Raw genomic sequence first — 54931 nt, 5'->3', positions numbered from 1 at the left:
GCGCTAACGCCCCCAGCGTGAGCGTGACCGCCGGCGCCACCGAGAACTGCTGCGCCATGCCGCGGAACGCCTGCGGCAGCAACAGTTCCTGCGCGCCCCAGTCGTGCGTAATCGGCGCGAACTGCCACATCGAGAAGGCAAAGCAGCCCAGCCCGAACATCATCAGCCAGCGCAGGTCCACCCGATTGGCGAAGAAGGCATAGACGGGGATCGACATGACCTGGAACACACCGGTTGAGAACACCGCCAGCCCGATCTGCAGCGCGCTGAAGCCACGCACGTGGCCCAGGAACAGCGGCGTGAGATAGATGGTGGCGAAGATGCCCACGCCGGTGATGAAGGAGAAGAAGCAGCCAAGTGCGAAGTTGCGGTCCTTGAGCGCGCGCAGGTCCACCACCGGATGGGCGTAGGTCAGGCTGCGCCAGACAAAGCCGACGCCCGCCATGCCCGAGATCCAGGCAGAGGTGAGAATCACATCGTCGCCAAACCAGTCCCAGCGCGGGCCTTCTTCCAGCGTGTACTGCAGGCAGCCGAGGAACAGCGCCATCAGCGTCATGCCGAGATAGTCGGCGCCGCGCACCAGCGACCAGTTGGGCTGATCCACGCGCACCAGCAGCGGCACCGCCACCGTGATGAAGATGCCCGGCACCAGGTTGATGAAGAACAGCCAGTGCCAGGAGTAGTTGTCGGTGATCCAGCCGCCCACGGTGGGCCCGAGCGTGGGCGCCAGCGAGGCCAGTGCGCCGATGGTGGCTGCGGCAATCACGCGCTGCTTGCCGCCGAAGAAGGCGAAGGCGGTGGTGAACACCAGCGGAATCATCGAGCCGCCCAGGAAGCCCTGCATGGCGCGAAAGGCAATCATGCTCTGGATGTTCCAGGCGAGGCCGCACAGCAGGCTGGTTAGCGTAAAGCCTGCCGCCGAAACGGCAAACAGCCAGCGCGTGGACATCACGCGCGACAGCCAGCCCGACAGCGGAATCACGATGATCTCGGCGATCAGGTAGCTGGTTTGCACCCACACGGTTTCATCGGTGCCCGCCGACAGCCCGCCGCCGATGTCGCGCAGCGAGGCCGAGACGATCTGGATATCCAGCAAGGCGATGAACATGCCCACGCACATGGTGGCGAAGGCCAGCACCTTGGCGCCCGTGCTCATGGAGGCCGCGGAATACGCCGGCGCGGACGGCTGCGCGGGCTCGGCTGGCTGCGTGGCCTGCCCGGGGCCGGCCAGGACGCTGCTGCTCATGGTTGCACCTGCGCGTCGGCGCGGGAATCGACTTGCGCCAGCACCGACAAGCCGGGCCGCAGCATGGCCAGCGCGGCCTCGTTGTCATCCAGCATGATGCGCACCGGCACGCGCTGGACGATCTTGGTGAAGTTGCCGGTGGCGTTCTCCGGCGGCAGCACGCTGAACTGTGCCCCCGTGGCCGGCGCCAGGCTGAGTACGCGGCCGTGGAACACGCGGCCGGGCAAGACGTCGGCCTCCACGGTGGCACGCATGCCCGGGCGCAGATGCGCAAGCTGCCCTTCCTTGAAATTCGCATCGACCCACAGGCCGCGTGCCGGCACCACCGACAGCAGCTGCGCGCCGCCCGCGGCGTAGGCGCCCACGCGGGCGCGGCGGTTGCCGATGGTGCCGTCGATAGGCGCGCGCAACTCCGTGTAGCCCAGGTTCAATTTGGCGATGTCGCGCTCGGCAACGGCTTGCGCGAGCGCCGCCTGCGCTTGCAGCTTCTGCGTGGCAATCACGTCGACCTGGCGCTGCGCGGCGAGCAGGCTGGCCTGCGCCTTCTGCGTGTTGGCGAGAGCTTGCTTGTAGTCCGAGTCAGCCTTCTGCGAGCTCTGGACCGATACGGCCGATTTGGCAGCCAGGCTTTGGTAACGAACCTGGTCGTCGCGCGAGCGCAGGGTGTCGGCATTCACAGCGGTGACCGCCGCCCGGGCTTGGCCGATCACGGCTTCCTGCAAGGAGCGGGTGGCGTCCAGGTTGGCCAGCAGCGCCTGCTGGGCGGCCACCGCCCCTTCCGCCTTGGCCAGCGCGGCGCGGTAGTCGCGGTCATCGATGCGGGCCAGCAAGTCGCCGGCGTGCACCTGCTGGTTGTCGGTCACCAGCACTTGCGCCAGGTAGCCCGGCACCTTCGGCGCAATCACCGTGACTTCACCGCCAACATAAGCATCGTCGGTGCTTTGCAGGAAGCGGCCGTGCGTCCACCAGTGCTGGCCATAGGCGGCGGCGCCAAGGCCGGCGGCGATGAGCGCGCCGGTCATGATCAGCCGCTTGCGGCTGATGCGGGGCTTGCGGGTAACGGGGATGGGCGCCGGGCCTGCACGCTCGGCGGTGATATCGCTTGTCATGACGCTTCCTCTGGTTTTCGCTCTAACTTTCGCTGCAGCGCTGTAGCGCTTTCAGATTTGGATCGTTGCTTGCGGGACATCGGGGATGGTGGCCGCGCGTGCCCGCGCCGACTTTTCGAGCTTGGCGCGGACGCCCTCGCTGGCGGCCGGGCCCGCCACGACCACGTGATCGGCATCGGTAATCGGATGCCCGGTCTGCGCATCCACCAGGATCGGAATAACGGTGGCGCCGGTCTGGCGGTCCACCAGCAACACGCTCTCGCCCTCGGGCGAGAAGTGGCGGTTGCCCCAGGCCAGCAACGCCAGCATCACCGGGCGGAATTCGCGGCCCCGGTCAGTCAGCAGGTATTCGAAACGCGGCGGCCGCTCGCAGTACTGGCGCCGCGCAAGCAGGCCCTCGCGCACCAGGGTTTCGAGGCGGCGCGCCAGCATGTTGGGCGCAATGCCCAACTGCTTCTGGAATTCGTCGAAGCGGCTGTTGCCATAGAACGCCTCCCGCAGGATCAGGATGCTCCACGGCTCACCCACCCGCGCCAGGCTGCGGGCAATGGGGCAAGGCGCATTGTCGAGCGGCTTTTTCTGCATGTCCGCACCTCCGGGAAATCAGGTTGCTATCAATATGAAAGTTAGTATAGAGTTGTAAATATCATCATGCAAGTAACTTGTTGAAGAAAGCCAGTGGGGCGGCGACCAAGCCGCTTCCTGATTTCCCTGAATCCCTGAAGGAGATGGACATGAGCCGTACCCCGCCCCGCCCCGGACTCGCGCCTGAACAGCCGCAGCCATACCAGCACCTGCGCCGGCACGCGGCGCGGGCCACCGTGCTCTGCGCGGCAGCGCTGACGGCGCTGGGCCTGGCGGCTTGCGCCGCGGTAGGCCCGGACTACAAGACGCCCGCGGCCGACACCGCAGCCAGCTTCCCGCATGCCGATGCGCTGGCTGCACGCGCCACGCGCCAGCCTGCGCCGCCGCTGGATACCTGGTGGACGGGATTCGATGATCCCGCGCTCACGCGCATCGTCCAGCGCGCGCTGGACCAGAACCTGGACCTGGCCGCCGCGTTTGCCCGCGTGCAGCAGGCACGGGCCGCTGCCGCCGAGGCCGGTGCGCAACTGCTGCCCCAAGGCAGTTTGTCGGCGCAGGCGGCCAAGGTGCATCAGTCGCTGGAAAGCCCGCTAGGCAAGATCGCGAGCAAGTTCCCCGGCTACGACCGCAATGCCGCGCTCTACGATGTGGGCGCGGGCGCGAGCTGGGAGATCGACCTGTTCGGCGGCCTGCGGCGTGGCGCAGAGGCGGCCGACGCCGAGGCGCAGGCCGCTCAGGCTGACCAGCTCGGCGCGCGCATCTCGGTGGCGGCCGAGGCCGCCGATGCCTACTTCCGCGTGCGCGGCGCGCAGCAGCGCATTGCCATTGCGCAGGAGCAGGTGACGAACAACGGCAAGCTGCTGGACCTGGTGCAATTGCGCTTGCGCGACGGGCTTGCATCGAGCCGCGAGGTAGCCCAGGCGCAAGCGCTGGTGGCGCAGGCGCGCGTCACCATTCCACCGTTGCGGATCGAGCTGCAAACCCAGTTGAACCGGCTAGATGTGCTGATGGGAGCGCAGCCGGGCACCTACGCGGCCGAGCTTGGCCCCCTGCCGAACGGCGTGGCCGTGCCGGCCATCTCCGTGGCCCAGGGTCCCGCCGACCTGCTGCGCCGCCGCCCCGACGTGATCGCGGCTGAGCGCAGGCTGGCCGCCAGCAGCGCGCGCATCGGCGCGGCCACCGCCGAGTACTACCCCAAGCTGTCCTTATCCGCGCTGCTCGGCTTTGAGAGCCTGAGCGGCGGCAAGCTGTTTTCCGCTGCCGCGTTCCAGCCGGTGGCGGCAGCGGGCTTGCGCTGGCGCCTGTTCGATTTTGGCCGCGTGGATGCCGAGGTGGCGCAAGCCAAGGGCGCCAACGCCGAGGCGCTGGTCAACTACCGCAAGGCCATGCTGCGCGCCACCGAAGACGTGGAGAACGCCATCGTCACGCTGACCGAGCTGGAATCGCAAGGCAAGGAACTGAGCACCGAGATCGACGCCCACGAACGCGCGCGCGGCGCTTCCGAAGATGCGTACAAGGGCGGTGCCGTCAGCCTGTTCGAGGTGTTGAATGAGGAGCGCCAGTTGCTGGCCGCACGCGACCAGCAGGCCCGCGTGCACGCCGACAACGCGCGCGCCGCGGTGGCGACGTTCCGCGCGCTGGGCGGTGGGTGGTGATCGGATCAGTCCAGGCCTGGCGCGGGAACCCGTTCTCTCAGCAAGGTGGAAACGTCCTCCGAGGTGAGCGGCCCGGAGAGGAAGTAGCCCATGTGGAAATCGCCAATGCTGATGCGCACGCCCAGGCTGTGCAGCCTTTTCCCGGCAAGGGCCTCGGCCTCCACGCGCGCCTTCCATACGCAGCCTGAGCACTTTGCCCGCAGCGCTCGCCGCACCACTGCCGTGCACCCGCACTCGCCAGCGGCAAAATCCGCGCCCAACTGGTGCGCACCCAGCCCGGGCCAAGGCTGTTTTGCGTACAAAACCTGCACATCACGCTTGTATATCAGTCTGGCATACCTCTTGCGTCTCAGGCTGGCATGACTTTCGCCACTCCCTCCATGCCAGTCTTCAGCGATGCCACCGGCCACGTCCGCGGCAGCACTTCCGCCGAGATTGCCGAACGCATCACGCAATCGATCCTGGCCCAGCGCCTGGCGCCCGGCACGCGGCTGGGCGAGCAGGCGCTGGCCGGGCTGTTCAGCGTCAGCCGCACGCTGGTGCGCGAAGCCCTGACCCGGCTGGCGGCGCGCGGCATTGTCACGGTGTCCGCCCGGCGCGGCTGGTTTGTGATCGAGCCGTCGCGGCAGGAAGCCCGCCAGGCATTTGCCGCCCGGCGCGCGATCGAGCTTGGCTTGCTGCGCTATGCGGCGCCGGTCTCCGCCGCTGCCATCGGCCGGCTACAGGAGCACGTGGCGCAGGAGCAGCGCGCGCTGAGCGCCGACGACACCGCCCTGCGCAGCTACCTGCTGGGCGACTTCCATGTGTGCCTGGGCGAATGCGTGGGCAATGTGCTGTTGGCCGACACGCTGCGCGACCTGACGGCGCGCACCACGCTGATTGCCATGCGCTACCAGTCCAGCCACCAGGCCAACGAGTCCTGCGCCGAGCATGTGCTGATCGTGGCAGCGCTGGCCGCTGGCGATACCGAGCGCGCCATCGCGCTGATGGACGCCCACCTGTGCCACGTCGAGGCCGGCCTGAGCGCCGCCACGCCGGCAGCCCCGCCCGATCCGCTGCGCCAGGCGCTGAGCCCGCTGGGTCATGCGGCCTGAGCGCGCGGGCAACCGGTAGATAGCAACGACCCGCTTCTTCGATTTCGATTTCGATTCTTTGAATTTCCACCCCAACGGCAAGCTAGCAAGGACCCCTATGAAGCTCTCCAAACTCCTCCTCGGCCTCGGTGCCGCTGCCCTCGCCTTCTCGATGCAAACCGCCGGCGCCGAAGCGCTGGACGATGTGGTCAAGGCCGGCGTGCTCAAGGTCGCGGTGCCGCAGGACTTTCCGCCGTTCGGCTCGGTCAACGCCGAGATGAAGCCCCAGGGGCTGGACATCGACGTGGCGGCGCTGATCGCCAAGAAGATGGGCGTGAAGCTGGAACTGGTGCCCGTGACCAGCACCAACCGCGTGCCCTACCTGCAGACCAGGAAGGTGGACCTGGTGATCTCCAGCATGGGCAAGAACGCCGAGCGCGAGAAGGCCATCGATTTCAGCGAGGCTTACGCACCGTTTTATAACGGCGTGTTTGGCCCTGCCGACCAGAAAGTGACCGGTGCCGCCGAACTGGCCGGCAAGACCATCGGCGTGACGCGCGGCGCGGTGGAGGACCTGGAACTGACCAAGATCGCCCCGGCGACGGCCACCATCAAGCGCTACGAAGACAACAACGGCACCATCAGTGCGTTCCTGTCCGGCCAGGTGCAACTGGTGGCGACGGGCAACGTGGTGGCAGCCGCCATCCTCGCCAAGAACCCGCCCAAGAAGCCGGAACCGAAGTTCCTGATCAAGAACTCGCCCTGCTTCATCGGCCTGAACAAGGGCGAGCCCAAGCTGCAAGCCAAGGTCAACGCCATCCTGGCGGAAGTGAAAAAGGACGGCGAGCTCAATGCGATCACGGTGAAGTGGCTGGGCATGCCGCTGCCGGCCACGCTTTGATGCGTTGATGCGTTGATGCACTGACGGCCCAAGCCACGGGAGGCCGTGCCCGGCGGGCAGCCGCTGCGGCATGGCGTACTGCGCCAGCTCCGCGCTCATGAGCGCCCCAACCGGGCGCCTCCACCGATCGCTACCGCATGTCCTACCAATTCGATTTCCTCTCGGCCTTTGACTACGCGGGCGTATTCGCGCACGGCGTCAAAGTCACGGCTGAACTCACCGCCATGGGCGGCGTGCTGGGGGTGACCCTCGGCATCGCCTGCGCCTGGGCGCGCACCCAGGGCCCGGCCTGGCTGGCGGCCGTCGCGGGCGGCTATGTGGAGCTGATCCGCAATACGCCGTTCCTGATCCAGCTGTTCTTTATCTTCTTCGGCCTGCCCAGCGCGGGCGTGCAACTGGGAGAAATGCAGGCCGCCATCCTGGCCATGGTGATCAACCTTGGCGCCTACAGCGCGGAGATTGTCCGCGCGGGCATCGCGGCCGTGCCGCGCGGCCAGCTTGAAGCGGGCGCCAGCCTGGCGATGTCGCCCTTCCTGGTGTTTCGCCACGTGGTGCTGCGCCCCGCCTTGAAGAAGATCTGGCCGGCGCTGTCCAGCCAGGTGGTGATCGTCATGCTGGGCTCGGCGGTGTGCTCGCAGATCGCGGTCGAAGACCTGACCTTTGCCGCCAACTTCGTCCAGGGCCGGAATTTCCGCGCGTTCGAGGTCTACTTGCTGACCACCGCCATCTACCTGCTGCTTGCCATCGGGCTGCGCCAGGTGCTGCGCGGCATTGGCGGCATGCTGTTCCGGAGGGCGTCATGACCGATTTTTCAACCTGGGACATCCTGCGCAACCTGCTGATGGCGGTGCGCTGGACCGTGGTGCTGTCGCTGGTGGCCTTTGCCGGCGGTGCCGTCATCGGGCTGCTGGTACTGCTGATGCGCATCAGCCGGCGCGCGCCGCTGCGCCGCGCGGCGTGGGCCTTTATCGAAGTGTTCCAGGGCACGCCGCTGCTGATGCAGCTGTTCCTGGCCTTCTTCGGCCTGGCGCTGTTCGGCGTGGAGATCCCGGCCTGGCTGGCCGCTGGCCTGGCGTTGTCGCTGTGGTCCGGCGCCTACCTGGCGGAGATCTGGCGCGGCTGCGTCGAGGCCATCCCCAAGGGCCAATGGGAAGCCGCCGGCTGCCTCTCGCTGGGCCACCTGCAGCAGATGCGCTACGTGATCCTGCCGCAGGCGCTGCGCATTGCCATTGCGCCCACGGTCGGGTTCGTGGTGCAGATCATCAAGGGCACGGCGTTGGCATCCATCATCGGCTTTGTCGAGCTGTCCAAGGCGGGCACGGTCATCACCAACGCCACCTTCAGCCCCTTTACCGTCTACGCGCTGGTCGCGCTGATCTACTTTGCGCTGTGCTGGCCGCTATCCCGCTACAGCCGTCACCTGGAAAGGAAGCTCAATGTCGCTCATCGCCATTGAAAACGTAAAGAAGCGCTTCGGCGCGAACGAAGTGCTCAAGGGCATCGACCTGAAGGTGGAGGCCGGCGAGGTGATCGCCATCATCGGCAAGAGCGGCTCGGGCAAGAGCACCTTGCTGCGCTGTATCAACGGCCTGGAGAGCATCGACGAAGGCAACATCACCGTGGCAGGCGCCAAGCTCGGCAGCAGCGAGCTGGAGCTGCGCGCGCTGCGGCGCAAGGTCGGCATGATCTTCCAGCAGTTCAACCTGTTCCCGCACCTGAGCGCGGGGCGCAACGTGATGCTGGCGCCCACCGTGGCAGCCGGCGTCAAAGAGCCGGAAGCATTGAGCCGTGCGCGCGAGTGCCTGGCCAAGGTGGCGCTGGGGGAGAAGTTCGACAGCTATCCCGACCAGCTTTCCGGCGGGCAGCAGCAGCGGGTGGCGATTGCGCGCGCGCTGGCCATGCAGCCACGGGCGCTGCTATGCGACGAGATTACCTCGGCGCTGGACCCGGAGCTGGTGGTGGAGGTGCTGAACGTGGTGCGCCAGCTGGCCAGCGAGGGCATGACGCTGCTGATGGTGACGCACGAAATGCGCTTTGCGCGCGAGGTGTGCAATCGGGTGGTGTTCATGCATCAGGGGCGCGTGCATGAGATCGGGCCGCCGGAGCAGCTGTTCAGCAATCCGGCTACGCCGGAGCTGCAGCAGTTCCTGGGAATGGCGGCCTGAGTTGGCCTGCTGACAAACCAGAGGCATTCGCCGAAGCCGCCGAATGGGCCAACGCCGAGCGCCATGACGAAGGCTGTTTTCTCCCTCTCCCCTCATGGGGAGAGGGCCGGGGAGAGGGGCGGTTTGGCTAGGAGCCACTTGAAGCGAAGCCAACGGTATTATCCCGCCCGCCCTCTCCCCCCTGCCCCTCCCACAAGCATCAACGTGCCAGCACGCCCCGGATCGTATCCGCCAGGTCCTTCGCCAGGAACTTCGACACGTAAGCATCGGCCCCCACCTTGCGCACGTGGTCTTCGCTGGCCGTCCCGGACAGCGAAGAGTGGATCACCACCGGGATCGACTTGAAGCGCGCGTCCGCCTTGATCTTGCGGGTTAGCGTGAAGCCGTCCATCTCGGGCATTTCCAGGTCGGTCAGCACCAGCGCGATCTCGTCCTGCACGGTGCGGCCGTTGGCGGCGGCGTGATCGGCGATCTCGCCCAGTTGCTGCCAGGCTTCCTGGCCGGTCTTGGTCATCAGCACCGGCACGCCCATGGCCTTGAGGCCTTGCTCGATCAGGCTGCGGGCAAAAGCGGAATCGTCGGCGGCCAGGATCTTGGTGCCGGGGCGCAGCGTCAGTTGCGGCCCGACCGTCTTGGGGTCCACTTCCGGCTGGCGGGTCGGCAGCACGTCGCGCAGGATCTGCTCCACGTCCAGCACCTGGACCAGGCGCGGGTTCGCGGGATCGGCCTCGTTATGAAGCTTGGCGATGCTGGTCACCATATCGCCGCGGACGCTGGTCTCGGCCGAGACCACCTGGTTCCACTCCAGGCGCACGATTTCTTCCACGGCTTCCACGGCAAAGCCTTGCGTGGAGCGCGCGTATTCGGTCACCAGCAGGATGTTCAGGCCGCTGCGCGGCGTGCATCCCACCATCTTGGGCAGGTCGATCACAGGAATCACCTGGCCGCGGATATCGGCCATGCCGAGCATGGCCGGGCCGCCGCCGACCACGGTGGTGACCTGGGGCATTACCAGGATTTCGCGGACCTTGAAGACGTTGATGCCGAACAGTTCGCTCTGCGCGGACTGGTCCGACTCGCCCAGGCGGAACAACAGCAACTCGAACTGGTTGTTGTTGGTCAGGTTGGTCCGTTCGTCGATGTCTCTCATCGAGCTGCTCATACGCTTCCTTTGTCCCCGCAATGCGCGGGCTCGCTGCGCGGTGTTGATCGTTTCCCCGGGCCCGGCATCGCCGCGTGGCTCCAGCGGTGCTTGGCGCTGGAGCGGCGCGCTGCAATGACGGGCCACTGCTCCGGCTAACGGCCAATCTTTCGGGAAATTTAGCGGCAACGCGGCAAAGGACTGACGAATTCGCGCCCCACCCCATTAAAGTGCGGAATCAGGCAGGCCGGCGGGGCGGCTGGCGGGCGCCACACCGGACTCCCCGCCGCCATGCTCTTCCACATGCCCGCCAAACCCAAAGCGCATGGCCGAGAGCAGCCGCTCGCCATAGGTGTGATCCTGGCGCGAGCGGAACCGCGCAAACAACGCGCTGGCCAGCACCGGCACCGGCACGGCCTGCTCGACAGCCGCGTCGATCGTCCAGCGCCCCTCCCCGCTGTCAGCGACTTCCCCGGAGAAACGCGAGAGCTTGACGTCACTGGCAAGCGCCTGCGCGGTGAGATCGAGCAGCCACGAGGACACCACGCTGCCGCGCCGCCACACCTCGGCGATATCCGCCAGGTCGAGCTGGAAGCGCTCGGCCTCGGGCAGGCTTTCGGCGGCCTTGGTCTTGAGGATGTCGAAACCCTCGGCGTAGGCCTGCATCAGGCCGTACTCGATGCCGTTGTGGACCATCTTCACAAAGTGGCCTGCGCCCGCCGGCCCGGCGTGGATGTAGCCGCGCTCGGCGCGGTCGTTCGCGGGATTGCGCCCCGGCGTGCGCGGGATGTCGCCATAGCCTGGCGCCAGCGTATCGAACAGCGGATCGAGCCGGGCGACGACCTCCTGCTTGCCGCCGATCATCAGGCAATAGCCGCGCTCCAGGCCCCAGACCCCGCCCGAGGTGCCCACGTCCACATAATGCAACTGGCGCGCCGCCAGTTCGCCAGCGCGCCGGATATCGTCCTTGTAGAAGGTGTTGCCGCCGTCGATGATGACGTCGCCGGGCTCGAGCAGGTCCGCCAGCGCGGCGATCATCTGCTCGGTGGTGTCGCCTGCCGGCAACATGACCCAGATCGCGCGCGGGGCAGCCAGCTTGCCAACCAGCGCCTCGATGCTGGTGACGCCGACGGCACCGTCCGCCGCCAGGGCCTGCACCTTGTCGGCGCTGCGGTTGTACACCACCACCTCATGCTGCGCGCGCAGCAGCCGCCTTGCGATGTTCGCGCCCATGCGCCCGAGCCCTACGATTCCGAGTTGCATATCCGGTCCTCTCACTGAGTCATTGGTGATGAAACTGGTGACGAAACTGGTGGCGAAACGTGCTGCTGCCACGAGGCATTGTCCACCTCTCCGAACGCACTTGCACAGGCCTCACCGCCCCCAAGAACGTGCCACTTAGCGCACTCGGGGCTGCTAAATTCCGCAACCCGGATTTACACCAACTAAACGGCCGCTTAAAATCGCCCAGCCAGCAGCGGCGGACTTGCATACGACCGGGCGGCTCCGATTTCACCGGCCAGCTTCTGGGGACACAGGCCGGCTAACCGCCCCCTAGCCATGTCCCTGCTCATGCTGCCAGCCCACCGCCTGCGCCCCGCCGTATTCAACCACCGCCTCGAGTAGCGCCCGCATCACACCTTCGCTACCCGCTTCGCATTCGCCCCAAGACCGCACGCTCCCGCGCGCCCCAAGCATGGCGCGCCACGGTTCGTTGTCCGGGCTCTGCGCTTTCAGCGCCAAGACACTCGCCTTCGCATCGCCATGTCCGCAAACAGCACGACCCTCGCCGCCCCGGAATCCGGGGAACACCAGCAAGGCAGCATCAACCGGCGCATCGTCGCCATCGTCTTCTTCAACTTCATTGCCTACCTGACGGTCGGCCTGCCGCTGGCGGTGGTGCCCGGCTTTGTCCACGGCGATCTTGGCTATGGCACGGTCGTGGCCGGGCTGGCGGTCAGCATCCAGTACCTGGCCACGCTGCTGAGCCGCGCCTACGCCGGCAACCTGTGCGACCTGCAGGGTCCCAAAAAATCCGTCACGCTCGGGCTCACGCTGGTTGCCGCCAGCGGGTTGCTGGCCGTGGTGTCCAGCCTGTTCGTGTCGATCGGCTGGCTCAGCCTGGCGTGGCTGTTCGCCGGCCGGCTGATGCTGGGCGCGGGCGAGAGCCTGGTGACCACCGGCACCATTGCCTGGGGCATCGGCGACGTGGGCGCCCGCCATACCGGCAAGGTGATCTCGTGGAATGGCATGACCACCTACGGCGCGCTGGCGCTGGGCGCGCCGGTTGGCGTGCTGCTGGATGCGCGCTGGGGCTTTGCCTCGCTGGGCATCGTCACCACCGTCATGGCCCTGGCCGCGTTCATGCTGGCCCGGCGCAAGGCAGCGGTGCCCACGGAAAAGGGCGCGCGCATGCCGTTTCGCACCGTGTTCCGCCACATGACGCCGTTTGGCCTGTGCCTGGCGCTGGGCTCGGTGGGCTTTGGCGCCATCACGGCCTTTGTCACGCTGTACTACGCCAGCCACGGCTGGGACCATGCCGCGCTGGCGCTGACCAGCCTGGGCGTGAGCTTTGTGGTGGCGCGCCTGCTGCTGGCCGATAGCATCGGCCGCTTTGGCGGCTATCGGGTGGCGCTGTGCTCGTTTGCCGTGGAAGCCGCCGGCCTGGCCCTGATCTGGCTTGCGCCGACACCCGCGCAGGCGCTGATCGGCGCCGCCGTCACCGGCTTTGGCTTTGCCTTGGTGTTCCCGTCGCTGGGCATGGAGGCGGTCAAGCTGGTGCCCCAGAGCAACCGCGGCTCGGCGCTTGGCGCCTATGCGCTGTTCCTGGACCTGGCGTTAGGGCTGACCGGCCCGGTGGCCGGCGTGATCGCCAGCCATGCAGGCTATGGCTCGGTGTTCCTGTTCTCGGCCATGGCGGCGCTGGGCGGGCTGGGCCTGAGCCCGGTGCTGGCGGCGCGGTCGCGGCGCGCTGCCATGCCGGTGCCAACGCACTGACTATCGCAACGCGCCAATCTCGCGGCACGCCAGATGAGGCCGCGAGATATTCCGATGCGATGAATGGATTCGGGAATTTCTTGATCTATTTTCAGACTTGTCCGATTGATTTTCAGGCAATCCGCATGCATTCAGCCTTCAAAATCGATGAATCGCAGGCATCCGCCGTTTTGTGCTTGACCCATTCAATTTGCGCCGCTACAGTACGCGGGTTCTTAATTCCAGGGCTACCCAGTGAGCACTTGTTCCGACGACAGTAGTCGATCCAGGATCGGCACCTCCGCCTGACGGGCCACGGTATCCCTAGCGACCGTGCCCCGCTTGCGGCACGGTGCTTTCGAGGCCGGACGTCCTGTCCCGCCTCTCTTCTTGAATACGGCTTCATTCTTCTGATCGCGCCTGCGTTGCAGCACGCCGCTGCCTGCGCTTGTCCGCGATTTGCACAAGGCTCACCGGTGCTTCCTGCTCGATACGGGAGTTCTCATGGTGTGGCACGAATTTGCCCTGCGCTTGCTCGAAGCGCTAGCGCTGGGCGCTTGCATCGGTACCGAACGGCAGTTGCGCCAGCGCATGGCGGGGCTGCGCACAAACGCGCTGGTCGCCGCCGGCGCGGCCTTGTTTGTTTCGGTTTCCGCCTTTACGTTTGACCCGCAGGGGCATGCGCGCATTGCCGCGCAGGTCGTCTCGGGCATCGGCTTTCTCGGCGCCGGCGTGATCATGCGCGACGGCCTGAACGTGCGCGGCCTGAATACCGCTGCCACGCTGTGGTGCTCCGCCGCCGTCGGCGTGCTCGCCGGCCTTGGCCATGCGCTGGAAGCCGCCATCGGCACCGCCTGCATCCTGTGCGCCAACTTTGGCCTGCGCATGCTGGGCCAGCGCATCAATCGCAACGGCACGGCCACCGCGCCGGAAGTGGAGATGGTGTATCGCATCACCACGGTATGCACGGCCCAGGAAGAAATCCGTGTGCGCGGCTTGCTGCTGCATGCGCTGACCGAAATGCCCGCCCTGCTGCTGCAGTCGCTGCACAGCGAGGACACCGCCGCTGGCGGGCACATAGAAGTCCGCGCTGACGTGCTGGCCGCGCCCGGCCATGAAGGCAAGCTGGAGCAGATCGTCAGCCGCATCAGCATGGAAAAGAGCGTTTCCCTCGTGCGCTGGGCCATTCCGGCCGGCGCGCTCGAATAACCCCAAGGAGAAGGAAAGGAGCTGGATATGCGTTTGTTCAACTGGATGCTCCCCCAGGCCCCCAACCGCCGCGCCGCCCAGGCGAGCCGCGGCACAGCCGCCCAGCTGTTCCAGGTGGTGCTGCTCTGCAAGGACGACTATGGCGCCCGGCTGGAGCAGCAGATCCGCCAGGAGCTGGCCGCGCGCGAGCTCTCGCTGCAGCGCCTGCGCACCCGGCAGTGCGAGCGCCGCGAGCTGGTCGAGATGCGCGTGCTGGTGCATTGCCAGCCGGGCGGCAGGCCCGGCATGGTCAAGCTGGTGCAGCGCCTGGGCCTGGAGCCGCTGGTTCGCGCCGTGCGCTGGGAAACCGTGCCGCAGCCCGAGCGCGCGTTGGCCGCTGCCTGAGCGCAAGGCCCCGCCCGCCAAGATCCACCCGATTGCCTGAGGAAAGACATGGACCCAGACCCTTCTAGTAGGCAGCGCCGAAGGCACCGCGTGTTCCAGCCGGCCTGATTCCGCGCCCGGCATCCTGCCGGCGCCGCGGCACCGGCTACCTGGACCCGCCAGGCTCCCATCGCGTTTCGCGCCGTCCCGGCCGCATGCGCGCCGGACCCGCCCCGCCTTCCGCGCCGCCTTCCCCCCGTTAGCAAAGCGGGCGCTTTCGCCCATCACCGGTTACCTGCGTGGATTTGCCACCCCGCAGCGCCGGGGATGCGTCACGCCTGTCGAATCCTGTCGTCCGTGGATCCTGAACCTGCGATTGCGCATTGCGCTTTGCGATTCCACAGACGACGCACCGGCAACAAGCGGTGCCCCTGTCCTGGCTGCCGCCACGGCAAGTGCACCGACCGAGGAGAAAGAACCATGCAAACGCCCACCACCCGCCAACGCTTGCCGCTGCGCCGGCAGCCAGGCCTTGCGCTCGCCGCCGTCTGCGCGGCATGTCTCGCGCTGGCCGGCTGCGATGGCGCCAGCCTGTCTGGCGCCATCGCCAACACGCCCAAGCACAGTACCGAACCGGTCCGCGAGGGCAACTTCATCACGGTGCCCGAGACCTCGCCATTGCGCGCCCAGTTGCAGGTGCAGACCCTCGTCGAACAAGCGCTGGAGCGCCCCATCGAGGTACCGGGCTCGATCGAGCCCGATGCCGCCAAGCTGGTCAAGATCGTGCCGCCAATGCCCGGGCGCATCGTCCGCCTGCACGCTGCCCTGGGCGACACCGTACGCAAGGGAGACCCGCTCTTCACGCTGGATTCCGCCGAGCTGAGCGCGGCTCAGGGTGAGGCCAGCAAGGCGCGCGCGGCGCTCCTTGAAGCCAAGCTGAACCTGGACCGCCAACGCACCCTGTTCGAAGCGGAAATCGCAGCACGCAAGGACTATGAACAAGCCCAGCTGGCCTACGCGCAAGCCAACAGCGACGCCGTGACCACGGCCGCCCAGCTCGCGCAGCTTGGCGCCGGCACCGCGCCGCAATCGCACCGCCAGTACACCATGCACGCGCCGCTGGCCGGCCGGGTGATCGAGCTCGAAGGCGCGCAGGGCGGCTTCTGGAACGACAACGGCGCGCCGGTCATGACGGTGGCCGATCTGTCCACGGTCTACCTCGCGGCCAGCGTGTCGGAGAAAGACATCGCCTCGATCTTCGTCGGCCAGCCCGCCGAGATCCTGCTCAACGCCTACCCCGGCAAGCCCGTGACCGGCAAGGTCCGCTATATCGGCGAGATCCTCGACCCCGACACCCGCACCGTCAAGGTCCGCGTGGCCATCGACAACGCGGACGGACGCTATCGCCCCGGACTCTTTGCCAAGGTGACCTTCGCGGGAGAAAAACACGCGGCACTGCTGGTGCCGCCCACCGCGCTGCTGCAAAGCGGGCTCTACACGCGCGTGCTGGTGGAGAAGGCCCCGCTGCGTTTCGAGCCGCGCGTGGTCACCACGGGCGCGCAAGCCGACGGGCAAGTCGAGATCCTCGCCGGGCTCAAGGCCGGCGAACGCATCGTCGTGAAAAACGGAGTGCTGCTACATGATTGACCGCCTCGTCACCCTATGCTTCAACCGGCGCGCCATCGTCTGGCTGGTCTTTGTGCTGGTGGCGCTGTACGGCGCCTACAGCTGGAAGCAGCTGCCCGTGGAGGCCTATCCGGACATTGCCGACGTTACGTCGCAGATCGTGACCCAGGTGCCAGGGCTCGGCGCGGAGGAAATCGAGCAGCAGATCACCATTCCGCTGGAGCGCGCGCTGCTGGCCACCCCCGGCATGCATGTGCTGCGCACCCGCAGCCTGTTTGCGCTGTCGCTGATCACCGTGGTATTCGAGGATGGAACCGACGGCTACTGGGCGCGCCAGCGCCTGCAGGAACGCCTGAACGAGGTCGACCTGCCCTACGGCGCCAAGCCGGGGCTGGACCCGTACACCTCGCCTACCGGGGAGTTCTACCGCTACACGCTGGAGTCCAGCACGCGCGACCTGCGCGAGCTATCCGAGCTGCAAACATGGACCGTGATCCCGCGCCTGAAGAAGGTGCGCGGCGTGGTCGACGTGACCAATTTCGGCGGGCTCACCACGCAGTTCATGCTGGAACTCGACCCGGCGCGGCTAACGCAGTACAACCTGACGCTGACGCAGGTCACCGAGGCGCTCAACGCCAACAACGTCAATGCGGGCGGCAGCGTCATCGACCGCGGCGAACAATCGTACGTGGTGCGTGGCGTCGGCCTGCTGCGCTCGCTCGACGACATGGGCAACGTGGTGGTCACGAGCAAGGACGGCACCCCCGTGCTGGTCAAGGACCTCGGCACGCTGCGCTACGGCAACGTGGAGCGGCGCGGCGTCCTGGGCAAGGACGACAACCCCGACACGATCTCCGGCATCACGCTGCTGCTCAAGGATTTCAACGCATCGGAAGCGCTTGCGGGCGTGCACGAGGCAGTGCGGGACCTGAACGACAACCTGCTGCCCAAGGACGTGAAGGTGGTCGCCTACCTCGACCGCACCTCGCTGATCGACGCCACCATGCGTACGGTGGGCTTCACGCTGACCGAAGGCATGCTGCTGGTGGGCATCGTGCTGCTGCTGTTCCTGGGCAGCCCGCGCGCGGCGCTGATCGTGGCGCTGACGATTCCGCTCTCGCTGCTGATCGCCTTTGTCTTCATGTACCACCTGCGCATCCCGGCCAACCTGCTGAGCCTGGGCGCGATCGACTTCGGCATCCTGGTGGATGGCGCGGTGGTGTTGGTGGAGAACATCCTGCGCCGGCGCGAGCAGGACAAGGACCGCGCGCTCACCCCGCGCGACGCCATCGAGGCCACCTTGCAGGTGGCACGGCCGATGTTCTTCGGCATGCTGGTGATCGTTGCGGCCTACCTGCCCTTGTTCTCCTTCGAGCGCATCGAGTACAAGCTGTTCTCGCCGATGGCGTTCGCCGTTGGCGCGGCGTTGATCGGCGCCTTGATCGTTGCGCTGGCGCTAGTGCCGGGGCTGGCCTGGATTGCCATGCGCAAGCCGCGCCAGGTGTTCCACAACCCTGTGCTGGACTGGCTGGGCGTGCGTTACCGCGCCGCGCTGGAGCGCGGCATTGGCCGCATCCGCTGGGTGGCCGCCAGCTGCGCGCTGGCGCTCGCCTGCGTGCTGGCGCTGGGTGCCACCATCGGCCGCGACTTCCTGCCGTACCTGGACGAAGGCTCGCTGTGGCTGCAGGTGCAGATGCCGCCCGGCATCACCCTGGAGCGCGCCTCCGACATGGCCAGCGAGCTGCGCCGGGTAACCCGCGAGTTCCCGGAAGTCGCCTACGTGGTGACGCAGACCGGCCGCAACGACGACGGCACCGACTACTGGACGCCCTCGCATATCGAGGCCAGCGTTGGCCTGCATCCGTACAAGACGTGGGCCTCGGGCATGACCAAGCAGCAGCTGATCGACAAGCTGGCGGCGCGCTACGCGCAGATGCCAGGCTACTCGGTGGGCTTCATGCAGCCGATGATCGACGGGGTGCAGGACAAGCTTTCCGGCGCCCATAGCGACCTGGTGGTCAAGGTGTTCGGCGAGAACCTGGGCGACGTGCGCCGCATTGCCGGCGAAGTAGCCACCGCGCTGCGCGGCGTGCCCGGCGCCGCGGATGTGGCAATCGACGTGGAGCCTCCGCTGCCTAACCTGAAGATCGACCTGGACCGCGCCGCCGCCGCGCGTTACGGCATCAACGCGGCCGACGTGGCCGAGCTGATCTCCACCGGCATCGGTGGATCGCCGGTTGGCCAACTCTATGTGGGTGAGAAGAGCTACGACATGACGGTGCGCTTCCCGCCGGCCATGCGTGCCAGCGCATCTGGCGTGGGCGACCTGATGCTGACCGCGGCCAATGGCGCCAAGGTGCCGCTGGCGCAAGTCGCACGCATCACCACCGTGTCCGGCGAAAGCGTGATCGTGCGCGAGATGGCGCGCCGCCACATCATCGTGCGCCTGAACGTGCGGGACCGCGACCTGTCCTGCTTCCTCAAGCAGGCCCAGCCCGCCATCGAGCGCGCCGTGTCCTACGACCACAAGCGCATCCAGATCGAATGGGGCGGCCAGTTCGAAAACCTGGAACGTGCGCAGGCGCGCCTCGCCATCATCCTGCCGATGACGCTGGCGCTGATGTTCGTGCTGCTCTTTGCCGAATTCCGCAACCTGCGCCAGCCGGCGCTGGTGCTGCTGGCGGTGCCCCTGGCTACCATCGGCGGCCTGGCTGCGCTGCATCTGCGCGGCATGACGCTGAACGTGTCCAGCGCGGTGGGCTTTATCGCCCTGTTTGGCGTAGCCGTGCTCAACGGCGTGCTGATGATCTCGCAGATCAACCGGCTGCGCGCGCAGAACGGCTTGAGCCTGCGTGAAGCGGTGATCGAAGGCGCGGCAAGCCGCATGCGTCCGGTGCTGATGACCGCCACCGTGGCCGCCATCGGGCTCACACCGGCGATGCTGGCGCGAGGTCTCGGCAGCGATGTGCAGCGCCCGTTGGCCACCGTGGTGGTAGGCGGGCTCTTTAGCGCCACCTTGCTGACCCTGCTGTTGCTGCCCGCCCTTTACTACCTGGTAGAAGCCCGCGCCGAGCGTGCGGCGCAAGCGGCCAGGGAATCGGAAACCGATGCCGAAGGCGACCCGGCGGCGACCAGCGCCGGCGGCCAGGCCTGAGGAGAATCCCATGCAAATCAAAGACAATAACTTGCAAGCGGCACCCGCCCTGCGCCACCTCTTCCTGGCAACGTCGATGCTGGCGGCATCCGCATCCTGGGCGCTGGACACGCCCGCCGCCGCCACGGCCACGGCCCGCGCACCGGTCCGCTTCTCCTCCTATCTCGACACGGTGGAGCGGCAGAACATCGGCCTGTCCGCGCAGCAGGAGACCATCCGCGGCGCCGAAGCCGAGATCTCGATCGCCGGCGTGCGCCCGGACCCGGTGCTCAAGTACGGCCGCGGCAGCATCGAGACCAGCCGCGCGGTGTCACCCAAGCCGCCGCGCACCCATGAGTTCGAAATCGAGATCCCCATCGAGCTGGGCGGCAAGCGCAGCGCGCGCATCCGCGCCGCCGAGAGCAACCTGCGCCTGACCGAGGCGAACCTGCAGGGCTTCAAGCACACGCTGTACCAGGAATCCGCCGCCGCCTTTGTCGAAGCCTGCCGCAGCCGCGAGGCCCTGGTCCGGCAGGAATCAACGCTGTCCGCTCTGTCCAATGTGGTGCGCGCCAACGAGATCCGCCGCAAGGCCGGCGATATCGGTGGCCTGGAGCTGTCGCAGTCGCGGGTCGAGCGTGACCGCTTCACCGCCGAGGTGAAATCGGCGCGCGCCGCCGCGCAGGCCGCCATGCAAAAGCTGTCCATCCAGCTTGGCGTGCGCGTGGCCGAGGCCTTCGGCAACGCGCCGCTGGCTTGCGAGTTCCAGCCCTATGATCCCGGCACCGACAGCGGCGCGCTGATCGCCCAGGCGATGGAAGCGCGCGACGAGGTGCGGATCGCCCGCGCCACGCTGGAGAATGCCCGCGACAAGTCGGGACTGGCACGCGCCAACCGCTGGGTGGATCCCAGCGTGAGCTTCGCGATGACCATGACCCCCGGCGTGCGCGGCACCACGGACGACGAGGGCCAGCCCAACGGCGACGCCACGGCGCGCTCGCGCATGCTGGGCGTGTCGGTATCGATTCCCCTGCCCTTGTCGCGGCTGCAGCGCGGCGAGCTGATCCAGGCGGAGTCGGAGGTCACGCAGGCCATGCTGGCCCTGCGCGAGGCCGAGCTGAAAACCGAGGTCGACGTGCGCAACGCGCTCATCGCGTTCCAGGCTGCGCAGGACAACCTGCAACGCTACCGCGACTCGGTGATCGCCGATGCCGACCGGGTGCTGGACGGCATGCGCCAGTCGTACCGCCAGGGCTCTGCCTCCCTGCTGGAACTGCTCGATGCGCAACGCACCGCGGACGAGACCTACCTCGACTACCTCCAGGCCCAGGCGGACCTGGCGGGCGCCACGGTGGAGCTGCAACTTTCCACCGGCTTGCGGCCCGCGCTGTAAAGGCCCGGTGCGCCGCGGCCATGGCCGGGCGCACCAAACGCTTCGATTGCCTCGAGTCGAAAGACAAAGGAGACCTGCCATGAAAGCCGTCAACCTTGCGCCGCCCGTCCAGCGGTGGCGCCTGTATCGCCTGAGCGTGATCGCGCGGCTGGACGACGCGCCCGCCGTACACGTGGCCATGCGCTGCGCCACCAGCGACTGCGGCCAGTACCCGTCCAACGAGCGGCAGATGCCGCTCGGCCTGCCGCCAATCAAGTGCATGCTGAGCTTCGAGATCCGGATGCCGCAAATGCGGGCCGGGCAGTTGCTGGTCGCGCTGGAACGCGCCCTGGTATCCGTGCCCATCATCCTGCTGCGCCTGGAGGTCATGGGCAACCATGCCGAGGCGGCACACGCCCCACGCCTGAAACAGGTATCTTCGCCCGCGGGCGGCACCCGTTCCCGGCCCGCCGCGACCGCGCCGGCCGAGGTGGGGTGAGGCCCGGCCCATCCCGCCTGAAGGCGCGGCGATGGGCCTCTCAGCCGGCGCTGATTGACCGAACTCCGGCGCAAAGCTACGATGGGCGCGGCATCATCCCGCTCCCTTGCGCCAAGCCCCAGACCAGCTCATGGTGATACCCCACGCGGCGGCCAGCGCCCCCGGCACGCCGGCTACCGCCCCCTTGCGGCTGCCGCGCACCCTCTTGCCCCAATCCCTGCTCACTTCAAAGCCGCTGCTGGCGTTAGTGCTCTGGCTGCTGCTCGCCTTGCCCGGTTCATCACCGCTGGCCGCCGGGCAGCTGCAAATCCTCGGCGAAGCCGCCATGATCGCCGCCGACGGCACGCCGGCCACCGTCAGCCTGCCTTACTACTGGGACCGGTCCCGTCCCGGCCAGACCGGCGGCGCGCGATTTCTCCTGCGCTTCCCGGATTTGCCAGGCCGCCAGGGCATGGCCGCGCTGTACATCGAGCGGGCCGCCAATAGCTATGAGGTGCGGCTCAACGGCAGCCGCCTTGCGCACGCTGGCAGCCTGTCGGCCCCGGCGCCCTATGCCGGCCAGCAGCCGTTGCTGATCCCGGTGCCGGCTGACCTGCTGCGCCCGGAGAACGAACTGCTTGTCACGATCGCTGCCAGCGCCAGCTCGCGCGGCGGCCTGTCACGCGTGGAGTTTGGTGCGCCGGCACTGGTGGAGGCGCACTACCAGCGGGCGCTCTGGTTCAAGGTCATCGRCCCGGTGGTGATCGCAGCGGCCAGCGTGCTGCTGGCGTGCCTGGCGGGGCTGGTATGGTGGCGGCAACGGGATCCCCTGTTCGGGTTATATGCCGTCGCCGAGCTTGGCTGGTCTTTCGGGCTGGCCGAGTACTTCGTTTCCGACGACGCCGGCGCGCCAAATGTGTGGCTGGCGCTGGTGCTGGCCGGGCGGGCGGTCTTCATGTACGCGACCGCCAGGTTCGCCATCCTGGTGACCGGCCTGGAGGCGCGCTGGCTGCGCCGCGGGCTGCTGCTCTACCTGAGCGTCAAGCTTCCGCTGATCGCGCTGATGGTGGCGGCGCACAGCACCCGCGCCATGGTGCTGGCCAATGTGGTCGTCAATGTTGCGATGGCACTGTCGATCGTGGCCGTGCTGGTCCGCGCCGCCGTGACGCGTCCGGAGCGTGAGCGCACGGCGATTGCCGCCGCCCTTGGCCTCACCTTGCTCATCTCGGTGCTGGATTTGATCCATGTCTGGTGGATCGGGGATGACTACTGGGACTCCTCCGTCACCCGCTACGTGTCGCTGATTTTCAGCCTGACCATGGGCTGGCTGCTGGTCGACCGCTACACGCGCGCCACGCGCATGCTGGCTGCCCTGAACCAGAAGCTGGACAGCGCGGTCTCCCGCAAGGAGCAGGAACTGCATGCGATGTACCGCCACTCCCGCGAAATGGAGCGCGAGCAGGCCACCCTGCAGGAGCGCGGCAGGATCATGCGCGATATCCATGACGGGCTTGGCAGCCAGCTGGTGGGCATGCTCTCCATGCTGCGCTCCGGCAGCCCTTCCACGCACACGTTGCAGCAACAGCTGCAGCATGCGCTGGATGCCCTGAAACTATCCGTCGACGCGTTGCAGGACACCGGCGGCGACCTGGCCACCGTACTCGGCAACCTGTGCCACCGGCTTGGCCCGCGGCTGGAGACGGCGGGATTGCGGGTGGACTGGCAGGTGGCGCGCCTGCCGGCGCTGCACGACCTGACGCCGCAGCGGGTGCGTGAGCTGCACTACCTGTTGCTGGAGGTGTTTTCCAATGCCATGCAGCATGCCAGCGGCAGCGCTATCCGGGTCTCGGCGCACCATGATGCCGCCCAGCAAACCCTGGTCATCGAGATCCACGACAATGGCCGCGGCTTTACGCCCGAGGCTGCCGCGCACGGTCGGGGATTGGGCAATATGCGCCGGCGTGCCGAAGCCATCGGGGCGGCGCTGGACCTGCGCTCTTCGGCGCAAGGGACGACCGTGCGGCTGACGTTTGCACTGGCGCCGCAGCCACCCGACTCCGCCGTTTAGCCCCCCGCACCCGTTTGATGTCAACCCGGGCGCGGGTAGCTCCGTTATCGGATTGCCGGAATCAGACCTTGATGTCGATGCTCTGGCCAAGGTGAGGGGGATTGCTGGCCGGGACGCTGACTTGCGGCATCGAGCCCAGCAGGGTTGCCACGCTCTGCGCCTGCAGGTCCAGCGACTTGCGCAGCATCATGGTGGGCACCGGATCGCCGCCCGAGTTGCTAGCCGCACTGACGAGGGAAATATCCATTGACTGGTCTTCCAGGTTGAAATTGAGGTTGAGATTGAAGCTACGTTCGAAGCTACGGCTGAAGCTACGATTGAAGCCACGATTGGCATTGAAGCCAGCGGGAAAGCGCACCTCCCAGCATCCATGTTGTCGGCCATCAACCGGGAATCTTTAGCGCGGTTGCCGCATTAGCGGGCCGCCCGCTTGGCATCCGGAACGTTTATCATAGGCAGCCTGGCCGCTTTGGCCGGGAAAGACCAGACAGCCAGCACCGTCAGGATGGCGGCTGAATCCGGCGAAACCAGTCACCAGAATGAACATCATGGGTCGGGCGCAAAACATTGCGGGAAGCGTCGCTATTTCGTGTTTGGCTTTTGGCATCTCGACGGATTGCCTGGCGCTGGATTCGGCCGAACTCTATGAGCGGGAATCGCCCAGCATCTGGGTGGTATCCGTCTTTGACGCGCAAGGCACGCGGTTCGGCCTGGGCAGCTCGGTGGTGATCGGGCCGGAGGAACTGGTCACCAACTGCCACGTGCTCAAGAGCGGCAAGTCCATCAGCATCCGACGCGAGAAGGTCACGTATGGCGCCAGCCTGGTGCACGCCGATGTCGAGCGCGACCTCTGCATCCTGCGCGCCAAGGGCCTCACCGCCCCGGCGGTAAAGATCGCGCCGCTGGCCGCGCTCAAGGTGGGGCAGAAGGTCTACGCCATCGGCGCACCGCGCGGCTACGAGCTGACGCTGAGTGATGGCCTGCTCTCCTCGCTGAACAAGGACGAGCGCGACCGCATCGTCCGCCTGCAGACCACCGCCCCGATCTCCCCAGGCTCCAGCGGTGGCGGCCTGTTCAACACGGACGGGCAACTCGTCGGCATTACCTACCTGATGCGGACCGACGCGCAGAACATCAACTTTGCCATTCCCGCGCAGTGGATCAGCGAAGTGCCGGCGCGGTCCGCGCTGGCGCTGCAGAAATTCCGTAGCGAGACGGCATCCGCCGCCCCGCCTGCCATGGCGCTCCCGCCTGGCCAGCCCGGGTTGCCTGGCCAGGGCGCCACGGCCTACGCCCCGGCCCGGCCCGCAGCCGGCCCGCCGGGCAGGCAACTGACCGGGGCCGAGCTGGCCAGCCATTTCACGCATCTTGGCAGGATCAATGCTATCGCGCCGTCCGGCGTTACGCTCTGGATGCAGGTCCGGGAAAGCGGCAGCCTGGATGTGACCAATTCCGTCAGCCGCGGCTATTCGTCCGGGCGCTACCGCATCGAGCCGGAAACCGGCCAGGTCTGCCTGGAGATGGCCAACCCGAATTTCAGCGTGATGCAAACGTGCTATCGGCTGACCGAGGCCGACGGACGCTATGTCATGCGATCCGCCACCAGTCCCTATTACTTTTCATACACGAAGTAGCGAGCGGGCGCCGGCCGCAGCCGCTCGCCTCGCCATTTATCTCTGGGCACAAGACATGGGAAACCGATATCGAAATAGCGCCCCCGTCGCGCTGGCCGTGGCGTCGATGCTGCTGGGCGGCTGCGCGCCGACCACCGTCGGCGTGACCAGCCGCGCCAGCGACTACACCGGCAAGCCCACCCGCATGTATGTGCTGGGCACTACCGGCATGGGGTGGAACAGCGACTTCTCCGCAGCGTTTGCGGCCAAGTTCCGCGAGGTGACCCGGCAGTGCGGCGTGGAATCGGCGTACGACGAGATCTCGGGGCTGGAGCTGGACTCGACCGCGCTGACCGGCAGGATGCGTACGTTCGCCGCCGATACGGTGCTGACCATCGCCAACGGCGGGGGCGTGGTCAATGCGTCCGGCGGCCGCCTGTCGATCGACTATGGCACGACGCTGACGGATGTCAGGCAGAACCGCGCGGTGTGGAAAGGCAAATACACGTTCAGCCGCGGCGGCACCATCATCCCGATCGAGGAACGCGCTGCAGTCCTGGCGATCGACATCACCAACAGCCTGAAGAAGGACCGCTTCCTCACCGGCTGCGCGCAGATCGCGCTGGGCCAGAATGGCCGGCTCGACCCGGCTGCCGTGCCGCATGCCGCCGCCGGCGGCGGCAATGGCCCGGCCGGCAGCACGAATACGATCAGCCAGGCCCGCCCGGCGCCCCCCGTCTCCGCGCCCGCGGGCCCCGCCACCGCGGCAACCCTGCGGGACCTGCAAGATTTGCTGCCACCGAAGTGACTGGCGCGGGCCGCAACGGGATCAAACGCCCAGCCCGGCCTCGTCCAGATCCGCGAACAGAATCGTGCCCGTTTCCGATTCGGTCACAAACACCTTGCGCGGCTGCCCCGGCTCAACGGCGGGCTGAAACGCCAGGTTGGTGGTGGTTGCGCCCGCCGGGCTGGCGAGGATCGCCTCGGGCTCGCCACGCTTGCTCAGCACCCACACGCAGCCCAGGCTGGCATGCGCCACAAACAGCCGGTCGCGGCTGTCGATGGCCATGCCGTCGGGGCCGCTGGTGCCGTAGAACGTAAAGAACTGCCCCACCTTCGACACGCTGCCGTCGGCCTGCAACGGCACGCGCCACACGCAATTGCCGCGCGTGGCCGCCACGAACAGCACCTTCTCGTCGCAGGACAGCGCCAGGCCGTTGGGGCTGGGCACATTGCCCAGCAGCAGGTCCAGCTGCCCACCGGGCCGCAGGCGATAGACGCGACCCGTGGGATCGTGCAGGCCGGTCTGGCCCTGATCGGTGAAATACAAGTCGCCATTACGGGAGATCACGAGGTCGTTCACGCCCTTGAACTGCTCCGCGTTGCGCCGTCCCAGCAAGGTGGTCACCTCGCCCGTGTCCACGTTGACGCGCAACAGGCCGTTGCGATAGTCCGCCACCACCAGTTCGCGCGCGTTCAGGAACTTCATGCCATTGGGCTCGCCCTTGTACTCGGCGACCAGCGACCATTCCCCGGCCGGCGAGATGCGCAGGATGCGCCCGTACGGGATGTCCGTCACGTACAGGTTGCCCGCGGGGTCGAATACCGGCCCCTCCAGGAAGCTGTCGATGCAGGCTCCGCCCTTGTTGGCATCAGCCCATTCGGAGCGCACGCCGGTCTTGCGCAAATGCGCCGGCATGGCCGAGAAGACCTGGAGGGATATCTCCCTGGGCACCGTTCTGAAGTACATGTTCGTTCCTTGTTGTCCTGGCGCTGCGCAATGGCGGCGCTTGCCCATTTACTCGGCCTTCACATCGGCGGATTTTGCCACCTGGCTCCACAGCGCGGTGTCGTCCTTGATGCGCCTGGCGAAGTCCGCCGGCGCAATGCCGCCCGGCTGGGCGCCCATGCTGGCCAGGCGCTCCTTCACCTCCGGGCTGTTCACGCTCTTGTGCACCTCCGCCTGCAGCTTGGCGACCAGCGCAGGGGGCGTGCCTTTGGGCGCCGCCAGGCCAAACCAGTTGATGACCTTGCAGTCCTTGAGGCCAGCTTCGGCAAAAGTCGGCACGTCCGGCAGCGCGGGCACGCGCGCCGCGCCCGTGACCGCCAGCGCGCGGGCCTTGCCGCCCTTGATCTGCGGCACCGCGGTCGGCGTGGCGGTGATCAGGATATCCACGTTGTTGCCGATCAGCCCCATCAGCGCATCGCCCGCGCCCTTGTAAGGGATATGCGTGATCGATATCCTGGCGTCCTTCTTGAAGACCTCGGCGGACAAGTGCGTGGAGCTGCCGGCGCCGCCCGAGCCGAAGTTCAGCTTGCCCGGGTTTTGCCTGGCGAAGTCGATCAGTTCCTGCAGCGTCTTGAACTTCGAGCTCGCGGGCACGATCAGGATCACTGGGGTCTGCGCAATGGTGGTCACCGGCACCAGGTCGTTGTTGTAGTCCCAGGGCAGCGCCTTGAACAGCGACGGCAGCATGGTGTACGTGGTGTCGTTGGCCAGCAGCGTGTAGCCGTCGGGCGCGGAACGTGCCACCTGCAGCGTGCCGATGGTGCCGCTGGCGCCGGGCTTGTTCTCCACGAAGAACGACTTGCCGGTGCTTTCGGTCAGCTTCTGCGCCACCTGACGGGCCACGAAATCGGTGGTGCCACCAGCGGTGTATGGCACAACGATGCGCACCGGCTTGTCGGGCCAGGTGCCGCCGTGGGCATAGGTAGTGGCCACGCTAAGGGTTGCCAGGGCAAGGCTGGCGCAAAGGCGGTGGTACATGGCTGTCTCCATTGATGTCTGAGTGATGTCTGATGTCCGGTGTCGGGTATTCGGTGTTCGCTATGCGTGGCTCACGCCTGCTCTTGGCGGCGGGTCGTTCTTTCGAAGTTGTCGTGCCCAACATTCTATTAGACGGAATAACATTCTGATTAATTGTAGGAGCCGTTGATTCGCCGGTCAATCCGGGGGCTTTCCCTAGCGGGCCTCGTCCCGGGCGGGACGGATTTGCCATTGGCGGCAATGTGGGTGTTCGGCCGGGCAGCGCTGCCTGCGTTACCATGGCAGCGTACGTCTCACCTTGCGCATGCCCTCGCGCTGCCGCACCCACCTCGCGCCTTCGCCGCCATCACCCAAACGCCATGACCTCAGCACTGCTGCTTGAAAACATCCATGACACCGCCGTCGAGCGCTTCAAGGAAGCGCATGTCACCGTCGAGCGCCGCACTGGCGCGCTCGCTGGCGACGAACTGCATCGCGCTCCCGCGGCCCACCAGATTCTCGGCATTCGCTCCGCCACGCACCTTGGCGCCGCTGAAATCGAAGCCGCCAAGCACCTCGTGGCCATTGGCTGCTTTTGCATCGGCACCTCGCAGGTAGACCTCGACGCCGCGGCCCGCGCCGGCATGCCGGTGTTCAACGCGCCGTTCTCCAATACGCGTTCCGTGGCCGAGCTGGTTATCGCGGAGGCGATCCTGCTGCTGCGCCGCGTTCCGGAGAAGAACGCGCTGGCGCATGCCGGCAAATGGGCCAAGGGCGCAAGCGGGTCGTTCGAGGCGCGCGGCAAGACCATCGCCATCATCGGCTACGGCAATATCGGCTCGCAGGTTGGTGTGCTGGCGGAAGCCATGGGCATGCGCGTGGTGTACTACGATGTGCAGGCCAAGCTGTCGCTGGGCTCGGCGCGCGCGGCGCGCTCGCTGGCGGATGCGGTGTCGCAGGCCGACATCGTGACGTTGCACGTGCCGGCCACCGCGCAGACCAAGAAGATGATCGATGCCGACGTGCTCCGGCAGTTCCGGCGTGGCGCCATCCTGATCAATGCGTCGCGCGGCACCGTGGTGGATATCGAAGCGCTGCGCGCGGCGTGCGATGACAACCATATCGCCGGCCTGGCGATCGACGTCTTCCCTGAAGAGCCCAAGACCAACGCTGACCGCTTCACCAGCCCGCTGCAAGGCGTGCCCAACGCGATCCTGACGCCGCATATCGGCGGCAGCACGGAGGAGGCGCAGGAAAATATCGGCACGGAAGTCGCCACCAAGCTGATTGCCTTCCTCAGGACGGGCGACACGATTGGCGCGGTGAATTTCCCCGAGGTGAGTCCCGGCCCGCTAACGTCGCCGGCGCGGCTGCTCAACGTGCACGGCAACGCGCCGGGCGCGCTCGCCGCGCTCAACACGCTGCTGGCGCGCGACGGGGTCAACATCGTGGCCCAGCACCTGCAGACGCATGGCCAGATGGGCTACGTGGTGACCGACCTCGACAAGGTGCCCTCGCCAACGCTGGCCGCCGCGCTGGATGCGGAAACGACGTTTATCCGCTGCCGCACCATCATTAACCCGCTGGCCTGAACGGCAGCGCGGCGCCATCGCTGCCTCGCCGGCAGCGACCAGGACAGCGGCCATCGGCCGCTGTCTTCAATTCACCCGGAAATGCTCCACCGACTGGCCCGCGTTGACTGCACGCAGCAGCCATGCAGGCATGGGGCCCACGCCATCCCAGACTTGTCCTTCCGCATTGCGGTAGCGGCGTGCGGGGGCGCTCGCCTGCGGCGGTGCTGGCGCAGGTGCGGCCGCTGCCGGCGCGGCGGCGGCCTCGGCTGCCTGTGCCGGCGCCGCTGCTGGTGCCGCTGCTGGTGCCGCCGGTTTCACGGCTCCCGCTTTCTGCACGGGCACGGACATGGTCACCCGTGCAGGCGCGGGAGCGGCGGCCGGGGTTGCCGCCGGCTCGGCAACCAAAGCTGCTGCCGGCTTTTCCGCGGGCACGACGTCGGCAACCGCCACCGCATCTGCGGCAGGTGTGGCTTCCGGCAATGCGACCGGCACAGCAGACCTGACAGGGGCAGCAACGCGTTTGCGCGCTACGGCCTTGCGCAATGGCGCAGGTGCCACGACGGGCGGCGCGGTGATTGGCCCGGCAGGCAACAGCGCTGGCGGTGCCGTGATCGGTCCTGCGGGCAACAGCGCCTGGGCGACATCTACATCCATTTCATTTTCCTTTTCGATGGGCTCCTCGATCGGCGCCCTGGCGGGCGCCGCCTCCCAGTCAAAACAACCTGCCGCCTCCAGTTCATCCATGGAGATGCCGAGCCGCTCCATCTGGACGCGAATCCAGACAATGGCGGCGACTTTCTTGACGTCGGCGGGATCAGAAGAAGGCATGGCAAATGACACAATAAATGCAGGTAGAAAGGGCGGGGGAACGGTCGCGGATGCGGCGCTGGCCGCACACTGGAGATCCTGAGGATCGCACATGATAGCCGAGCGCGGGACCAGCCCCCGCCGAGCCTTGAATCCGGACGCAAAAGCCGGGCCAAAGGCCCCTCTCCTGCACCCCCTCAATGACCGCAAATCCGCCTCCCGGGGGCATCGGCCAGCCTGCGTCCATGTCCTGCCCCCAACGCTGCGCCATCATGCAAAACCCACACAAATTAAATGAGAACGATTATCATATGCGACTTCACGGTCACGATTTCCTAGCCGTCCCAGCCAACGGCCTGTGCGCAACACGGCACCGCCAGCCCCCCGTCTTGAAAGGATGCATAGCCCATGAATCGCCTCATCACCTCCGCCCTGCTTTGCGGCGCGGCACTGAGCGGCACCGCTCAGGCTCACCAGGTCTGGCTTGAGCAAACGCCGGCGGCCGCCCAACTGTATTTTGGTGAATTCAACGAGAACCTGCGCGAAGTTTCGCCGGGACTGCTGGACCGGTTCGTGCAGCCCACCGCCGTGCTGGTAACGGCCAGGGGTGAGCAAGCCCTCAAGGCCGACAAGACCACCAACGGCTTCGTGCTCTCGGGGCGCGCAGGCGCGGGCGAGACCATCGTCGCGCAGGACACGGGCTATCCGCTGCTGGAGCGCAAGGGCGGCGACAAGGTGATCCGCACCGCCTGGACGCCGGCGGCTCGCTTGCTGGGTGCTGGCTCCACCACCGCGGTAGCGCCCAAGCTTGCGCTGGACATTGTGCCGACCGGCCGCGCCGGCGAGTACCAGGTGGTCTATGCCGGTCGCCCACTGCCCAAGGCCAAGGTGGGCGTGGCCGTGCAGTCCGGCTGGGGCCGCGAACTGCGCACCGACGAGCAAGGCATCGTGCGCCTGGCGCAGCCGTGGCAAGGCACCTACGTGCTGGAGGCGCACCACGTCGACAAGACCGCCGGCGAGCGCAATGGCAAGCCATACGACATCGCCAGCTACGTTACCACCCTGTCGCTGACGCAGGGCGATGGCCTGCCCGCGGTACCCGCAGTGCCGGCAGCCGCGCCCAACAAGTAAGGGAGCGCTTGTCATGGGATTGAGCCAGACCGGCCGCTATCGCCTTGGCGTTGCCTCGCGCGTGGTGGCCGCCATCGGGGGCGGCTATGTGCTTGCGGCCGTGGCCACCGGGCTGCTGGCCGTGGTGATGCCCATGCCGCCGGCCGAGGCGGTGATGACCGCCACGCTGCTGTCGTTCTCGCTTTACGCGTGCGCGGTGCTGTGGGTGTTCGCCGCCGGCAGCGCGTGGCGCGCCTGGGCCGGCGTAGCGGTGCCTGCCGTGGTGCTCGGCCTCTTGCTGGCTGCCTTGCGGAGCGCGCCATGAGGGCCGGGCTGCGTCAATCGATGGCCTGGCTGCATAGCTGGTCCGGGCTGCTGGTGTGCTGGGTGCTGCTGCTGGTGTTCTGCGCCGGCACCGCCAGCTACTTCAAGGACGAGATCACGCTATGGATGCAGCCCGAGCTGCACCGCTCGGCCGCCACGCCAGTGTCCAGCGCCGAGGCCGCCAGCCGTGCGGTAGCGTACCTGCAGCGCAACGCCGCGGACTCGCCCCGCTGGTTCATCGACCTGCCGGATGCGCGCAACCCTGCGGTAAGCGTGCTATGGACGCGCCCACCCGGCGCGCCGGCTTCAGGCATCGGGGGCGGCCGCGGCCGCTTCGAGAGCCGCACGCTGGATCCCGCCACCGGCGCCTTCCTGCAGACCGTGCGCGACACGCGCGGCGGCGAGTTCCTCTACCGCCTGCACTTCGATCTGTACTTCATGCAGGCGATCTGGGCGCGCTGGATCATCGGCTTGTGCGCGATGTTCATGCTGGTGGCCATTCTCAGCGGCATCATCACGCACCGGCGCATCTTCCAGGACTTCTTTACCTTCCGGCCGCGCAAGGGCCAGCGCTCCTGGCTCGATGCGCACAATGCCACCGCCGTGCTGGCCCTGCCCTTCCATCTGATGATCACCTACACCGGGCTGGTCACACTGATGTTCATGTACATGCCGTGGGGCATCCAGACTGCGTACCAAGGCAACCAGCAGGCTTTCAACAACGAGGCCTTCGGCCGCGCGCCGCAGGGCAAGCCAAGTGGGCAGGCAGCGCCGCTGACGCCGGTCGCCCCGCTGGTGGAACAAGCCATGCGCCATTGGCATGGCGCGCAGCCCAGCCGCGTCGCCATCATGCTGGCGGGCGATGCCAACGCCACCATCACGGTGTCGCGCGGCACCGAAGGCTCGTTGTCCGCCAATGCGCCGTCGATGCGCTTTAACGGCGTCACCGGCGCGCTGGTGGCGGCCACGGGCGACGCGCCCGGCGCGGCCAACCAGACGCGCGGCGTGATGGTGGGTCTGCACGAGGCGCATTTCGCAGGGCCCTTGCTGCGCGCGCTGTTCTTCGTGAGCGGGCTGGCAGGTTGCGCCATGGTGGCCACCGGCGCGCTGCTGTGGGGCGTAAAGACGCGCCAGGGCCAGGCCAAAGCACTGGCGGCCGGCGCCCGCCCGAGCTTTGGCCTGCGGCTGGTGGACGCGCTCAACCTCGGCGCTATTGCCGGCCTGCCGATCGCGTTTGCTATGTACTTCTGGGCCAACCGCTTGCTGCCCGTGGGCATGCCGCACCGCCCCGACGCGGAGATCCATGCCTTCTTCATCGCCTGGGGCGCGGCAGCCGTGCTGGCGCAGGTGCGGCCGACGCGCACCATGTGGCGCGTGCAGCTGTGGGCCGGCGCGCTGATGCTCGCTGGCATTCCTGTGCTCAACGCCTTCACCACGCGGACCCACCTGGGCGTGACACTGCTGCAAGGCCAGGGGCCTGCTGCCGTGGCAGGGTTCGACCTGACGGTGCTGGCGCTGGGCATTGCGCTGGGCGCGGCAGCGCATATCCTGGGGCGGCGCGCCAAGGCGCGCGTGCCCGCGCGGCGCCCGGTGCCAGCCAAGGACATCGGTATGCCATCCAGTGATGCGAAGGGAGCCGCATGAGCGCAAGCCTGGGTTTCTTCACTGCGCTGGCTCTCACCTATGGCGGTTTCACCGCGCTCAGCCAGACGCTGGACCGCCACTATGCCGATCGCCACGGCCGCGGCGCCGCGCCTTCGCCCGCCGAGCGCCTGCGCCTGCAGGGACTCGGCTGGGCCGCGCTGGCCCTTGCCCTGGCGGCTTGGGTGCAGCAGCATGGCTGGCCGATGGGCAGCGTCTCATGGATCGGCACGCTGACGCTCGGCGCGCTCGTGCTGGTGCTGCTGCTCAGCTACGCGCCGGCCATCGCGGTGCGCGCGGCCCGCTGGGCGGGCTTGCTGGGCGGATGCGGGCTGCTAATGATGGGCGCGATGCCCGCCTAGCGATCCCGGGTGCCTGCGAACAGGATCAGGCGCGCGGCAAACGCATCTCGCCCGTCCCGCCGCAGAGCGTGACAACGACGCCGTCCGGATTACCGCAGGCCTGCTAGCGGCTATCATGACGGCCATTCCAACTCACTGGCACAGTCCTTCGCTCGCCATGCCTGACAACACCCCCGCAAGCCAGCCATACGCACTGGAGAATCCGTTTCTCGAATCGCTGAATCTCACCATCGTGGAGTGGCAGCCGGACCTGGTGCGCATGTCGCTGATGCCGCAGGCTGCGCACCTCAACAACACGGGCGTCGTGCAAGGCGGCATCCTGGCCACACTGCTGGACGCGGCGGGCGGCTACGCCGGCCTGTTTCCCGAGAATGGCGTGCGCCGCGCCGCCACCACCATCTCGCTGAACGTCAACTATGTCTCGTCCGCGCAAGTGGAGCCGCTGCTGGTGGTTGGCCGGCGCGTGGGCGGTGGCCGCCGGGTATTTTTCTCCAACGCCGAGGTCACCGACAGCCAAGGCCGTCTGATCGCCACCGCGCAGGCCGCGTTCCGCAGGAAGGATCCGGTCTGAGCAGACTAGACCGCGCCCGTGATTGCCGGCGCGCCGGCCCTGGCTCGGCAATCACGGCGGCCGCAGCCGGCGCTCAAGTGCCGTCCAGGAACGGGTTGCGCATACCGGTACGCGTGCCCAGGCTCGGGCCAAGCCAGCGAGACCTGTCCATGTATGCCTGCGAGCCGTCCATTGGTTCACTTTGCGCCGGTGCAAGATCCTGGCGCGTCGGCTGATTGGCGCCCTGTGTGTAGGGATCAAACTTGTCCGGCGCACGCGCGCCGCCCGCATACGGGTCCGTGAGGCCCGTGCCGGTGTTGGTGGCGGCACCCTGCGTGTAGGGATCGCGCGCATCGGGCGCGGCCGCACCTTGCGAGTACGGATCACGTGCGCCCTGCGCCGTTTGCGCCAGCGCTGGCAACGACACAACGGCGGCGCCGGCAAGCAACAGGGACTTGGCAAGATGATGTTTCATGAATTCCTCCTTGGACGCCCAAAGGCGCTGGATTGAAGACAGGACAGCTTGTTGCAGAAAGCTGAACGCTTCACAGGTTCAAGCGAGACATGTGCCAGTCGGACAACGCCCGACAAGGCCACAAGACCGGGCCGCCATGCGGGTCCGGCTGCAGCGGCGGCAAACGTTGACAGGCCGCGCGTGGCGCCGGTTTGCGCCGCTGCCGGGCTATGCACGCGCTGCGCGGGCCGTGGCCTCCATCTCAATGCCGCTTTGCAGTGATAACGGGCACGGTGGTAATCGTTACCGGCCCGCAGCGGCGCTTGCGGCAACGCCTACGGCCAGGCTGTGGCGGCGCAGGTGTGGCACGCAAGGCGGGCTAATCGCGCGAGGACAGCGGCGGCGCAATCTCTTCCAGCGGGCGCCGTTCCGCATTGACCGCATAGCGCAGGGCAAACAAGCCCGCGACGATCACCAGCGCCGCGCCAATGCCATAGCCAACAGCCACCGCGGCGCGGCTGCCGCTCTCGATCAGCGCGCCGAACAGCAACGGCCCGATAAAGCCCCCGGTGCCCGTCCCCACGGCGTAGAACACGGAGATGGCGAGGGCGCGCGTCTCGATGGGAAAGACCTCGCTCACCGTCAGGTAAGCGGAACTGGCCGCCGCGGAGGCCAGGAAAAACACCGCGGACCAGCACAGCGCCTGGCTGCGCGCGTCAAGCCAGCCCTGCTCGAAGGCCCACCCGGTCATGGCCAGTCCCACGCCAGAGAGCACATAAGTAAAACCGATCATGCGGCGGCGCCCGATGTGGTCGAACAGTGGCCCCAGCAGCAGCGGCCCCAGCACATTGCCCAGCGCAAAGGGAAAGATATACAACCCCACGCGGTTATCGGGCACGCCGTGAAAGCGCGTGAGCACCAGCGCATAGGTAAAGAAGATCGCGTTATAGAAGAACGCTTGCGAGACCATCAGCGCCAGGGCGACCGCGCTGCGCAGCCGGTAGCGCTTGAACAGCACATGCGCGACCTCGCCAAGCGTAGGCGCCGCGCGCCTGGAAAGCAGTATCGTGCCAGTGGCCGGCGGCAACGCGCCGTACTGGGCCACCACCTGCGCCTCGATGGCGGCGACGATGCGCCCGGCTTGCTCGCCACGCCCGTGCGTCAGCAGCCAGCGCGGGCTCTCCGGCACGTCCCGGCGCACCAGCAAGATGGCTAGCGCCAGCACTGCGCCGAGCAGGAACGCCACGCGCCAGCCCAGCGCCGGGCCCAGCACGCGCGGATCCAGCAGCACCAGGCTCAGGCCCGCGCCAAGCGCAGCGCCGAACCAGAAGCTGCCGTTGATGGCCAGGCTGACGCGCCCGCGCACGCGCGCCGGGATCAGTTCATCGATGGCCGAGTTGATCGCCGCGTACTCGCCCCCGATGCCAAGGCCCGTCAGGAAGCGGCACACCGCGAAGAAGACGAAACCCGTGGAAAAAGCGGTGGCCAATGTCGCCGCCATGTACACCGCCAGCGTCACCAGGAACAAGGCCTTGCGGCCAAGGCGGTCCGCAAGGCGGCCGAACACCAGCGCGCCCGCTACCGCGCCAGCGATGTACAGCGACCCTAGCCACCCTACCTGCGCCGCATTGAGGCCCAGGCCGTCCGGGCGCTCCAGCACGCCACCCAGCGATCCCACCAGCGTCACCTCGAGCCCGTCGAGCACCCACGCCACCCCTAGCGCGACTACCACCCGCCAGTGCCAGCGCGACCACGGCAGGCGGTCCAGGCGGGCGGGGATATCGCTCTGAATGCGTGGCATGGCGGGTTCCGTCCCGGTGCGGCGATTGGCAAGCATGCGCTGCGGTCAGCGCTGAGAGGCGCTTGCGGCGTCAGCTCAGCCGTTCACGATGTTTCCGTATGTTCCCGTCATGGATCTGCACGACCTGGCCGGCGATGCGGCTAGCCGCGCTAGAGGCCAGGAACACGTAGCCGCCAGCGCCCGGCACGCCAGGCGCACGACGCCTACAATGAATCATGGCCACCATAAAAGGGAACCGCCATGATCGCCTATATGCTCTTCCTCGGGGCAGTCGTCTTGCTCTATGCCTTCGTCATCCGCGCAGGCTTTTTCCACAAGTCGGTGCTCTATCCGGAACACGCCCATCCCTTCCATTACTGGTGGGACCGGATCGTCCATCACCAGAAGAAAGAGAAAGCCAGCTAAGGCGCTTGGCGCTTGGACCCCGCAAGGCCTGACCTGGCCGCCCAGCCCGCCGATTGGCGGGCTGTTTCATGCCGGTGACCGGCACCGGGCGCCGGGCGCCGGGCGTGATCACCGGAACGCAAAACGGAAAACGGGCGCCCCGACAAAGAGGCCCTTGCTGCTCATGGCTGCCTGCCCGGGTGCTAAACTGGCCACCCTTCTTATCCGGCCATTGCTCCCTATCCATGCGCATTTCCCGCCTCGCTACCCGAGCTGCACTCCTCTCTGTCTGCCTGGCGTCCGCCAGCGCCAGCGTCATCGCCGCCGAGGTCCCGCCCGCGCCCACGCCCGACCAGGTCACCGCCGCCATCCAGCAATCGGAAGCCGAGCGCCTGAAGCAACTGGAGCAGACTGACCCGGCCGCGGCCGAGCGTGCGCGCTCGCCGCTTGTGGCGGGGATCATGGCTTCCATCAAAGCGCATACGGTCAAGGGTTGCCTGCCCGCCAGCGGCGGCGAGATCGTCTGCATCGTCGGGGTCAAGGCCGGCCGCCGCGACGGCTACCGCGCACTGGCCTTCGGCGGCAACCCAGAGCCGTGGGTGCTGGTGCGGCGTGAAGAACCAGCCATCAGTGGCCCGGACGCCGGGCAAGCCGCCGCCTCGATGCGCGAATTTGCCCGTGGGCAATTGAAGACCCAGACGGATGCGGAGGCAGTCGCGGAACTGACCGAAATGGCCACATCGCTGACGGTCAAGCAGCTCGACGAGTGCCGGCTGAGCCACGATAGCGGCAACGTACGCTGCTCTGCCGTGATCTCCACCGGCGGCAAGCCCGACCAGCGCATCACCGGCTTTGCCTTTGCGCTCGAAGCCGGCGGCTGGCGGTTTGTGCCGCGCGAGCAGTAAGCAAGCCGCTGCCGCCATCCCGGGCCACTGCCCCGCAGGGAGCCGAGATCACATCTCCTAGCTTCTAGTGTTGATCCAAGTCAAGTGAGTAATGGAGCACAATCCCCACGCTATTGGGGCAGATGCCCAGCGCCCACGGTGAGACACTGCGTGCGGGCGGGAAAAGCGTCTCGCCCAATGTCACTTCTTCATGCCCTCCATTTACCCGGTGGGCATTTTTTTTGGCCTTGCTTTCGCGATTCGTTGAGCCGTGAACCTCCGAGAAGGCCTGGGAAGCGCCCGTTCGCCGCCAATGACGGGCGCTGCTTTGCCCCGGTGGCGCGACTTGAAGGCGCTGGTTGCATACGCGCGCGGGGCGGCCGGACTCAGAGGCTCACCGGCCTTTGGTCAGGACCGGGGGATGTTCACGTCTTTTGGCCATGAATTTACAAATTATCCAGATATAGATAATATGTACAGATTGATCGCACCTCTGAGTACCTGCAAGCAGCAAGAGCTGCTCGAGCAGGGACAGGAAAGGGAAAGCGGCCCACGGTTTGATTGAGACTTTCGCACCAGTTGCAATCTGACGACATGGCGCCGCAGGTCATGACGATGGCACGCCTGCCCAGCGGCGCGCTATCGATGCTCAGGGGCCCCAGAATCCATCGACCCTGACAACGCCTTCAATCTAACAAGACCTAACGATGATGCTGAATCTTCCAACCTTCGATGATGTGTTAGCGGCCGCGCGCCGGATTGAAGGCTTTGCCCACCGGACTCCCGTGATGCGCTCCCAGACCGCCGACAAGGAACTGGGTGCCGCTTTATTCTTCAAGTGCGAGAACCTCCAGCGCACTGGCGCCTTCAAGTTTCGTGGTGCATTCAATGCGCTGGCGCGCTTCGATGCCGCGCAGCGCCGCCGGGGCGCTCTCGCCTTCTCCGGCGGCAACCACGCGCAGGGCATCGCACTGTCGGCGGCATTGCTGGGGATACCGTCGACGATCCTCATGCCGCACGATGCACCGGCTGCCAAGATGGCGGCAACCAAGGGCTACGGGGGCAAGGTGGTGCTCTATGATCGGTACACCGACGACCGCGAGGCAATCTGCCACAAGCTGGCGGAGGAACAGGGCCTGACGCTGATCGGGTCCTATGACCAGCCGGACGTGATTGCCGGCCAGGGAACCGCCGCCAAGGAATTGTTCGAGGAAACGGGCGAGCTCGATGCCCTCTTCGTCTGCCTGGGCGGCGGCGGCCTGCTCGCCGGCTCGGCACTGTCCGCGCGCGCACTGGCGCCGCGGTGCAAGATCTACGGCGTAGAGCCCGCCACCGGCAACGATGGCCAGCAATCGTTGCGCTCCGGCGCGATCGTGCATATCGATACGCCGAAGACCATCGCCGACGGCGCGCAGGCACAGCACCTAGGCCGTCACACATTCGAGATCATTCGCCGTGATGTCGACGATATCCTTACCGCCAGTGACGACGAGCTGGTCGATGGCATGCGCTTCTTTGCGTCACGCATGAAGCTGGTCGTGGAGCCAACCGGCTGCCTGGGCCTCGCCGCCGCACGCGGCATGAAGGCCGAACTGATGGGCAAGCGCGTGGGCATCATCGTTAGCGGCGGGAACGTGGACATCGATCGTTTCGCGGCGCTTCTTGCAGGCTGAGTTGCGTGATTCGCGCGTGTACACCCGAAACACCGGGCCCTGCGCGAAACGTCCTCGCCGCAATGGCCTATGGCGCTCGTCCGCATCATCCCGATGGTGGATCGCCGGGCGTCGGCACGGGCGCTTTTCCGCCGTCAATAGTCCTTCACGATTACCCCAACAAGGGGGGATCGTCCCCACGCAAGATGGGTGCACAATCCGGCCTGAAACAGCAACCGCAGGCCTCGAATCCCATGCTAGATGACGCGAAACCACAGATCGATCCGGCCCGCCGCGGCGAAACCGTGAAGGAGTTGGGCGCCGGTGCGCTCACGGATACGGGGATCCCTGGCGCTCTGGCCACGGTGCAGCAGATCGCGGAACGCCGGACGCGGGCCCTCGCTGATTTGCTCGAGGAAGCGATTCGGAGCGGGACGCCGCGGGTACTGCGGAGCCATCGCAGGCGGTAGCTTTCGCCCGTTCTCCCGCTCGCCGGCGTCCAGGACCGGCGCGACCGGCGCACCGGTCATGGCCGGCACCGTGATCCTCCTGGCCCCTGCCGCGGTCGTCATCGGCACCTTGATTACCTCTCGCGTAATTGGCGCGCAGCCCCCCAGCTCCCACACTGAGCTTGCCTGGACTCGCCAGGTAACCGCCACCGGAGCTGTCTCATGCCTGCCGCCGCCCTTTCACATTCCGCCCCGTCCCTGCGCCATCCCGGCGCATCAAACCCCGCTCGGCTCCATTCCACACCGCCCGGCCATGTGCTGACCCGTGACGGCGTGTCGCTGTTCGTGCGCGACTGGCACGACGGCAATCCAGCGGCGGACGTGGTGCTGTTCGCGGCCAGTTGGGCGCTGCCATCGGACGTCTGGGGCGGGCAGATGCAGGCGCTGCATGCTGCAGGCGTGCGCTGCATCGCCTACGACCGCCGGGGGCATGGCCGCTCCAGCGATCCGGGGCATGGCTATGACTTCGATACGCTGGCCGACGATCTCGCGGACGTCATCGACGCGCTCGGCCTGCGGCGCGTGACGCTGGTCGGCCATTCGATGGCTGCGGGAGAAATCGTGCGCTACCTGTCGCGCCACGGCGCGGGCCGCGTCGCCGGCATCGTGCTGGTGGGCTGCACCACGCCGTGCGTACCGCGCAGCGAGGACAACCCGGACGGCATCGATCCCACGCTGCTGGCACAAGCGGCGGCCGAGCTGGCGGACGACTTCCCGCTCTGGGTGGAGAACAATCTCGCGCCATTCGGCGGCGGCCTGTGCTCGGCGCCGCGGCTTGAGTGGGTGCGCGCCATGGCGCTGCAGACTTCGCTGCAGGCGCTGCTGGGCTGCAACCACGCCAGCACCCATGCGGATTTCCGCGCGGAACTGCCGGCCATCAAGGTGCCCGCCCTGCTGGTCCACGGCGACAACGATGCCTCCTGCCCGCTTGCGCTGACCGCCGAGCGCACGGCGGCCCTGCTGCCCGACGCCCGCCTCGCCGTCTACGCTGGCGCGCCGCACGGCCTGCCGTTCACGCATGCGCAGCGGCTGGGCGCGGACATCCTGGCGTTCGTGCGCGAACTCGGCTAACGCCCCTTGCCAAGGACTCCAGCCATGACCTCCTCGAGCCTGAACCGCGCCGAGAGCGCGCCCGTCCCGCACCACACCGCCGCATCGTCCCCGACCCCCATGGACCGCCTGGCCCTGTTGGTGATGCTAAGCGGCACCTTCATGGTGGTGATGGATTTCTTTATCGTGAATGTGGCGCTGCCGGCCATCCAGCACGAATTGCACGCCAGCGCCGGCGCGCTGCAGTTCGTGGTGGCGGGCTATGGCCTGGCCAATGCCACCGGGCTGATCACCGGCGGGCGGCTGGGCGACATGCTCGGGCGGCGCCACATGTTCATGCTGGGCCTGTTGCTGTTCGCGCTCGCCTCCGCCGCTTGCGGGCTTGCCCCGTCCGCGCCCGTTCTGGTCGCGGCACGCGTGGCGCAGGGCCTGGCGGGCGCGCTGCTCCAGCCGCAGGTGCTGGCCATGCTCTCGCTCACCTACACCGGCCCCGCGCGGGCGCGGGCCTTCGCCGCGTACGGTCTCACGCTAGGCCTGGCAGCGCTGCTCGGCCAACTGGTGGGCGGCGCGCTGATCCGTGCCGACCTGGGCGGGCTGGGCTGGCGCACTTGCTTCCTGATCAACGTGCCCGTGGCAATCATTGCGCTGCTGCTGGCGCCACGCGTGTTGCGCGCGTCGCCGCCCACCAGCGGCAGCAAGCCGGACGTGCCTGGCATGGCGCTGTTGGCAGCGGCACTCGGTGCGCTGGTGTGGCCACTGGTGGAAGGCAGGCAGCAAGGCTGGCCGCCCGCCGCCCTGCTTACGCTGGCCATGGCGCCCGTGTTGCTCGCCATGTTCGCCTGGCATCAGCGCTGGCTGCATGCGCGCGGCGGGCAGCCGCTGGTGAGCCCGGCGCTGTTCGCCGCGCCAGGCTTTGCGCGCGGCCTGGCCGTGACGGTAGCCTTCTACGCTGGTAATGCCTCGTTCTACTTCGTGCTGGCGCTCTACCYGCAAGACGGCCTTGGCCTGAGCCCGCTGCAAGGCGGCGGCGCGTTCACGATGCTGGCGCTGGGCTTCTTCGCCACCTCACTGGCCGCGCCGCGCATCGCCGCCCGCCTGGGGCGCTCGTCCATCGCCTATGGCGCCATGCTGCTGGCGGCGGGCCACTGGCTGCAACTGGCGAACACGCTGCTGCCATGGCAGGCGCAAGGCACCGGCTTGATGACCGTGACGCTGATCCTGCTGGTGGTAGAGGGCGCGGGCATCGGCATGGTGATGGCGCCGCTGGCCTCCGCCGTGCTGGCGGGAACGGCGCAACACCATGCCGGCGTGGCCGCCGGTGTGCTGGCCACGGTGCAGCAGGTGGGCAATTCGGTTGGCGTGGCGCTGGTCGGGAACCTGTTCTATGCGCGGCTGGAAAGCGCCGGCACGGCGCATGGCTACGGCAGCGCCTTTGCCTGGTGCCTGGGATGCCTGCTCGGCCTTGCGCTGCTTGTCACCCATCTTTGTCGCGGGCGGCGGCTGGCCGCGGCCCTGTAGACCCTGCAAGTCCCGCAGGCCGAAGGGGCATTCGGTGGCGTCCCCCGGCAGGATGGGGGCGCCAAGGCTGCCGCGCCAGAATCGGCTGGATTTCGCCTCTTCCGGCATCTAGAGTTACCAGCATCCTTCCCTACGCCCCGGCGCCCGGGTATCCGGGTATGCGCCGGCGGCGGCGACGAGGTGACTTATGCAGAACGGAAAAGACGTCGCCCGCGGCCCCACGCCCGCCAGCCCGTGGCAAGTGCCGGACCTGACACCGGAGCGGGTGTTGCAGCTCGGGATGGGCTTCTGGGCCTCCAAGACCCTGCTCAGCGCGGTGGAGCTTGGCGTATTCACGCAACTGGCGAAGGCGCCGCAGCCGGCCGGCCCCCTGGCCGCCGCCCTTGGCCTGCATCCACGCGGCGCGTTGGATTTCCTCGATGCGCTGGTGGCCCTGCACCTGCTCGAGCGCGAAGACACCGAGGCGCCCGGCCGGTACAGCAACACGCCCGACACGGACCTCTTCCTGGACAAGGCCAAGCCCAGCTACGTAGGCGGCCTGCTGGAGATGGCCAATGCGCGCCTGTACCCCAGTTGGGCGTCGCTGACCGATTCGCTGCGCTCCGGCCTGCCGCAAACCCAGGCCGACGAGCATGGCGACCTCTTCGCCGCGATCTATCGGGACGAACAAGGCCTGCGCGGCTTCCTGCAAGCCATGACCGGCGTCAGCCTGGCCGCCGCCCAGGCGATGGCGCGCAAATTCCCTTGGGCGCAGTGCCAGACGTTTATCGATATCGGCACGGCGCAAGGGGCCCTGCCGGTACAGATAGCGCTGGCCCACCCGCACCTGCGCGGCGGCGGCTTCGACCTGCCCGCGGTTGGCCCGGTCTTCGAGGAATATGTCGCCTCGCATGGCCTGCAGGATCGGCTGCGCTTTTATCCCGGCGACTTCTTCAACGACCCCTGCCCGCAGGCAGACGTGCTTGTCATGGGACATATCCTGCACGACTGGGATCTCGAGCAGAAGCTATACCTGCTGGAAAAATGCCACGCCGCGCTGCCCGCCGGCGGCCGCCTGATCGTCTATGACGCGATGATCGACGACGCGCGCAAACAGAATGTGTTTGGCTTGCTGATGAGCCTGAACATGCTGATCGAAACCCCGGGCGGCTTCGATTACACCGGGGCGCAGTGCTGCGCCTGGGCCAGGCAAGTAGGCTTTGCGCAAGCGCGGGTGGAACCGCTCACCGGGCCTGACTCCATGATGATTGCGACCCGCCAATGACGTAGCAACGCCAACCCGTCGGAGGGAACATGCCATGGCTGAAATGGAAAAAGAAAAAGTGGTCAGCGTGCTGAACCGGATCCTCGAAGCCGAGCTTGCAGGGGTGGTCCGCTATACCCATTACTCGCTGCTTGTGTTTGGCTTCGGCCGCATCCCGATCGTTTCCTGGCTGCGCGAGCAGGCCAACGAATCGCTGCTGCATGCCCAGCAGGCGGGGGAATGGATTACCACGCTGGGCGCGTATCCGTCGCTGGCCATCGGCAAGCTGCTCGACAGCCACACCTTCGATATCGCTGCCATGCTGCGAGAGTCGCTGGACGCGGAAAACGCTGCCCTCAAGCTGTATCGCGAGCTGCTGACGCTGGTGGAGGATCGCTCCGTGGCACTGGAGGAGTTCGCGCGCCAGATGATCCAGATCGAGGAGCTGCATGCCGGCGAGGTCGACAAGATGCTGCGCAAGCCGGGGCAGGCCGCAGCCTTCGCGCCGCAGCCAAAAGCCTGACGCGCCATCCGCGCGGCCGCCGGGCCGCGTATTCCCCACGCCGTCGCCATGGCAAACAACACGCCGTTCGGCCTGGCCGCGCACTGCCATACCGGCAGCCACGCCCGCTCCTGGCGCGTGACCGATGCGCTGGATTGCGCCATCATCGCCTGAATGCAGGCATCATCTCCACCGCGGTGGCGCCGTTTGGCCGCGAGAAGAAGCCCGGCGTTGGCTCCGAGAGCCCAAAATACGGGATCGGGGATTACCTGGAATCAATTAAATCGGAGCCGGCAGCGCCTGGCAGAAAACACAAGAACGGAGACGACATGAAAACAATCGGCATGATCGGCATCGGCATGATGGGCCATGGCATCGCCACCAACATCGTCAAGCACGGCCACCCGCTGGTGCTGCTCGACCATCCCGGCAACCAGCCGGTGGACGACCTGGTGGCCGCAGGCGCCACCACAGCCGCCACCCCGGCCGAGCTAGCGCGCGCGGTCGATATCGTGATCCTGTGCGTCACGGGCACCCCGGAGGTGGAGGACGTGCTGTTCCGCCCGGACGGCGTGCTTGCCGGCCTGCGCCAGGGCGCCGTGGTGATCGACTGCTCCACCGCCATTCCCTCGTCCACGGAGCGCATTGCCGCAGCGGTGGCCAAGGCCGGCGCACGCTTCCTTGACGCGCCCATGACGCGCACGCCCAAAGAAGCCGAGGAAGGCCGCCTCAACCTGATCGTCGGCGGCGACCGCGCCTTGTTCGAGCAATGCCGGCCACTGCTGTCGTGCTTCGCGGAGAACATCGTGCACGCCGGGCCCGCCGGCTCGGGCCACCGGCTCAAGCTGCTGCACAACTTTGTCTCACTGGGCTTCTCCGCCGTGCTGGCCGAGGCCGCCGCCTGCGCTGAGCGCTCGGACGTAGATCCGGGCGTGCTGGTGGAAGTGCTGGCCAAGGGCGGCGCAGACGGCGTGATCCTCAACCGCATGCGCCCCTACATCGAGTCGCAGGACAATTCCGGCTTCCGCTTCTCGATTGCCAACGCGCTCAAGGACATGGGCTACTACACCACGATGGCGCAGGAGCTGGGCGCCGCGCGGGCCACGGCGCAGGCGGTGCGGGATACCTACGAGCGCGCCAGCCACACCGCCCGGCCGCAGCCGACGGTGCCGGAGCTGATTTCGATCCTGGCGGACGAGGCAGGCTAGACGGCCTGATCCTCGCTCAGATCGCCCGCAGGTCGGGCAGCAGGCGATCGCACTCGCGCTTGACCACGGCATAGCACTCGCACACGCGCTGCTCCAGCCCCGGCCGGTCGAGCACTTCGATATGCCCGTGGTGATAGCGAATCAGGCCGGCATTCTGCAGTTTCAGCGCTGCCTCCGTCACGCCTGAACGCCGCACGCCAAGCATGTTGGCGATCAGCTCCTGCGTCATCTTCAATTTGTTGGTTGGCAAGCGGTCCATGCTGAGCAGCAGCCAGCGGCACAGCTGCTGTTCGATGGAGTGATGCCGGTTGCACACGGCCGTCTGCGCCATTTGCGTGATCAGCGCTTGCGTATAGCGCAGCAGCAGCCGCTGCATGGGGCCAGCGCGATTGAATTCCGCCTTCACCGTGGCGCTGTCAAGCCGATAGGCCGTGCCGGCGCTCTGGACGATGGCACGGCTTGGCGTGGTCTCGCCCCCCATGAACAGCGCAATCCCGACCATGCCCTCGTTGCCAACGATGGCGATCTCGGCCGATGCGCCATTTTCCATCACGTAGAGCAAAGATATGATCGACGTGGTTGGAAAATACACATGATTGAGCCGGTCGCCAGACTCATAGATTACCTGCCCCAGCGGCAAATCCACCAGCACCAGCTGCGGCGCCAGGCGCGCCCATTCTTCTTCCGGCAACACCGCCAACAGATGGTTGGCTCTGGCGTATTCCTGTGTCTGCTTGGGTGTGCCTCGTAGGTTCAGGACCTGCCTCTTGCCGGCATCTGCCATGGCAAATCAGGGTCAGGACCGCCATCTGGGCCACAGTGTAAACCAGCCGCATGAAGCGCTTGTCGAAGCCGCCAGACACTGGCGGGCGAGCGCTCGCCACCTGCCCGGCGCCATCAAAAGAGAACCCGACTTGCACGCTAGCGTACCGACTTGCCGCAGCCCCCCGCCTAAGATGCCCCCAGATGTCGATCGGCCAGATGCCATAGGGTGGCAGGGCCGCATCGCAGCCAAGGCATGCCTCTCCCTCCCCTTGGGGCATACGGCAACTAGTGGCGCTCGATCCACTTGGCAGGGGAAACGTTTTGGAGGGCACATGCAAGCCCAAGCTAATGGTCACAGTGTGATCGTCTATCCCGACATGATTGGTGGATGGTACTTCGCGGAAATCGACAGGAAAGCCGTCTACCGGTTCGGGCCATTCGAGTCGCACAAGCTCGTCAGGGAGTTGGTCGTGGTGTTGTTTCCGGAGATTCCGGTGCTTGAGTTGGTGGAACCGTCGCCGGAAATGGATGACAGCGCGCTGATGATCCTGGGCAATGGGGAACGGGTATCGCAAGTCACAGAAGAGCAGGGAACTGCCAGGCAGTAGACGCGGCTGCGACCGGGCAGGGGTCGTGCGGCCGACCGGCGATGGCGGCAAACGCAAGCCAACGCTGAACGTCATTCCTTTCATGCCCTCGGCCTTCGGGCCGAGGGCATTTTTTTTGCATGGTGCGCTGCGCCAGATTCCGTGTCCGCCATCGTACCGACTTCGCAGCCGATCCATGTCATTGTCAGCCTGTCGCGGCGCCACATTGCGGGCCTTCGCCATGTGGCCATTGCAACGCGACGGATCTCGAGGTGACATCATGCGCAGCGTCCTGTATTTCCGGCTTAGCGGCATCGCTGCCGCGACAAGCATGCAATCTTCGTTGCATGCGCTACCTGTTGCCCCTGTCCATATCGGCGGGCCCTGGTTCATCCAGCGCGACGACCAGCCCATGGAAGGGTTGCCCCGGGCCGCGTCCAAGCAAACAACGTATCGCCAGGAATGGGCGATAGCGGGCACCGTGATCGGCGCCATATTGGCCGTTGCCGCGACGCTGCATCTCGGCACCTCGGCGGGCACCTTTGCCAGCGTCCTGGCTTGCGTGGCGAGCGGGGCGCTCGGCGGCTTGTGCGGCGCCTGGCTCGCGGGCCAGCTTGGCGCACGCATCCTGCGCGGCAAGGTTGCCCGGGAACGCGCGCAGCTCGCGCAAGGCGAAATGCTACTGGTCGCAAGCTGCGCCGGGGACGCGAAGGATTCCGTCAAACGCATGATCCATGAACTGGGCGGCGTGAGCGTTGAGGAACACAGTGACGTCATGCCAGGTTTCCAGTGGGCATGAAGCATTGCAGATGACCACTGCCGCGCATTACGCCTGCGGCGTGGTAGTGATAGGAGCATGTCATGCGAACTCGTCTTATGATTTGCGCTGCTGCGCTCGCGCTCACCCAAACGGGGTGCTTGTGGGTACCCGGCGGCGAAGGCCGCACCGGTGGCGATGGCGGCTATCGCGGTGAAGACCGGCATGACCGCCATCCGGGCAACGAATGGAACAACGATCATCGCTCCGGCGATCGCGGACAGCCGTATGGCACGGAGCGCACCGGCGACAACCGGGAGCACGACTATTCGCCAAGAGGCGGTTGGACGCAATGACGTTGCCGGATAGCACGCGCGCAAAAATGCGGCACAGCGCGGGTGCTATCATCCAACGGCCCTAGCCTCCCCCAATCGCGCCGATGCCGCCGGACCCCGCACCAGACAAGCCCACTACCGCCAACGCGCTCCCTGATATCCACCGCCTGCGCGCCCGCTTTGTCGCCATTTCCTGGCGCGACCTGGCCGTGTCCTTCGGCCCCGTGCTGGCCCTTGCCCTGGCAGCCATCTGGCTCGCCGTATGGCTGGTGCAGCCGGCGCCGCCGAGCACCATCTCCATCAGCGCGGGCCCCAAGGGCAGTTCCTTCTACAACGCCGCCGAGAAGTACGCAAAGGTCCTCGCACGCAATGGCATCACGCTGAATGTGCTGGCCTCCGAAGGTTCCCGCCAGAACGTGCAGCGGCTGGCCGATCGCAAGCAGGACGTTGACCTGGCGCTGGTCCAGGGTGGCGTCTCCAGCGATGTGGACACCGAGGGGCTGGTCTCGCTGGGCAGCGTGTTCTACGCGCCCATCACGGTGCTGTACCGTGGCAAGGAGCAGCACAAATTGTCCGACTTCCGCAAGTCGCGCATCGCCATCGGACGCGAAGGCAGCGGTGCCCGCGCGCTGGCGCTGACACTGCTCAAGGCGAACGGCATCGAGCCGGGCGGCAGCGCCGAGCTTATCGCGTTCGATGGCGACGACGCCGCCCAGGCGCTGGTCGACGGCAAGATCGACGTGGCCATGCTGACCGGCGATTCCGCCACCGGCCCGGTCATGCGCAAGCTGTTTCGCATGCCGGGCATCCGCGTGCTGGATTTCGCGCAGGCCAGTGCTTATACGCGGCGCTTTCTCTATCTGCAGGAGCTGGTGTTGCCCGCCGGCGTATTCGACCTGGGCAAGAATCTCCCGGCGCATCCCATCCGCCTGATCGGCCCGACGGTGGAGCTGGTGGCGCGCGACTCGCTGCATCCCGCGCTGTCCGACCTGCTGATCGAGGCCGCGCGCGAGGTCCACGGCAAGGCCGGGCTGCTGCAGAGCGCCGGGCAGTTTCCCTCGGCCACTGCGCATGAGTTCCCGCTGAGCGACGACGCCACGCGCTATTACGCCTCGGGCAAGGGCTTCCTGTACCGCCACCTGCCCTTCTGGCTGGCGAGCCTGCTCTCCCGTGCGCTGGTGCTTGTGCCGGTGATCGTGATCCTGATTCCGGCCTTCCGGCTGGTGCCTTCGCTCTACAGGTGGCGGGTCAAGTCCCGCATCTATCGCTGGTACGGCATCCTGATCGAAATCGAGCGCGTGGCACTGGTGAACCCCTCCGAGGAAGAAAAGGCCGCCCTGGCCCAGCGCCTTGACCACATCGAAGACGCGGTCAACAAGATGAAGATGCCGCTCGCCTATGCCGACCAGTTCTATGTGCTGCGCGAGCATATCGTCTTTGTGCGGCGCAGGCTGACGGGCGCGCTCTGAGCTGGCGCAGCGGCGCTACTTCCCCGGCGCAACCAGGTTCACTCATGGTGGCAGCCCATGAGCGCGGGATGGCGCCTCCCTGAGCCTGCCCTGGTAGTGCGATCTGTGCGCTCGACCATACCAAGCCAAGACACCGAACCGCGGAAAACAAAATAGAATCGACGCCTGAGACCATTCAAGGATTCTCATGGCGGGAAAGACAAAGCGGTTCGGTGACCTGGCTACCGCGTTGGCGGCACGACATGCGACGGCTTTCCTTGCCGCATGGCGCAATGCCCTATCCACTGCCTGCACTGCCTGCGCGGCGCTAGCCGGCCTTTCCTATCTCCCGCCGGTTGCGGCCGCACCGCTTACGTTCGCGTCGCCCCCCCCGCCGAAATCGCCAAGGCCATGCTTGACGATGAACCCGGCACCGTGGCGCTCGGATGATTTCGCGGCGAACGCGCAGGCGCGCGCCTTGCGCCGTGCAAGGCCAGGGTCAGGCGGTCGGGCACGCGGTCATCGCGCCGGATGCGGATACAATCCGGCAGCGCCGACTTGTCAATCACGACCCGACCCCATCCATGCCTAACCCTACCCGGGCCTTCCTTCTTGGCCCGCTGCTCAAAGGCGTTTCACGCTCTTTCTATCTCACCCTGCGGGTGCTGCCCGCCGGGATGCGCGATCCGATCGGCCTGGCTTATCTGCTGGCGCGCGCCGCGGACACCATCGCGGACACCTCGCTGATTCCACCGCAGCAACGGCTGGAACTGCTGCTGTCGCTGCGTGACCAGGTCAACGGCGCCACGGACGATGGCACGCTCATGCGGCGGCTGGCGGCAGAGGTCGCCGGGCAACAAGCGCTATCGGCCGAGAAGCTTCTGCTCGAATCGCTCGGCCCGGCGCTGGCGTTGCTGTCCCAGCTGAGCGCGGCCGATCGGACGGCGGTTCGCGAGATCGTGTCGACCCTGGCTTCCGGCATGGAATTTGATCTGCGCACGTTCCCCGACGAAAGCTCAGGGCAGATTGGCGTGCTGCGCGAATGGGAAGAGCTGGACCGGTACACCTACCTGGTCGCGGGATGCGTGGGAGAGTTCTGGACCAAGATGACCTACGCCCATATGCCCGGGACGCTCAAGGCAGACTCCGAGGCGATGCTGCTGCGAGGCGTTCGCTTTGGCAAGGCGCTGCAGATGACCAATGTGCTGCGGGACTGCGCCAAGGACCTGCGGATCGGGCGTTGCTACCTGCCCGAGACGATGCTGGGCCAGTATGGACTGACGCCGCAAGACTTGCTGTTGCCAGGCAATTCGGCGCGTGCGAAACCACTTCTGTTCGCGCTGATCCGCACGACGCTGGGTCATTTCCGTGAGGCGGTGGATTACACGTTTGCCATTCCTGCGTTCTCTGCTCGATTGCGCCTCGCGTGTTTGTGGCCAGTCCTTATCGGGCTGGAGACGCTGCTTCTGCTTGCCAGCAATGACGATTGGCTGGATCCGGCGAAGGTGCCCAAGATACGGCGGAGCGAGGTGTATCGGATTGTGGGGTATTCGGCGTTGATGGCGCCGTCCAATGGCTTGCTGCGGATCTGGATTGAGCGGTTGATCGGGGGGATCGAGGCGCGGCTGGAACGTTAATGGCAAAGGCTGCCTCCCGCGTCTCCGGAGCGAACCCCTAGGCCATCGCGCGCCTTTGCACCCGCCGCGCAACGGCCCATGGACGCGATCGTGCCTGGGCCAGGCACTGCACAACGGGTTGCCAAGGCGGCAATCACTTGCTGCTGGAGTGGTCGTCGCCCCCAAGCGGATCGACAATGATCATGGTGCGGTCCAGCACCCCGCGATCGTCAAAGTAGGCGCTGAAGTGGGCCGGCTGGTAAGCGCCGATGTAGAGCCGGTACGACCATGCCTCACGCTTCATCAGCGGGTAGTACTGGACCGGCTCGCGTGGCAGGCCGAAGCGCTGGGCCACGTCCTGCTTGGTCCAGGTACCCGGGCGCGCCTCATAGATCTCCTTTTCGGTCAGCATCTGGCGGAAACTGGTGAGGTTTCCGCTAGCGTCGAAATCCGCCGCGTAGACTTCGAACCCGAGCGGCTGCTTTGAGTAGATCCAGCGGCTGGTGCCGCCGGCGAGCTGGTAGGTCTCCGTGGGCTTGCCAAAGGTGTCGCGCACGGCGCTCTGCGGGCCGCCGATCATTTTCTGCGCGGTCTCGACCGGCTGCAGGAACGCGCAGGCACACAGCGCGAGCGCAGCGGCGGTAGCCCCCATCCATCTGGCTAAGCGATATTGCATGACCATTCTCCATTGTTGGCGCGGGTGGTGTTCTCGAGCCAGGAACCCTTCCAGCATAATTCAAGCACGCGCACACGCCGCGCACGCTGCCCTTACGGTAAACGCTTCAGGCAGCGGGATTATTCCACTGGTTTCCACCAACCCGGCCGACAGTGGGACAGTGGCAAAGCTGGCCTCAACAAACGTACCCCTCGATATAGCAGAACGCCGCCGTGCCGCTTCCGTACTCGGTATCGCGCAGCGTGAATGCGCCTGACAGGCAGATGAACGCGGTCATGCAGACCAGGAGAACAAGCAGGCAAATTGCCAGAATGGACAGCTTTTGCATGGCAAACCCTTCCCTCAGAGAAGTAGCGGAGGCCGACACAATGCGTCGACTCACGGGGAAAACCGGGGCGCCAGTCGCAAAGGCGGCGCAGATGCACCCGCCGTTTCAACTGTTGTTTCACCCGCCGTTTCACCCGCCGTTTCCCCATTACGCATTTCCCATGCCCGTGCCAGCACGGTGGAAAAGCGCCCGAATGTGCTTCGGAAGGAAGCCACGCCGCTAGCGCTGTTGGGCGGCGCCACACACCGAGGTTGGCGCCGCCCGAACGATTACCGGAGCGCTCTGCTTCGCGTTCCCTACTCAGCGCGCCCTATTCCGTGCGCCCGTCCACTCGCCGCAACGCCGCCCCCACTTCCCCATAAAACTCGCGCAGCGCCGCTACCTCCAGGTCCGGCGGCAATAGTGCCGGCCAAAGCAGCGCCACGATATCCTTGGCGGTCCGCTCGATATCCACCGGCCGCTGCCTGGCGATTGCGTCCCAGAGAATGTGTTCCATCGGCCCGAAGATCGCCGAGCGCAGCAAGCTCAACGGCAGGTCAGCCCGGATCTCCCCGCTCTCCCGCGCGCGCGCCAGCATATCCATCAGCGGCGCGGTGTAGCGCCGTTGCAGCGGCACGAACACCTCGCCCAGCCCCGGCCCCCTGGCGCGGCCTTCGGAGAGCACCAGCGCGCATAGCCCGGTGCCCTGGATCAGGAACAGCCGAAGATGCGTGCGCACGAAGAACTCGAGCTGCGCCTTGGTGCTCTGGCCGCGCGGCATGCCTTCTTCCACCGCCGCGATGATCTCGTCGTACCAGTCTTCGATCACCCGCACGCAAAGCTCGCGCTTGCCGTGGAAATAGGTGAACACCGTGGCTTCGGAGATGCCCAGGCGCTGGGCGATCTCGGTGGTGGTGGTGCGCTCGTAGCCCATCTCGGCAAAGACTTCGCGGGCCACGCGCAGGATGTCGCGGATGCGTTGCTCCGCCTTGGCGCTCGCGGGGACGCGGCGCCGCACCATGATGTCGTCCATCGACGTGTTACCTCGCTTGCCGGAAGCCGGCGATTATAGTGCGGCGCAGCAAAAACGGATGCCCGGGCACGCCTTGGGGCGCTGCACGCCCCCGTCACGGGATTGTAATTGATCTTTACTCAACTCATGGTTGCAATTTTTCGGGTCTGCGTGTACTTTTCCAGTCAACGCCACTGCCCCGATGCAACATAGGACGGGACAAAGGCCAGAATATATGCGCACTCCCCGACTTGAGCCAAACTCAACAAAGTTGAATAAGCCTCAAGAAACCGGGATACGGACAATATTGCGAAAGCGCTTTGGAGACGACTATGACGATGCAGGGTGCGGCTAGCCCAACGATCTTGCCCATTGGCGGGCTCTCCCATGTCAGGGGCAGTACCGACATTCCCTTGTCCGAGCTGACGGTGCCGGCGCTGCTAGCGGAAACCGTAGCGCGTTTCCCGGATCGCGAGGCGGTGGTGTTTCGCGAGCAGGGCATCCGCTGGAGCTGGCGGGAATTTGCACAGGTGGTGGACGCCATGGCCGGGGGCTTGCGCCTGCTGGGCCTGGAGCGCGGGGACCGCATCGGCATCTGGTCGCCGAACCGGGTGGAGTGGCTGGTGACGCAGTTCGCCACCGCGCGCCTTGGGCTGGTGCTGGTGAACATCAATCCAGCTTACCGCCTGGCGGAGCTGGAATATGCGCTGAACAAGGTGGGCTGCAAGGCGATCGTGGCGGCGGAGTCGTTCAAGACGTCGCGCTACCTGGAAATGCTGCAGACGCTAGCGCCGGAATTGAAAAGCTGCGAGCCGGGCGCGCTGCAAGCAGCGCGCTTGCCCGCGCTGCGCTGGGTGATCCGCATGGGCGGCGAGCGCACGCCGGGCATGCTGAACTATGATGCGCTGCTCGCCCATGGCACGCATGCCCTCACCGGCGAGCTGGACGCGGTCACCGCGCAACTGGACCGCTACGACCCGATCAATATCCAGTTCACCAGCGGCACCACCGGCGCGCCCAAGGGCGCCACGCTGACGCACCGGAACATCGTCAATAACGCACGCTTCATCGCCATGGCGATGCGCTTCTCCGAGCAGGACAAGCTGTGCATCCCGGTGCCGTTCTATCACTGCTTCGGCATGGTGCTGGCCGTGCTGGCCTGCGTATCCACCGGCGCCTGCATGGTGTTCCCCGGTGAGGCGTTCGAGCCGGCGGCAACCATGGCGGCGGTCAGCGAGGAGCGCTGCACGGCCTTGCACGGCGTGCCGACCATGTTTATCGCCCAGCTGGATCATCCGGATTTTGCCAAGTACGACTTCTCCACGCTGCGCACCGGGATCATGGCGGGCTCGCCCTGCCCCATCGAGACGATGAAACGCGTGATCTCGCAGATGCACATGGCGGAGGTGACGATCGCCTACGGCATGACCGAGACCAGCCCGGTTTCCTTCCAGAGTTCCACCACCGATCCGCTCGACAAGCGCGTGACCACCGTGGGGCTGATCCAGCCGCATCTTGAGGTCAAGCTGGTGGACGGCACCGGCGAGATCGTGCCCGTTGGCGAAAAGGGCGAGCTGTGCACGCGCGGCTACTCGGTGATGCAAGGCTATTGGGATGACGAGCCTCGCACCCGCGAGGCGATCCGCGATGGCTGGATGCACACGGGCGACCTCGCCACCATCGACGCCGAGGGTTACTGCAACATCGTCGGCCGCGTGAAGGACATGCTGATCCGCGGCGGCGAGAACGTCTACCCCCGCGAAATCGAGGAATTCCTGTTCCGCCACCCGAAGGTGCAGGCCGTGCAGGTGTTTGGCGTGCCCGACCCCAAGTACGGCGAGGAAGTCTGCGCGTGGATCGTGCTCAAGCCGGGCGATACGGCCACCGAGGACGATATCCGCGCCTTCTGCCGCGACCAGATCGCGCACTACAAGATTCCGCGCTACATCCGCTTTGTCGACGAAATGCCCATGACCATTACCGGCAAGGTGCAGAAGTTCGTGATGCGCGAGCGCATGACGCTGGAACTGGGGCTTGGCGACAAGACCACGTGACGACCCAACCGAATCCCATCTGACATCGGGCCGCCGTCTGCCGCGGCCGTATTCCACTAGATAACGAGCACTCAACCATGAACGAACTCCCCGGCCTCAATTTCCACCTCGGCGAAGACATCGACATGTTGCGCGAAACCGTGCGCAACTGGGCGCAGGCCGAACTGGCGCCGCGCGCGGCAGAGATCGACCGCACCGACCAGTTCCCGATGGACGCCTGGAAGAAGATGGGCGACCTCGGCGTGCTCGGCATCACGGTGGCGGAGGAATACGGCGGCGCCAATATGGGCTACCTGGCCCACATGATCGCCATGGAAGAAATCAGCCGCGCCTCGGCATCGG

Annotated in this window: 54 protein-coding genes (1 of these 54 cut by a window edge); 37 read left to right on the top strand and 17 right to left on the bottom strand. The window is 66.7% G+C overall.

Annotated features, from left to right (window positions below):
• The 3 genes in view from AC1DQR_RS28440 to AC1DQR_RS28430 are tightly spaced (at most 51 nt apart) and all read right to left on the bottom strand, a layout consistent with a single transcriptional unit that may run on beyond the window.
• Positions 1-1246: the 5' portion of a DHA2 family efflux MFS transporter permease subunit gene (locus AC1DQR_RS28440; RefSeq protein ID WP_416052191.1), read on the bottom strand. The gene continues 389 nt to the left of window position 1, outside the view; 1246 of the gene's 1635 nt are visible here — the first part of the coding sequence; the start codon lies at positions 1244-1246; the stop codon falls past the left edge of the window.
• Positions 1243-2355: an HlyD family secretion protein gene (locus AC1DQR_RS28435; RefSeq protein ID WP_416052190.1), complete on the bottom strand. Its 1113-nt coding sequence runs from the start codon at positions 2353-2355 to the stop codon at positions 1243-1245. The genes AC1DQR_RS28440 and AC1DQR_RS28435 overlap by 4 nt, the downstream gene beginning before the upstream one ends.
• Positions 2356-2406: 51 nt before the next feature.
• Entirely contained in the window at positions 2407-2940 is a 534-nt protein-coding gene (locus tag AC1DQR_RS28430; protein WP_416052189.1) for a winged helix-turn-helix transcriptional regulator, read from the bottom strand.
• A 149-nt stretch (positions 2941-3089) separates the two neighbouring features.
• Between AC1DQR_RS28430 and AC1DQR_RS28425 the strand changes: the two genes are divergently transcribed.
• Positions 3090-4595, top strand: coding sequence for an efflux transporter outer membrane subunit (locus AC1DQR_RS28425; RefSeq protein ID WP_477134200.1), 1506 nt, complete (start codon positions 3090-3092; stop codon positions 4593-4595).
• 5 nt (positions 4596-4600) lie between these two features.
• Here AC1DQR_RS28425 and AC1DQR_RS28420 read toward each other — a convergent pair whose 3' ends face one another.
• Positions 4601-4759 carry a hypothetical protein gene (locus AC1DQR_RS28420; RefSeq protein ID WP_477134199.1) on the bottom strand — a complete coding sequence of 53 codons (159 nt, stop codon included), beginning with the start codon at positions 4757-4759 and terminating at the stop codon, positions 4601-4603.
• 195 nt (positions 4760-4954) lie between these two features.
• Here AC1DQR_RS28420 and AC1DQR_RS28415 point away from each other — a divergent pair, with 195 nt between their 5' ends.
• The 5 genes from AC1DQR_RS28415 to AC1DQR_RS28395 all read left to right on the top strand — a co-directional run bounded on the left by AC1DQR_RS28415 (position 4955) and on the right by AC1DQR_RS28395 (position 8734).
• The gene (locus tag AC1DQR_RS28415; RefSeq protein WP_477134198.1) at positions 4955-5689 is read left to right on the top strand and encodes a GntR family transcriptional regulator; all 735 of its coding nucleotides are present in this window, start codon (positions 4955-4957) and stop codon (positions 5687-5689) included.
• 97 nt (positions 5690-5786) lie between these two features.
• The gene (locus AC1DQR_RS28410; protein ID WP_150988280.1) at positions 5787-6569 is read left to right on the top strand and encodes a transporter substrate-binding domain-containing protein; all 783 of its coding nucleotides are present in this window, start codon (positions 5787-5789) and stop codon (positions 6567-6569) included.
• Between the two features lie 137 nt (positions 6570-6706).
• Complete coding sequence (locus AC1DQR_RS28405) at positions 6707-7372, top strand: amino acid ABC transporter permease (protein WP_416052185.1); 666 nt, start codon at positions 6707-6709, stop codon at positions 7370-7372.
• Positions 7369-8025, top strand: coding sequence for an amino acid ABC transporter permease (locus tag AC1DQR_RS28400; RefSeq protein WP_174424714.1), 657 nt, complete (start codon positions 7369-7371; stop codon positions 8023-8025). The genes AC1DQR_RS28405 and AC1DQR_RS28400 overlap by 4 nt, the downstream gene beginning before the upstream one ends.
• The gene (locus tag AC1DQR_RS28395; protein ID WP_253931565.1) at positions 8006-8734 is read left to right on the top strand and encodes an amino acid ABC transporter ATP-binding protein; all 729 of its coding nucleotides are present in this window, start codon (positions 8006-8008) and stop codon (positions 8732-8734) included. The genes AC1DQR_RS28400 and AC1DQR_RS28395 overlap by 20 nt, the downstream gene beginning before the upstream one ends.
• 199 nt (positions 8735-8933) lie before the next feature.
• Here the strand turns inward: AC1DQR_RS28395 and AC1DQR_RS28390 are convergent, their stop codons facing one another.
• Together AC1DQR_RS28390 and gnd are read right to left on the bottom strand one after the other, a co-directional pair.
• Positions 8934-9896, bottom strand: coding sequence for a chemotaxis protein (locus AC1DQR_RS28390; protein ID WP_416052184.1), 963 nt, complete (start codon positions 9894-9896; stop codon positions 8934-8936).
• A gap of 204 nt (positions 9897-10100) precedes the next feature.
• Complete coding sequence (gene gnd / locus AC1DQR_RS28385; RefSeq protein ID WP_416052183.1) at positions 10101-11138, bottom strand: phosphogluconate dehydrogenase (NAD(+)-dependent, decarboxylating); 1038 nt, start codon at positions 11136-11138, stop codon at positions 10101-10103.
• Positions 11139-11639: 501 nt separating this feature from the next.
• Here gnd and AC1DQR_RS28380 point away from each other — a divergent pair.
• The 8 genes from AC1DQR_RS28380 (at position 11640) to AC1DQR_RS28345 (ending at position 23100) form a co-directional block, all read left to right on the top strand.
• Complete coding sequence (locus AC1DQR_RS28380) at positions 11640-12872, top strand: MFS transporter (protein WP_477134197.1); 1233 nt, start codon at positions 11640-11642, stop codon at positions 12870-12872.
• Positions 12873-13358: 486 nt separating this feature from the next.
• Complete coding sequence (locus AC1DQR_RS28375; RefSeq protein WP_463322600.1) at positions 13359-14060, top strand: MgtC/SapB family protein; 702 nt, start codon at positions 13359-13361, stop codon at positions 14058-14060.
• Between the two features lie 27 nt (positions 14061-14087).
• Positions 14088-14444, top strand: a complete 357-nt coding sequence (locus AC1DQR_RS28370; protein ID WP_174424707.1) for a hypothetical protein — start codon at positions 14088-14090, stop codon at positions 14442-14444.
• A gap of 459 nt (positions 14445-14903) precedes the next feature.
• The gene (locus tag AC1DQR_RS28365) at positions 14904-16070 is read left to right on the top strand and encodes an efflux RND transporter periplasmic adaptor subunit (protein WP_416052180.1); all 1167 of its coding nucleotides are present in this window, start codon (positions 14904-14906) and stop codon (positions 16068-16070) included.
• Positions 16063-19203, top strand: coding sequence for an efflux RND transporter permease subunit (locus AC1DQR_RS28360; protein ID WP_477134196.1), 3141 nt, complete (start codon positions 16063-16065; stop codon positions 19201-19203). The genes AC1DQR_RS28365 and AC1DQR_RS28360 overlap by 8 nt, the downstream gene beginning before the upstream one ends.
• A gap of 10 nt (positions 19204-19213) precedes the next feature.
• A complete protein-coding gene (locus tag AC1DQR_RS28355; RefSeq protein WP_477134195.1) occupies positions 19214-20575 on the top strand; it encodes a TolC family protein in 1362 nt (453 codons plus the stop codon).
• A 79-nt stretch (positions 20576-20654) separates the two neighbouring features.
• Entirely contained in the window at positions 20655-21053 is a 399-nt protein-coding gene (locus tag AC1DQR_RS28350; RefSeq protein ID WP_416052177.1) for a hypothetical protein, read from the top strand.
• A gap of 130 nt (positions 21054-21183) precedes the next feature.
• Positions 21184-23100 (top strand): sensor histidine kinase, encoded by a 1917-nt coding sequence (locus tag AC1DQR_RS28345; RefSeq protein WP_477134194.1) that lies wholly within the window; start codon positions 21184-21186, stop codon positions 23098-23100.
• Positions 23101-23161: 61 nt separating this feature from the next.
• Here AC1DQR_RS28345 and AC1DQR_RS28340 read toward each other — a convergent pair whose 3' ends face one another.
• Entirely contained in the window at positions 23162-23458 is a 297-nt protein-coding gene (locus AC1DQR_RS28340; protein ID WP_416052175.1) for a YjfB family protein, read from the bottom strand.
• 235 nt (positions 23459-23693) lie between these two features.
• Here AC1DQR_RS28340 and AC1DQR_RS28335 point away from each other — a divergent pair, with 235 nt between their 5' ends.
• Both AC1DQR_RS28335 and AC1DQR_RS28330 read left to right on the top strand, forming a co-directional pair.
• Entirely contained in the window at positions 23694-24734 is a 1041-nt protein-coding gene (locus AC1DQR_RS28335; RefSeq protein WP_416052174.1) for a S1C family serine protease, read from the top strand.
• Positions 24735-24789: 55 nt separating this feature from the next.
• Positions 24790-25521 carry a hypothetical protein gene (locus AC1DQR_RS28330; protein ID WP_416052173.1) on the top strand — a complete coding sequence of 244 codons (732 nt, stop codon included), beginning with the start codon at positions 24790-24792 and terminating at the stop codon, positions 25519-25521.
• Positions 25522-25542: 21 nt separating this feature from the next.
• Here AC1DQR_RS28330 and AC1DQR_RS28325 read toward each other — a convergent pair whose 3' ends face one another.
• Positions 25543-26463 carry an SMP-30/gluconolactonase/LRE family protein gene (locus AC1DQR_RS28325; RefSeq protein ID WP_416052172.1) on the bottom strand — a complete coding sequence of 307 codons (921 nt, stop codon included), beginning with the start codon at positions 26461-26463 and terminating at the stop codon, positions 25543-25545.
• A gap of 48 nt (positions 26464-26511) precedes the next feature.
• Positions 26512-27480 carry a Bug family tripartite tricarboxylate transporter substrate binding protein gene (locus AC1DQR_RS28320; RefSeq protein WP_477134193.1) on the bottom strand — a complete coding sequence of 323 codons (969 nt, stop codon included), beginning with the start codon at positions 27478-27480 and terminating at the stop codon, positions 26512-26514.
• Positions 27481-27839: 359 nt separating this feature from the next.
• On the opposite strand from AC1DQR_RS28320, the gene serA reads away from it, so the two are divergent.
• Positions 27840-29051 carry a phosphoglycerate dehydrogenase gene (gene serA / locus AC1DQR_RS28315; protein ID WP_174424696.1) on the top strand — a complete coding sequence of 404 codons (1212 nt, stop codon included), beginning with the start codon at positions 27840-27842 and terminating at the stop codon, positions 29049-29051.
• Positions 29052-29117: 66 nt separating this feature from the next.
• Here serA and AC1DQR_RS28310 read toward each other — a convergent pair whose 3' ends face one another.
• Positions 29118-29861, bottom strand: coding sequence for an H-NS family nucleoid-associated regulatory protein (locus AC1DQR_RS28310; RefSeq protein WP_416052170.1), 744 nt, complete (start codon positions 29859-29861; stop codon positions 29118-29120).
• A gap of 387 nt (positions 29862-30248) precedes the next feature.
• Between AC1DQR_RS28310 and AC1DQR_RS28305 the strand changes: the two genes are divergently transcribed.
• The 5 genes from AC1DQR_RS28305 to AC1DQR_RS28285 all read left to right on the top strand — a co-directional run bounded on the left by AC1DQR_RS28305 (position 30249) and on the right by AC1DQR_RS28285 (position 33848).
• Positions 30249-30971, top strand: coding sequence for a cobalt ABC transporter substrate-binding protein (locus AC1DQR_RS28305; RefSeq protein WP_416052169.1), 723 nt, complete (start codon positions 30249-30251; stop codon positions 30969-30971).
• A gap of 13 nt (positions 30972-30984) precedes the next feature.
• Positions 30985-31275: a DUF3649 domain-containing protein gene (locus AC1DQR_RS28300; RefSeq protein ID WP_253931548.1), complete on the top strand. Its 291-nt coding sequence runs from the start codon at positions 30985-30987 to the stop codon at positions 31273-31275.
• Positions 31272-32918: a PepSY-associated TM helix domain-containing protein gene (locus tag AC1DQR_RS28295; RefSeq protein ID WP_416052168.1), complete on the top strand. Its 1647-nt coding sequence runs from the start codon at positions 31272-31274 to the stop codon at positions 32916-32918. Before AC1DQR_RS28300 ends, AC1DQR_RS28295 begins: the two co-directional genes overlap by 4 nt.
• Positions 32915-33277 carry a DUF3325 domain-containing protein gene (locus AC1DQR_RS28290; RefSeq protein ID WP_416052167.1) on the top strand — a complete coding sequence of 121 codons (363 nt, stop codon included), beginning with the start codon at positions 32915-32917 and terminating at the stop codon, positions 33275-33277. The genes AC1DQR_RS28295 and AC1DQR_RS28290 overlap by 4 nt, the downstream gene beginning before the upstream one ends.
• A gap of 157 nt (positions 33278-33434) precedes the next feature.
• The gene (locus AC1DQR_RS28285) at positions 33435-33848 is read left to right on the top strand and encodes a PaaI family thioesterase (protein WP_174424783.1); all 414 of its coding nucleotides are present in this window, start codon (positions 33435-33437) and stop codon (positions 33846-33848) included.
• A 73-nt stretch (positions 33849-33921) separates the two neighbouring features.
• Here AC1DQR_RS28285 and AC1DQR_RS28280 read toward each other — a convergent pair whose 3' ends face one another.
• Positions 33922-34302, bottom strand: coding sequence for an endonuclease (locus tag AC1DQR_RS28280; RefSeq protein WP_416052166.1), 381 nt, complete (start codon positions 34300-34302; stop codon positions 33922-33924).
• A gap of 358 nt (positions 34303-34660) precedes the next feature.
• Complete coding sequence (locus tag AC1DQR_RS28275; RefSeq protein ID WP_416052165.1) at positions 34661-36082, bottom strand: MFS transporter; 1422 nt, start codon at positions 36080-36082, stop codon at positions 34661-34663.
• 240 nt (positions 36083-36322) lie between these two features.
• Between AC1DQR_RS28275 and AC1DQR_RS28270 the strand changes: the two genes are divergently transcribed.
• The 3 genes from AC1DQR_RS28270 (at position 36323) to AC1DQR_RS28260 (ending at position 39023) form a co-directional block, all read left to right on the top strand.
• The gene (locus tag AC1DQR_RS28270; RefSeq protein WP_253931542.1) at positions 36323-36487 is read left to right on the top strand and encodes a hypothetical protein; all 165 of its coding nucleotides are present in this window, start codon (positions 36323-36325) and stop codon (positions 36485-36487) included.
• A gap of 224 nt (positions 36488-36711) precedes the next feature.
• The gene (locus AC1DQR_RS28265; RefSeq protein WP_416052164.1) at positions 36712-37371 is read left to right on the top strand and encodes a hypothetical protein; all 660 of its coding nucleotides are present in this window, start codon (positions 36712-36714) and stop codon (positions 37369-37371) included.
• Between the two features lie 686 nt (positions 37372-38057).
• Positions 38058-39023 carry a threo-3-hydroxy-L-aspartate ammonia-lyase gene (locus AC1DQR_RS28260; protein ID WP_477134192.1) on the top strand — a complete coding sequence of 322 codons (966 nt, stop codon included), beginning with the start codon at positions 38058-38060 and terminating at the stop codon, positions 39021-39023.
• Between the two features lie 236 nt (positions 39024-39259).
• Here AC1DQR_RS28260 and AC1DQR_RS28255 read toward each other — a convergent pair whose 3' ends face one another.
• Positions 39260-39580 carry a hypothetical protein gene (locus tag AC1DQR_RS28255; protein WP_416052162.1) on the bottom strand — a complete coding sequence of 107 codons (321 nt, stop codon included), beginning with the start codon at positions 39578-39580 and terminating at the stop codon, positions 39260-39262.
• A gap of 93 nt (positions 39581-39673) precedes the next feature.
• On the opposite strand from AC1DQR_RS28255, the gene AC1DQR_RS28250 reads away from it, so the two are divergent.
• The 5 genes from AC1DQR_RS28250 (at position 39674) to AC1DQR_RS28230 (ending at position 45032) form a co-directional block, all read left to right on the top strand.
• A complete protein-coding gene (locus AC1DQR_RS28250; protein WP_416052161.1) occupies positions 39674-40582 on the top strand; it encodes an alpha/beta fold hydrolase in 909 nt (302 codons plus the stop codon).
• 24 nt (positions 40583-40606) lie between these two features.
• Positions 40607-42079, top strand: coding sequence for an MFS transporter (locus AC1DQR_RS28245; RefSeq protein WP_477134191.1), 1473 nt, complete (start codon positions 40607-40609; stop codon positions 42077-42079).
• Positions 42080-42266: 187 nt separating this feature from the next.
• Positions 42267-43343, top strand: coding sequence for a methyltransferase (locus AC1DQR_RS28240; RefSeq protein ID WP_416052159.1), 1077 nt, complete (start codon positions 42267-42269; stop codon positions 43341-43343).
• A gap of 34 nt (positions 43344-43377) precedes the next feature.
• Positions 43378-43845 carry a ferritin-like domain-containing protein gene (locus tag AC1DQR_RS28235; RefSeq protein ID WP_416052158.1) on the top strand — a complete coding sequence of 156 codons (468 nt, stop codon included), beginning with the start codon at positions 43378-43380 and terminating at the stop codon, positions 43843-43845.
• Positions 43846-44153: 308 nt separating this feature from the next.
• Positions 44154-45032 carry an NAD(P)-dependent oxidoreductase gene (locus AC1DQR_RS28230; RefSeq protein ID WP_416052157.1) on the top strand — a complete coding sequence of 293 codons (879 nt, stop codon included), beginning with the start codon at positions 44154-44156 and terminating at the stop codon, positions 45030-45032.
• 16 nt (positions 45033-45048) lie between these two features.
• Here the strand turns inward: AC1DQR_RS28230 and AC1DQR_RS28225 are convergent, their stop codons facing one another.
• Positions 45049-45816 carry a Crp/Fnr family transcriptional regulator gene (locus tag AC1DQR_RS28225; protein ID WP_477134190.1) on the bottom strand — a complete coding sequence of 256 codons (768 nt, stop codon included), beginning with the start codon at positions 45814-45816 and terminating at the stop codon, positions 45049-45051.
• 313 nt (positions 45817-46129) lie between these two features.
• Here AC1DQR_RS28225 and AC1DQR_RS28220 point away from each other — a divergent pair, with 313 nt between their 5' ends.
• The 5 genes from AC1DQR_RS28220 (at position 46130) to AC1DQR_RS28200 (ending at position 50561) form a co-directional block, all read left to right on the top strand.
• Complete coding sequence (locus AC1DQR_RS28220) at positions 46130-46405, top strand: hypothetical protein (RefSeq protein ID WP_416052155.1); 276 nt, start codon at positions 46130-46132, stop codon at positions 46403-46405.
• Positions 46406-46430: 25 nt separating this feature from the next.
• Positions 46431-47183, top strand: coding sequence for a hypothetical protein (locus AC1DQR_RS28215; protein ID WP_416052154.1), 753 nt, complete (start codon positions 46431-46433; stop codon positions 47181-47183).
• 62 nt (positions 47184-47245) lie between these two features.
• Entirely contained in the window at positions 47246-47497 is a 252-nt protein-coding gene (locus AC1DQR_RS28210) for a hypothetical protein (protein WP_416052153.1), read from the top strand.
• An 83-nt stretch (positions 47498-47580) separates the two neighbouring features.
• Positions 47581-48945 (top strand): TAXI family TRAP transporter solute-binding subunit, encoded by a 1365-nt coding sequence (locus AC1DQR_RS28205; protein WP_416052152.1) that lies wholly within the window; start codon positions 47581-47583, stop codon positions 48943-48945.
• A 563-nt stretch (positions 48946-49508) separates the two neighbouring features.
• Complete coding sequence (locus AC1DQR_RS28200) at positions 49509-50561, top strand: phytoene/squalene synthase family protein (protein ID WP_416052151.1); 1053 nt, start codon at positions 49509-49511, stop codon at positions 50559-50561.
• Between the two features lie 133 nt (positions 50562-50694).
• Here AC1DQR_RS28200 and AC1DQR_RS28195 read toward each other — a convergent pair whose 3' ends face one another.
• The 3 genes from AC1DQR_RS28195 to AC1DQR_RS28185 form a co-directional block, all read right to left on the bottom strand.
• Positions 50695-51216 carry a hypothetical protein gene (locus AC1DQR_RS28195; protein ID WP_416052150.1) on the bottom strand — a complete coding sequence of 174 codons (522 nt, stop codon included), beginning with the start codon at positions 51214-51216 and terminating at the stop codon, positions 50695-50697.
• A 175-nt stretch (positions 51217-51391) separates the two neighbouring features.
• A complete protein-coding gene (locus AC1DQR_RS28190) occupies positions 51392-51544 on the bottom strand; it encodes a hypothetical protein (RefSeq protein WP_174424669.1) in 153 nt (50 codons plus the stop codon).
• 310 nt (positions 51545-51854) lie between these two features.
• Positions 51855-52556 carry a TetR/AcrR family transcriptional regulator gene (locus AC1DQR_RS28185; RefSeq protein WP_416052149.1) on the bottom strand — a complete coding sequence of 234 codons (702 nt, stop codon included), beginning with the start codon at positions 52554-52556 and terminating at the stop codon, positions 51855-51857.
• A 311-nt stretch (positions 52557-52867) separates the two neighbouring features.
• Between AC1DQR_RS28185 and AC1DQR_RS28180 the strand changes: the two genes are divergently transcribed.
• Both AC1DQR_RS28180 and AC1DQR_RS28175 read left to right on the top strand, forming a co-directional pair.
• Entirely contained in the window at positions 52868-54589 is a 1722-nt protein-coding gene (locus tag AC1DQR_RS28180) for an AMP-binding protein (protein WP_477134189.1), read from the top strand.
• A 77-nt stretch (positions 54590-54666) separates the two neighbouring features.
• Positions 54667-54931: acyl-CoA dehydrogenase family protein (locus AC1DQR_RS28175; protein WP_477134188.1), on the top strand; the 265-nt coding region annotated here is incomplete at its 3' end.

The organism is Cupriavidus sp. 05L411, assembly GCF_056398045.1.
Note: the sequence above shows the minus strand (reverse complement) of the source record. Positions and strands in the feature narration are given on the sequence as shown.

What these genes read in the sequence shown, in the direction of transcription:
- AC1DQR_RS28320 (WP_477134193.1), bottom strand. Translation starts at nt 27,480, where the DNA reads ATGTACCACCGCCTTTGCGCCAGCCTTGCCCTGGCAACCCTTAGCGTG.
- AC1DQR_RS28325 (WP_416052172.1), bottom strand. Translation starts at nt 26,463, where the DNA reads ATGTACTTCAGAACGGTGCCCAGGGAGATATCCCTCCAGGTCTTCTCG.
- AC1DQR_RS28365 (WP_416052180.1), top strand. Translation starts at nt 14,904, where the DNA reads ATGCAAACGCCCACCACCCGCCAACGCTTGCCGCTGCGCCGGCAGCCA.
- AC1DQR_RS28240 (WP_416052159.1), top strand. Translation starts at nt 42,267, where the DNA reads ATGCAGAACGGAAAAGACGTCGCCCGCGGCCCCACGCCCGCCAGCCCG.
- AC1DQR_RS28415 (WP_477134198.1), top strand. Translation starts at nt 4,955, where the DNA reads ATGACTTTCGCCACTCCCTCCATGCCAGTCTTCAGCGATGCCACCGGC.
- AC1DQR_RS28235 (WP_416052158.1), top strand. Translation starts at nt 43,378, where the DNA reads ATGGCTGAAATGGAAAAAGAAAAAGTGGTCAGCGTGCTGAACCGGATC.
- AC1DQR_RS28250 (WP_416052161.1), top strand. Translation starts at nt 39,674, where the DNA reads ATGCCTGCCGCCGCCCTTTCACATTCCGCCCCGTCCCTGCGCCATCCC.
- AC1DQR_RS28225 (WP_477134190.1), bottom strand. Translation starts at nt 45,816, where the DNA reads ATGGCAGATGCCGGCAAGAGGCAGGTCCTGAACCTACGAGGCACACCC.
- AC1DQR_RS28265 (WP_416052164.1), top strand. Translation starts at nt 36,712, where the DNA reads ATGCGCATTTCCCGCCTCGCTACCCGAGCTGCACTCCTCTCTGTCTGC.
- AC1DQR_RS28435 (WP_416052190.1), bottom strand. Translation starts at nt 2,355, where the DNA reads ATGACAAGCGATATCACCGCCGAGCGTGCAGGCCCGGCGCCCATCCCC.
- AC1DQR_RS28185 (WP_416052149.1), bottom strand. Translation starts at nt 52,556, where the DNA reads ATGGACGACATCATGGTGCGGCGCCGCGTCCCCGCGAGCGCCAAGGCG.
- AC1DQR_RS28180 (WP_477134189.1), top strand. Translation starts at nt 52,868, where the DNA reads ATGACGATGCAGGGTGCGGCTAGCCCAACGATCTTGCCCATTGGCGGG.
- AC1DQR_RS28400 (WP_174424714.1), top strand. Translation starts at nt 7,369, where the DNA reads ATGACCGATTTTTCAACCTGGGACATCCTGCGCAACCTGCTGATGGCG.
- AC1DQR_RS28430 (WP_416052189.1), bottom strand. Translation starts at nt 2,940, where the DNA reads ATGCAGAAAAAGCCGCTCGACAATGCGCCTTGCCCCATTGCCCGCAGC.
- AC1DQR_RS28230 (WP_416052157.1), top strand. Translation starts at nt 44,154, where the DNA reads ATGAAAACAATCGGCATGATCGGCATCGGCATGATGGGCCATGGCATC.
- AC1DQR_RS28395 (WP_253931565.1), top strand. Translation starts at nt 8,006, where the DNA reads ATGTCGCTCATCGCCATTGAAAACGTAAAGAAGCGCTTCGGCGCGAAC.
- AC1DQR_RS28425 (WP_477134200.1), top strand. Translation starts at nt 3,090, where the DNA reads ATGAGCCGTACCCCGCCCCGCCCCGGACTCGCGCCTGAACAGCCGCAG.
- AC1DQR_RS28205 (WP_416052152.1), top strand. Translation starts at nt 47,581, where the DNA reads ATGCCGCCGGACCCCGCACCAGACAAGCCCACTACCGCCAACGCGCTC.
- serA (WP_174424696.1), top strand. Translation starts at nt 27,840, where the DNA reads ATGACCTCAGCACTGCTGCTTGAAAACATCCATGACACCGCCGTCGAG.
- AC1DQR_RS28195 (WP_416052150.1), bottom strand. Translation starts at nt 51,216, where the DNA reads ATGCAATATCGCTTAGCCAGATGGATGGGGGCTACCGCCGCTGCGCTC.
- AC1DQR_RS28275 (WP_416052165.1), bottom strand. Translation starts at nt 36,082, where the DNA reads ATGCCACGCATTCAGAGCGATATCCCCGCCCGCCTGGACCGCCTGCCG.
- AC1DQR_RS28270 (WP_253931542.1), top strand. Translation starts at nt 36,323, where the DNA reads ATGATCGCCTATATGCTCTTCCTCGGGGCAGTCGTCTTGCTCTATGCC.
- AC1DQR_RS28290 (WP_416052167.1), top strand. Translation starts at nt 32,915, where the DNA reads ATGAGCGCAAGCCTGGGTTTCTTCACTGCGCTGGCTCTCACCTATGGC.
- AC1DQR_RS28360 (WP_477134196.1), top strand. Translation starts at nt 16,063, where the DNA reads ATGATTGACCGCCTCGTCACCCTATGCTTCAACCGGCGCGCCATCGTC.
- AC1DQR_RS28210 (WP_416052153.1), top strand. Translation starts at nt 47,246, where the DNA reads ATGCGAACTCGTCTTATGATTTGCGCTGCTGCGCTCGCGCTCACCCAA.
- AC1DQR_RS28390 (WP_416052184.1), bottom strand. Translation starts at nt 9,896, where the DNA reads ATGAGCAGCTCGATGAGAGACATCGACGAACGGACCAACCTGACCAAC.
- AC1DQR_RS28295 (WP_416052168.1), top strand. Translation starts at nt 31,272, where the DNA reads ATGAGGGCCGGGCTGCGTCAATCGATGGCCTGGCTGCATAGCTGGTCC.
- AC1DQR_RS28300 (WP_253931548.1), top strand. Translation starts at nt 30,985, where the DNA reads ATGGGATTGAGCCAGACCGGCCGCTATCGCCTTGGCGTTGCCTCGCGC.
- AC1DQR_RS28200 (WP_416052151.1), top strand. Translation starts at nt 49,509, where the DNA reads ATGCCTAACCCTACCCGGGCCTTCCTTCTTGGCCCGCTGCTCAAAGGC.
- AC1DQR_RS28410 (WP_150988280.1), top strand. Translation starts at nt 5,787, where the DNA reads ATGAAGCTCTCCAAACTCCTCCTCGGCCTCGGTGCCGCTGCCCTCGCC.
- AC1DQR_RS28350 (WP_416052177.1), top strand. Translation starts at nt 20,655, where the DNA reads ATGAAAGCCGTCAACCTTGCGCCGCCCGTCCAGCGGTGGCGCCTGTAT.
- AC1DQR_RS28190 (WP_174424669.1), bottom strand. Translation starts at nt 51,544, where the DNA reads ATGCAAAAGCTGTCCATTCTGGCAATTTGCCTGCTTGTTCTCCTGGTC.
- AC1DQR_RS28355 (WP_477134195.1), top strand. Translation starts at nt 19,214, where the DNA reads ATGCAAATCAAAGACAATAACTTGCAAGCGGCACCCGCCCTGCGCCAC.
- AC1DQR_RS28405 (WP_416052185.1), top strand. Translation starts at nt 6,707, where the DNA reads ATGTCCTACCAATTCGATTTCCTCTCGGCCTTTGACTACGCGGGCGTA.
- AC1DQR_RS28260 (WP_477134192.1), top strand. Translation starts at nt 38,058, where the DNA reads ATGATGCTGAATCTTCCAACCTTCGATGATGTGTTAGCGGCCGCGCGC.
- AC1DQR_RS28305 (WP_416052169.1), top strand. Translation starts at nt 30,249, where the DNA reads ATGAATCGCCTCATCACCTCCGCCCTGCTTTGCGGCGCGGCACTGAGC.
- AC1DQR_RS28285 (WP_174424783.1), top strand. Translation starts at nt 33,435, where the DNA reads ATGCCTGACAACACCCCCGCAAGCCAGCCATACGCACTGGAGAATCCG.
- AC1DQR_RS28310 (WP_416052170.1), bottom strand. Translation starts at nt 29,861, where the DNA reads ATGCCTTCTTCTGATCCCGCCGACGTCAAGAAAGTCGCCGCCATTGTC.
- AC1DQR_RS28380 (WP_477134197.1), top strand. Translation starts at nt 11,640, where the DNA reads ATGTCCGCAAACAGCACGACCCTCGCCGCCCCGGAATCCGGGGAACAC.
- gnd (WP_416052183.1), bottom strand. Translation starts at nt 11,138, where the DNA reads ATGCAACTCGGAATCGTAGGGCTCGGGCGCATGGGCGCGAACATCGCA.
- AC1DQR_RS28220 (WP_416052155.1), top strand. Translation starts at nt 46,130, where the DNA reads ATGCAAGCCCAAGCTAATGGTCACAGTGTGATCGTCTATCCCGACATG.
- AC1DQR_RS28330 (WP_416052173.1), top strand. Translation starts at nt 24,790, where the DNA reads ATGGGAAACCGATATCGAAATAGCGCCCCCGTCGCGCTGGCCGTGGCG.
- AC1DQR_RS28280 (WP_416052166.1), bottom strand. Translation starts at nt 34,302, where the DNA reads ATGAAACATCATCTTGCCAAGTCCCTGTTGCTTGCCGGCGCCGCCGTT.
- AC1DQR_RS28370 (WP_174424707.1), top strand. Translation starts at nt 14,088, where the DNA reads ATGCGTTTGTTCAACTGGATGCTCCCCCAGGCCCCCAACCGCCGCGCC.